Origin of the sequence: Roseofilum acuticapitatum BLCC-M154 (assembly GCF_030068475.1) — a bacterium.
GTDB classification, from domain to species: Bacteria; Cyanobacteriota; Cyanobacteriia; order Cyanobacteriales; family Desertifilaceae; genus Roseofilum; species Roseofilum acuticapitatum.
On sequence record NZ_JAQOSP010000091.1, the window covers coordinates 57,672 to 111,809 of the forward strand.

A 54,138-nucleotide genomic window follows, 5' to 3' on the forward strand; every position below is an offset into this window, starting at 1 on the left:
AGAGAGTGAAAAAAATCCGGCTGAGGTAGGCAATTTTTTGAAAAAACGGGCGTTAGGACATGCTTTTCAGGATAAGGATGCTTGGACGGTGGTGTTGATTGATGAAATTGATAAAGCTGACCGGGATTTTCCCAATGATTTATTATTGGCATTGGAGGAAGGACATTATTTTGTCAAACCTTTAGATGAGCGGTGGGAATCGAACAAAGAGAAACCGCCTATTATCATCATTACCAGTAATCAGGAGAAGAAGTTACCCCGCGCCTTTCTCAGGCGTTGTCTGTATCATTATATTGAATTGCCGAATCAAGAAGAGTTGAAGAGAATTCTTGAGGGCAGGTTTAAGGAAGCACCGGAAGCAGTGGTAACTCAAGCCATTGATAAATTCTTGGAGTTGCGAGAGGATATGGACGAGCGCAAGGTGAGTACCAGTGAATTGATTGATTGGTTTCAGGCGTTAATTAGTTATGAACCGGACAAGGTTTTAGAGAAGTTAGGACAAAAAGATTTACCCTATGCGAATACATTGTTGAAAGAGCGACAAGAACGGCAAGATTTTTTGTAGTAGACTGTAGATCGTAGGGTGTGTTAGCGACAGCGTAACGCACCCTAATGGCTGATTATTTTCTTTATTTTAAGCTTTGTAGGGTGGGCAATGCCCACCATAAAATATACTAGGTGGGCAATGCCCACCCTACTCCTAATTATGAGGTAAAGAGTATGGATAGATCTCGTCTGTTAACAATATTAGAACGTGACCCCAATAAAGTGAGTGGTGCGTGGGTTTTTCGAGGCACTCGTGTGCCAGTTGCTGCGTTTTTTGAGAATATCAAAGATGGAGCTTCTATCGATCAATTTCTGGAATGGTTTCCTGGAGTCGAGCGAGAACAAGTGGAGGGATTATTAGAGTATGAACTGATGAGTTGGAATGAAACAGTAGCGGTTGAGCGATGAAAATATTGTTTGATCAATTTTTTTTATCTTAAATCAATCCTAACGCTGTTAGAAACCCGGTTTCTTCAAGAAACCGGGTTTCTAGACCCTGGGCGAGTATAAGCGAGGATTGGGGATTTTGGAAGGAATCTCGGCTTGCATCTGATGATTTTCTTTATGTTCAACCTAGCTTTGTAGGGTGGGCAATGCCCACCTAGTATATTTTATGGTGGGCATTGCCCACCCTACTCAACTATAAAAAAAAGACTTGTCATTGCGATCGCAGGGAAGCAATCGCCAAGATTCGGAGATTTTGCGATTGCTTCATTCCACTGCGTTCCATTCGCAATGACATCCTGTAAGGTTTAAGAAACCGGGTTTCTAGACCCTGGTGTGGGTAAAATGGAACCATGAAACATCCACCCTTATTGAACCTATTTTTAGAATTGCGCGAGCCGCTCCATCTGACGACTGAGCAGTATCGGTTGGCGCTGGAGGGGTTGGTGGATTCTTTGGAGAGGGGGTTAGAGGTTAGTGATGCTGAGAAGATTGGGCGGTTGTTTCGCATTGTGTGGGCGAAGTCGCCCCAGGAGCAGCGAATTTTTGATGATGCTTTTGCCCAGTGGCGAAAACGGGAGTCGGAGCAGGTGACGGTGGCGCTGGCAGAGTGGGTGCAGCGAGAGCAACGGCAAGAGCAACAGGAAAGGAGAGGAGAGGAAGAGAGGGGAAATGTTGTTCCCCTTGTAGATAAGCGCCAGTTTCCCGATGGGGAGGAGACGGGGGAGACGGTTGAGAGCTGGTTAAGTCGCAGGTATAGCGCCCCTGAAGTGGGGGAAGCGGTGCGGAAGTCGCCCCAAGAGCGCAATTATTTTCCCGTGAGTCGGCGGGAGATGGAGGAGTTTTGGAGTCGGTTACAGTCGCCGATGCTCTCAGAAGAGTTATCGCGGGAAGTGGATGTGGTGGCGACAGTGACGGAGGTGGCGCGGCGGGGATTTTTTACTGCTCCCGTGTATCATCGGCGGTGGTGCGAGGGGTTTGAGGTGATTCTGTTGGTGGATAGCTCGGCTTCGATGGTTCCGTTTCAGCCTTTGTGTCGGTTGCTGCTGAAAGCGGCGCAGGGGGTGCGGGTGTTGTATTTTCGCAATGTGCCGGGGTTGCGGGTGTATGAGGATGCCGAATGTTGGCGACAGGTGCGGGTGAGGGAGGTGTTGCGGAAGGGGCATCCAGAGCAGGTGATGGTGATTTTGAGTGATGGGGGGGCGGCGCGGGGGCGCTATGTGGAAGAGCGCATTGAGGAGACGGAGCGGTTTTTAGAGTATGGGTTGTTGTCGGTGGCGCGGATAGGCTGGTTGAATCCCTTGCCCCCTGTGCGTTGGGGGGATACGTCGGCGGAGGAGATTGCCCGGTTTGCCGAGGTGGATGGGCGGATGGGCATGTTTGGGTTGGAGGAGTTGGAGCAGTTGGGGAATTGGTTGGTGGGGGATGCCCTCATCCCAACGAAACCTGTAGGGGCGAAACCTGTAGGGGCGAACGGCCGTTCGCCCCTACAATTAATGGATACATCCGTGACAATACGGGATTTTGATGCATTCTCGGTACAGGGGAGAATTGCCGGATTTTATCGGCGGTATGGGGAAGCCTGGGGGCGGTTGGCGCGGTATGGGGCGTTTCCGTTGGTGCTGACTGCGGATGTGTTGTATCGGTTGTGGGAGCGTTTTTTTAAGGATAGCCGTAAAGATGGGGGAGTTCCTTGGTATGGGGTGGCGGATGTGTTGTTGTCGAATCTCTGTCAAATGCAGTTGGGGGAGTCGGAGAAAGGGGAGCAGGAGTTAGAGGAAGTGTACCGGATGGAGTTGTCGATTCGGGAGGAGTTGTTGCGGGGATTGACTGATGAGGAGTTGAGGGAGTTATCAGAGTTTTTGGTTGAGTATGTGCAGCAGCAGGTGAAGAACCGGAAGTTGGCAGAGCGTCAGGGATGGGTGGCGCTGGCGTATGTGCAGCCGACGAAGGTAGCGCAGGAGTTGGCACAGGCGTTGCGACGGGCGTATTTAGCGGAGGATAAGGGGCAGTTGGTGCAGTTGGCGGCGCTGGTGGAGACGTTGGCGGAACCGTTGCGCGGGGGGTTTGAGCCGTTGTTGGTGGTGGGGCACGAGTATGGAGCCTATGGGCGCGGTGTGCCTTCGGAGCGGGAGGGAGCGGAAGAGGTGGCAGGGGTGCGGTTGGAGTATCCCCGGAAGCGGGAAAGAACACCGTTGCGCTGGTTCTCGTTTGAGGTGGTGACGGTGAATCGGAGAGGGGAGGAAATTAACCGGGAGCTAAAACAAGCCCAGTATTTTAGTGAGGATTGTAATGGGGTGAACCTGGAGATGGTGGCGATACCGGGGGGAGAGTTTATGATGGGAAGTCTAGAAACGGAGAAGGATAGTTATAGTGATGAGCGTCCCCAACATCGGGTGACGGTACAACCGTTTTTCATGGGGAAATATGCCATAACTCAGGGGCAATGGAAAGCGGTGGCGAGATTGCCGAAAGTGAAGCGAGATTTAAAGCCTGAGCCATCATATTTTAAAGGAGAAAATCGACCGGTAGAGAGCATAACGTGGTATGATGCGGTAGAGTTCTGCGCCCGGTTGTCTCGATATACGGGAAAAGAGTATCGACTGCCGAGCGAAGCCGAATGGGAATATGCCTGTCGCGCCGGAACGATAACGCCGTTTCATTTTGGGGAGACGATAACGACAAAACTAGCTAATTATAATGGCAACTATACCTATGCTGAAGAGCCAAAGGGAGAATATCGAAAAGAAACTACCCCGGTGGGATATTTCCAAGTGGCGAATCCGTTTGGTCTTTATGACATGCATGGAAATGTATGGGAATGGTGCGCGGATGAGTGGCATGACAACTATGAAGGAGCTACTAGAGATGGAACTATATGGCTAAATAGTGATGAAAGAAATAATGAAGAAAAACGCCGGCTGCTTCGTGGCGGTTCTTGGGGCAACCTTCCTGCTTATTGTCGTTCTGCGTATCGCAGTAGGGATGCGGCGGACGGTAGGCACGGGGGCAGCGGTTTTCGCGTCGTTCTCTCCCCCGTTGCGATGACGAATCAATTAAAAATTAAAAATTAAAAATTAAAAATGATTTTATAGGATGCAAAAGAAGGATATTTGCGATCCTTTAAGCACGCGCATGGGTTCCCAGAAACCCGGTTTCTTGGAGAAACCGGGTTTCTTTGTCGTTAGGGATGGGGTTTCTTTGTGGTTATAGTCATTTTGATGGATGTTAAAATATAGTGCGAGCATCGTGCTGGCTGTCACCCCCTCTAAATTGTTAATGGTTAATTGCCATGAATGTGATCTTTCGCGAATTTAATCCCTTTGATGTTTGGCTCTGGATGGAATTTAGCACCATTCCCAGTGATGCGGAAAAGCTGTATCTGCAAGAAGCCTTTGATGCTTGGTATTATTTGGGTAAATTGGGTGGATTTAATGCAGAAAATCTGCAAGTGCAAGAGGAAGGCTTGGATCTCAGTTATATGACCTATGATAGGGAGCAGGCCGATCGCTCCTTGATGGCCTTAATGCATAATATGGGAGAATTTGAATATGAAGGGAATTGGGGACGCTGTTGGTTTGACTTAGGAACCAGTGATGCTCTCGCTCTGGATATCCTGATTAATGCTCTGCGGCAACTGAGTCAGGAATTTGTAGCCATTGAGACCCTAGTCATTGGCGGAGTGAACGCAGATTGGCCAATTCCGGAGACTGAAGATACATTTGTGCAATATTAATCACCATGTCCAAGAAGAAGCCAAAAATCCGGGTAATTGCCCTGGGATTGATTCAAGAGGGCGATCGCATTTTCCTCTCGGAAGGCTACGATCGAGATAAAGATCAAACCTTCTATCGCGCATTAGGGGGAGGCGTTGACTTTGGGGAAACCTCCCGCGAAGCCCTCAAACGGGAATTTCAGGAAGAATTAAACGCCGAGTTAACCCAAATCGAGTATTTAGGCTGCATCGAAAGTATTTTTACTTGTCAGAATCAACCCGGACACGAAATCATTCAACTCTATCGCGCCCAATTTGTAGACCCCAAATTTTATCAGCAAACTCGCTTTACTTTCCAGGAAAACAAGCGCAGCAAAACCGCTCTCTGGGTGAATATTGAGGACTGCAAATCGGGAAAAATAACCGTCGTTCCCTCAGAATTTTTAGAGTATTTTTAGGGTAAAAAAACGTAGGGGCGAAAAAAAATCCGCCCCGACAATATTTATCGGAACATGCTGCTAACCGAACTATCTTCATGAATACGCCAAATGGTTTCTCCGACTAAATTCGCCACAGAAAGCACCCGCAGTTGTGGGAAATGTTTAGCTTCAGGGTATTGAATGGTATTCGTCACAATTACTTCTTCAAATAAACCACTAGAGAGCCGCTCAACGGCTGGATGGGAGAAAACGGCATGGGTAGCACAAGCATAAACTTGTCTTGCTCCTTTTTCGCGCAGCATTCTCGCCCCTTCCGAAATCGTTCCGGCGGTATCAATCATGTCATCCACCAATACGGCCGTTTTGCCTTCCACATCTCCAATCAGATTCAAGACTTCGGCCACATTGTGAGCTTGACGGCGTTTATCAATAATGGCTAAGGGAGCATCATTGAGTTTTTTCGCAAATGCTCTTGCTCTAGCGACTCCACCGACATCCGGAGACACCACGACCAGATCGGGTAATTGCTTATTTAAAAGATAATCAATTAAAACGGGAGAACCATAAACATGGTCACAGGGAATATCAAAATAGCCTTGAATCTGGGCAGAATGTAAATCCATGGCTAGGACGCGACTCGCTCCAGCTTCCGTAATCAAATTAGCTACTAATTTAGCGGTAATTGATTCACGACCGGCAGTTTTACGGTCAGCTCTGGCATAACCATAGTAGGGGATAACGGCTGTAATTTGGCGGGCAGATGCTCGACGACAAGCGTCTACCATGATCAACAGTTCCATTAAATGGTCGTTGACGGGGGAGCTAGACGGTTGAATCAAATAAACATCGCAACCGCGAATTGACTCTTGAATTTGAACATAAAGTTCGCCATCAGCGAACCGTTTACGAACCATTGGCCCTAAATCCACCCCTAGATAGCGGGCGACTTCTTGAGCCAAGAGCAAGTTAGCAGAGCCAGCAAATAACCGAAGGCGGTTATTTTCATTGACAGATGGTAGCGTTGGCTGAATCGCCAAAGTCGCAGAACGGATCACGACAAACCCTCGAAGCGCACTCATTGGCGATCTTATCACTAGAAATTGGGTTCTGATTATGTATTTTTTATGAAAAGTTTATGATTGGGGGATTTAATGGGGGAAGTTTTGCCCAAAAACGGGAGGATGGAGTTAAACTTTGGGCGGATTTTTGTATGGGGTTGGGTTAAGGAGTGATGCTGGCGATGAGTTGATCGAGTTCGGTTTGCATGGTGGTTAGGACTTGCTGATAGCAGGATTCGACATAATCGCGATCGCCGGCTGCTTTGCGTCCATAGGTTTCAAAGTGAATGGGTTGGCAAATGCGGGTATGAATTTGGATGGGTAGGGGAATATGGGGTAGGGGGCCAAAGGCAATGCCCCAGGGAAGTCCGAGATAGACGGGAAAGACTTCCGGATCGAGGTTATAGGGCCAAGGGAGTCCCCATTGATGGAGTTGTTTCATCAGGGGATAAATATCGCCGAGAACCATGAGGGTATCATGGGCCCCGTAGGAAATGGCGGGGACGATGGGGACGTTTTGCCGGAGGGCGAGTTTAATGAAGCCTTTACGGCCGGCGAATTCGATGCGATGGCGTTGGGAATGGGGACGGAATACATCTTGCGCTCCTCCGGGATAGACGAGGACGCTGGCTCCTTTTTGCAGAGCGGCGATCGCCATTTTCGGATTCGCTCGCACTGAACCAATGGCTACTGCTTCTTTGGCTAAAGCGGGACTGAGTTCCCAAATATGGGGGTGGGTTAGCCCGTAAACCAGGCGTTCTGTACCAAAATGACGAAACCAGTCATAAATCATCATAATCATGTCTGGAGAGACTAATCCGCCGTTATGGGAGCCAACGATCAGGACGGGTTCATCGCGGGAAAGATGATGCCAACCGTCGGTTTGGACGCGAAAATAAGAGTGATAAAACCAACTCCAAATCGGCATCCAGGATTGAATGATTTGCGGATTCCGTTCGTCTAGAGACCATCCATCTCCTGGGTGTTGATGCAGAGTGTTTGTCATGGGGGGGGTTCAGATCGGCGATCGCCTTCTTTAAGCGCGGGTCGTTTTGATCTTTAACTGTTCTTTTGATCGGTGTCAACCAACTGCTGCTTCAAGTGGCGAATGGCGGCACTGGTATTGCGCTGATAGGCAAGGGTTAAACATTCGGCAACTACATCGGCAAGGTTGACTTCTGGGAAATATTGGCTTTGGGTTTGAATACTATACTCATCCCCTTGCAATTGATAAATCAAGAGTTTTTCCTGCCGAAATAACCAAACTTCTGGCACTCGATAGGGCAGATAATCCTGGGCATCTGAATAACTGGTGACATCAATTTCCAATACCAAATCTGGCGGGGGATCGTTGAGCCAATCAATCCGTTCTTTACCGGAAACAGCTTGCCAATGATCGATGTAAAAACAATAGTCTGGCTCGATACCACTTGCTTCTGGCAGTTGCATGGTCACTGGAGTAAAGGCATCATACTCCTGTTCCTGATGATCCAGCAACGTTGTGATGATGGCGGCGAGTAAGTGGGCCTCTCGTCCATGTTTGGGTAAGGGAGACATGAGCAATATTTCTCCAGAATGGTATTTAATGCGAGGAATAGAACCATCTCCCCGGCGATCGCACAATATTTGATACTCCTGCCAGGTTCCCAGTAGCCGCACCACACTGCCAGCCGGAAGTTGAATTTCTTGGGGAGAAATGACCGCATACATGGTTGCATACCTCAAATAGATCGATCGCGTTTCTATTTTAATGACTTTTTCTGAAGGCGGATCGTGATAGGCTAAACCTTGAGACTGGTGTTGTATGGGTTGGAATTATGTTAGAACTATACCAATTTGAATTTTCCCAATTTTCTGAGAAAGTTAGATTAATTCTCGATTACAAGGAATTAGAGTACCGCACCATTGAAGTCACTCCAGGGGTGGGACAACTGGAGCTGTTGAAGATTTCCGGACAACGGCAAGTGCCGGTACTTAAGGATGGAGATACGGTGATTGCGGATTCTACGGCGATCGCCCTCTATTTAGATCGCCAATACCCAGAAAAGCCGATTATGCCCACCGAACCCCGGCAGCGCGGTTTATGCTTGATGATGGAAGAATGGGCAGATGAGTCCATTGGAGTCAAAAGTCGGAAGGCATTATACGGCGGATTAAGTCAAGACCCTAGTTTCCGCACCTCCGTTTTACCCAGTCCTGTTCCTGATTTTGTCAAAACTTTTGTGGGCACAGTTCCCAAGGAATTGTTTCAAGTTTTAGGCTATGGAGTGGGTCTGAGTCCTGAAGAAATTAATGCTGCTCAAGAGAGCTTAAAACAGGATTTAGAGGCCTTAAGTTTAATTTTGGTCGATCATCCCTATTTGGTGTGCGATCGCCCCACTCTGGCAGATTTAGCCGTGGCTGGACTGAGTATTTTAATTAAGTTCCCGGAAGGCAATTATCTGAATATCCCCGAATCTTTGCAAGGTAAAGGGATTCCCGGATTAGCGGATAATCCTTCCTATCAACCCTTCTTTGAATGGCGCGATCGCCTCTACTCCAGCATCCGTAAATCAGTCTCTCCTCCAGCATCGAATACTTCTCCCACTTCGATTGAGATTGAGTAAGGGTTGAGAATCTCACATTAGGCTATCATCTTCATAGCTATTCCCAACTGATTCCCCCACTAACCATGAACCGTTCTAAACTGGTGGCTATTCTTACTGGAGCCATTTCCTTACTTTTGGCGATCGCCTACCTCATTGTGGTACAACTGTTAGATTTTCGAGGGGAAATGGTTCCTGCTCCTCCCCTCTCCACCCAGAATACCCCCTCGATTGCTATCTTGGATACAGCGCTTTGCGCTGTAGTGGGGGAATGGGGGAATGGGGGGGAGCAAACAATAGACTTGGTAGAAGCTCTGAGCTGTTCTAGATATCGTTAAAAACCATCATTAATGTACCTCATAGCAGAGGAAACTGCTGTATCTCTTAACTCATGCGTACCATTGCTGAAATCAATGATAAAATTCGCCGCAAAAAAGCGGTAGTAGTGACCGTAGAAGAACTGAAAGCTAGGGTTGCTGAGAGTAGCATTTCTGAAGTTGCCAAACAGGTCGATGCGATCGCCACCGGAACCTTTGAACCCATGGAATCTTCCGGAGCCATGATCAACCTAGGACAAACCGATCCACCGATTAAAATCCGTCAGTGTTGGATTGATGGAGTTCCTGCCTACTCTGGATTTGGAGCGGTAGACCTGTATTTAGGAGCAACCCAGATCCCTGAAGCACGAGAAGGTGAAACCCTCAAAGAACGGGGTGGAGGACAGGTGATCGAAGACCTGATTGCAGGCAAATCCTTACCCTTACGGGCCTTGGGACAAGGTACAGATTGTTACCCAAGAGAATCATTTGAAACCACCATTAGCAAAGAAAGCATCAACCAATTTTATCTCTATAATCCTCGCAATCTCTACCAAAACTTTATCGTCGGAGTCAATGGAGGCGATCGCACCCTCTATACCTACCTAGGGCCCCTGTTGCCTCGTCTCGGTAATGCTGTATATGCCAATACCGGGGCCCTCTCTCCCCTGCTCAATGACCCAGATTTAAGCTGGATCGGCATTGGCACAAGAATCTTTATTGGAGGAGCGATCGGTTATATTACCTGGGAAGGAACCCAACACTTTCCCCTGCAAAAGCGCCTTCCTAATCGTACCCCCATCGGCCCGGCCGCTACCCTAGCCTTAGTAGGAGATGCAAAAGATATGAGCCGAGAATGGGTTAGGGGATGTTACTTTAAAAACTATGGCCCTTCCCTAATGCTAGGGGTCGGCATTCCCATACCCGTGCTGAATGAAGAAGTCGTAAAATGCTGCGCCGTGCAAGATCAAGATCTGGTGGCTCCCATTGTCGATTTTTCCATTCCCCGACGCAACCGCCCCACCTTCGGTTTAGTCAGTTATGCCCAACTCAAAAGTGGTAAAATTACCATCGAAGGAACCCCAGTGCGTAGCGCTTCCTTAGCGAGTTTGCACCTATCGCGCCAAGTGGCGATCGCCCTAAAAAATTGGATGAGTAGAGGCGAATTTACCCTCACTGAACCGGTTGCTTCAATTCCTAGCGATCGCTCCTTCCTTCCCCAAGACCGACTTTTGGAATCCATTAATAGCTGATGGGGAGATAGGGGGATGGGGAGATAGGGGGATGGGGAGATAGGGGGATGGGGAGATAGGGGATCGATTAGTGACTCATGTTAATTGTTAATTTGTTAATTGTTCATTTTTTCATATGAAAAAAAACAGCGCCGAAGTTTCGCAGATATCAGGTTCAGATGAGCCAGTCAAAACCGGTTTGGGAACCTTTGGTGGAGTCTATACCCCTTCCATTTTGACCATCCTAGGGGTAATTATGTATCTGCGGTTTGGATGGGTCGTCGGCAGTGTAGGACTCATTCCCACATTGGCAATTGTTACCCTCTCGACCTCCATTACCTTACTAACTGCCTTATCCATCTCTGCCATTGCCACCGATCGCGTCGTCCGTACCGGTGGTGCATACTATATGATTAGTCGCTCCCTGGGCATTGAAACCGGCGGAGCAGTCGGCATTCCCTTATATTTTGCCCAAAGTCTTTCCATCGCCCTCTATACCATCGGTTTTGCCGAAAGTGTGGCCAAAACCTTTCCCGCCCTCAATCAGCTCTATGTGGGCATTATTACTACGATTGCCGTAGGCATTGTCGCTCTGACTTCCGCCAGCGTCGCCATCAAAGCCCAATACTTCATCATGGGGGCAATTTTATTATCCCTAGCCTCTTTTGCCTGGGGTTCCGGCCTTCCCGATGTCACCCCCATGGGATGGTTTGGAGCAGCTCCAGAAAGTAGCGCCCCCTTTTGGACAGTCTTTGCCGTCTTCTTTCCCGCAGTAACCGGCATTATGTCTGGGGTGAGCATGTCAGGAGACTTGAAAAACCCCATACGCTCAATCCCCGATGGCACTTTGGCAGCCGTGGCTACCGGATATGTAATCTATATGATCTTGCCTGTCGCCTTAGCCATGCGCTCTGATGCAGGAAGTCTGATTGCCGATCCCCTGATTATGAAACAAATGTCCTGGTGGGGCCCCGCCATCTTATTAGGGGTTTGGGGAGCCACCCTATCGAGTGCCTTGGGCAGCATTTTAGGCGCTCCTAGAGTATTGCAAGCCTTGGCGAGAGATGGGGTACTACCCGACTGGTTGAGCTTTTTGGGAACGGGAAGCGGCCCAGAAGATGAGCCGCGCATGGGAACCATTGTCACCTTGGGGGTAGCAGTGGCCTTAGTCTGTTTAGGAGACTTGGATCTCATTGCTCCTATTCTGACCATGTTTTTCCTCACCACCTACATGGTTCTCAATATTGCCGCAGGTATTGAAGGCTTTTTGCAAAGTCCCTCCTATCGTCCTGCCTTTAAAGTGCCCTGGTATCTCTCAATTTTAGGGGCGATCGGCTGTTTAGCTGTCATGTTCTTGATTGATGCAGTCGCGACCGTAGTGGCAGCCATTATTGTGCTGGCCATTTTCCTCTGGTTACAACGACGAGAAATGGAAGCCACTTGGGGGGATGCCAGGCGAGGCATTTGGATGGCGATTCTGCGGGAGGGACTGCTGCAACTGGATCATGCAGAAGACCCCAAAAACTGGCGGCCCCATTTATTAGTTTTATCCGGTATTCCCCGCAAGCGCTGGCCCCTGATTGAGTTGGCCGATGCGCTCACCCACAATCGGGGATTAATTACGATTTCTAGCGTGCTTCCAGAGGGATCGCGGGATCTTTCTCAGCAGTCAGAATTGCAGATGATGATTCGCGAGTATGTGGAAAAACGAGGGGTGCAAGCCTTAGTACGGGTGATTACGGCTCCTGACCCATTTGAGGGGGCAGTACGATTGGTGGAAACTTATGGGTTAGGGCCGTTGGTTCCTAATACGGTGCTGTTAGGGGATAGTGAGTCGGCGGAACGACGGGATCAGTATTGTCAAATGATTGCCCAATTGCATCAAGCTAAACGCAGTGTCATTGTGTTTCGGGAAAATCCAGAGCGGGGATTTGGCGATCGCCGACGGATTGATATTTGGTGGCGAGGAATGCAGGCTAATGGGGGATTAATGCTCTTGTTGGCTTATTTGCTGCGGATAGATATAGCTTGGCATCAGGCACAAATTTTTGTGAAAATTATTGTCACGGATGAAACGGCAGCAGAGTCAGCGCGGTTGAATTTGGAGCAGTTTATCGGTCAATTGCGTTTGGGTGCGATCGCCCAAGTGATTGTGTCTGAAGGGCGTTTGTTTGAAGATATTCTCCATGAAAGTTCTCAAAATGCAGATTTAATTTTCTTGGGACTGGCTAAACCGGATTTAATTCCGGCTCATCAATATACCCAGTATTATGAAACTTTGCATGATAAGACGGCGAACTTGCCCACACTGGTTTATGTGTTGGCTGCTCCGGATTTCGATTTTGAAGAGGTCTTGACCGAAAATTAAAGGCAAAGGGTGCGAATGAAGTTGAATATCGGCATTCTATATGCCATTTTGGCCTATGGTGCTTGGGGCTTATTGCCTCTCTATTGGAAACTGTTTGAGAGAGTGCCAGCCGTGGAAATTCTCTGTCATCGGATGATTTGGTCGGCTCTGCTGCTGTTGGCTGTGTTGACGATACAGCAGCGACTCGTGGAGGTGAAGCGGTTGTGGCGATCGCCCAAAACCCTGGCGATCCTGCTGAGTACGGCTACCCTAGTCTCCCTCAATTGGGGCATTTATATCTATGGGGTGAATAGCGATCGCGTTTTAGAAGCGAGTTTAGGCTATTTTATTAATCCCCTATTTAGTGTTTTCCTCGGTTTTGTCTTTCTCCGAGAACCCCTCAACCTTTGGAAATGGATCGCCGTCAGTCTGGCTATGATTGGTGTAGGTAATCTGATTTGGGAACTCGGACAAGTCCCCTGGATTGCGATCGGTCTGGCCTTAACATTCGGATTATATGGTCTGATCCGTAAAGTTACGGATATCCAAGCCGTACCCACCTGATCTCGTTTAGCTTCATTTGGACAGCTCTAGCGATTTATTCCCTCAATTCTGTCTTTCAGATGGCGGGTAGGTCGAAAATACCGGATCAAAAGTGATATAATCAGCCTTAATTTTTGCGGCTTTTGCCGACCTGAAAATCTCTCCTTTTTAATTGAACTTCCCCTATGGTTGCCCTAAGCTGGACAGAACTGGAAACCCTGACTGATTTTACAATCGATCGCGTCAATGGCCCCACCAATGCCCAATCGAATTTACGCTTATTTGGTCATTCAGAAGCTGAGGTGCGGGTGACCCTCTATCGGGATCATCATGCTTGGTGTCCCTATTGTCAAAAGGTGTGGTTATGGCTGGAGGAAAAACAGATTCCTTACCGTATCCGTAAGGTGACGATGTTCTGTTATGGGACGAAGGAAGGGTGGTATCAGAAGAAAGTGCGATCGGGGATGCTACCGGCGATCGAGTTGGATGATCGGTTAATTACGGAAAGTGATGATATTTTAATCGCCCTAGAACAAGAGTTTGGCCCCCTGAATGGTGCAGGAATGCAGGATGCTGAGGTGATGCCTCTGCGGAGACTGGAGCGGCTGCTGTTTCGCGCTTGGTGTAGTTGGTTGTGCTATCCGATGCGATCGCCCCGTGACGATGAACGACAAAAAGAAAAGTTTACGGATGTGGTGGCTGAAGTAGAAAAGGCTCTGAGCAGTACCCCTGGCCCTTATTTTCTCCAGGATTTTGGCACAGTAGATATCATTTTCACGCCCTATGTGGAGCGTATGAATGCCAGTTTGTACTACTACAAAGGGTATGGCTTGCGGAAGGAAAACCCCCATTTTTCCGATTGGTTTGATGCCATGGAAACTCGGCCGACCTATCGAGGAACCCAAAGTGATTTTCATACCCATGCCCATGATTTACCACCGCAAATGGGGGGCTGTCATGCTAATAATGAACCTCAAACTCAAGAGAATCAGAAACGGGTGGATGAGGGGCCTTGGTTGGGTTTGCCTGATGTGACCTATCCGGAACCGGAAACATCCCGTAAAGAAGCTCTGCACCGGGTGCTGAAGCATCGTCAGAATATTATTCGAGTTAATCCAGCCGACGATCGCCTATTGGATGAGTCCCTACGTTGTGCGTTAACTTACTTGATGACTGGGGAAATTTGCCAACCTCCCTCTGGCTCAGATTCTGGGTTGCGGTATCTACGCGATCGCATTAGTGTCCCTAGGGATATGTCCATTTATGCGGCGAAACGGTTACGGGAAGCTCTGGAAACAACAGCCGCTCTAGTGGGCGATCGCCAGGGGACTCCCCTTTCGGTACGCGATCGCCGCGATCAAAACCCCGCCAATTTTCAGTGATCGTTGCCCATGACCTTTCACTATACTCGAACCGTTCGCTTTGCAGAAACCGATGCTGCTGGTGTCGTTTATTTTGCCCATCTCTTTAATTGTCCAATATCCTTTCCACCCTGGTTGGCGAGTTGCGGTTGCAGGTCTAAGGCGCGACGGTAACATTGGCTGGCTTCAGTAATTTTGCCCATTTCGGCTAGAGCGTCTCCTAAATGGTGGTGCGATCGCCCATCATGGGGATTTAAGGCGATCGCCCGGCGGAAGGAGAGGATGGCTTGAGAGAAGTCCTGTTGTCCCATTAAGGCAATACCCAATTGTTGATGGAGGGCGCTATTATTCGGGTCTAGGGCTAAGGCTTGGTGGTAGAGTTGCAGGTTATCGGGGTCAGAGGCAATGCGATGCTGATAGTAGCCAATGATGCCTGCTGTACCTTGGGTCTGTTGCAGATAAGCATTGAGTTGTTCGAGTTCCCCTTGGGTTTGGCCATAGTCCGCTTTTAAGGTTGCCAATTCGGTGGTTTTTTGGTGCAGTTGTTCGTTGGCTGCGGTTAACTCCTGTTGCAGTTGACTGCGGGACTGTTGCAGTGCGTCGAGTTCGGTTTGGTGTTGGCGGTGTTGTTCGGCCAGTTGGGTTTTGAGGTGGGGGATGGCGCGATCGGGGTGGAGGGGGTCGAGTTTTTCGGCGATGAGTTCCGGGGTGAGGGGGGCGTAGGTGTAGGGTTTAGTTTTGATGAGGGTTACACCGTCGCCACTGGGTTTTTCGCCGTAGATATAGTGGTTATAGAAGTCGTCAGGGACTTGAAAAACTTCAATGTTGTTTGCTTGCTCAGATTCTCGATAACAAAAGTAGAGGGGGGCATTTTCAGGGATAACAATAAAGCCAGTAGCAGCCACTCTTTCTAAATCACTAATGTTAAGCGACGAGCCATGAAATAACCTTTTGTCAAATAAAATAGCCTGCCCTGCTTTTAATGATATTGGCGTGAGATAATTCTTTTGAAGGTATGACAATTGCTCTGGCTCATAAGGCCAGCCAGTGAATATGTTATAGGAACGCTTATGAGAATTGATGGTATGACTACCTTTAACCACGCAAAGACAAGCTTTTTCAGGATCAACATCATTTAGAGGACACCACCAAGCAAGAGGAGTTCAACGGGGAAGACGAGGCGGTTAATCCACCGTTGGACGGTTTCGGGTTGGCGTTGAGTGACAAAGGTGGTGATTCCGGCGTTGAGGTCATTGGCGCGATCCCAGAGTTGGTGCAGCAAAATGCCGCGCAGCCCGACGAAAAAGGCATGGGTGGCGGCAATTCCGGTGAAGAGGAGGGCGTTGCGGGGTGGGTCGGGGGTTTGGCTGAGGAGGGGGGCGGCGACGAACAGGGTAGGGACGAGGTGCGCTCCGGCGGCATCGCTGAGGATGCCCCAGATGCCCCGTTCTTTCAGGCGTAGGGGCGGGACGGAGTAGAGGGTGGGGAGCAGGTAGTTGGCGGTAAGGAGGGCGAGGGGAATTGTGCCGAGGTGGGTGAGGAGGGGGGCAGCGAAGCCGATGCTCAGGAAGAGGAGGCAAAGGAGGAGGCGTTGCCAGGGTTGGAGTTGGGCGGCGGCGTTGGGTTTGTTGGCTTTTTGGTCGGTTTCGATGTCGCAGATGTCGTTGAGGAGGTAGCCGTAGGCGGCAACGGAGGTGATGGAGAGGAGGGCGGTGAGGGTGGTGAGGGTGGCGGTTGTGGGCGGGAGTTGGAGGAGGAGGGTTTCGGCGTAGGCGATGGTGAGGAGGGGCGCGATTTTGTAAAGCCACCATTCTTGGGAGCGAATTAATTTTTGTATGTTTAAGTTGGCTTTTGGGTTATCGATTCTACGTTTTTTAGAACGAGCTACTATTGCTTTTCTTTGCGCTCCATTAAAAATTGCATAATTGATTATTTTTACATCTTCAAAAAACTTGCCAAACAGTGAAAGCATATACTCTGGCTGCGGAACAATTAGATTTAGATGATGCTTTCCAAATTCTTCATCTATCCAACTCCAGATAATTCCTTCAAAGCGATATAAGCCGCCACCTGCTCCCATATTTCTAGAAGTATAGGGAAGCACAATCTCACCATGTCTTAACTCAGCCGGATCGCATACTGGCAAAAAACAAACACCTCGCTCTGATGTCCAATTCGCAAAATTTGCTACTACTAGCTCTAACTCAGAGAAAGACTCAACATAGCAGTAAGCCCAGAACATACAAGAAATCAAGTCCCACTTGCTTTCCCACTCTGGTCGCTTATCTCTGTAGTCACCTTGAATAAGCGGAATACTAGGATTAGCTTGTCGGGCAGTTTCCAGCATTGCCGGAGAAATATCTAAACCCGCCCGCTTAATCTCTGGAAAACAACTTAAAAAGTAGCCTGTCCCGCAGGCAACATCAAGCCATTGGGGATTATCACCAATTTCATCTAAGAGTTGAGCGATGGTTTCCTGCTCAAAGTCAGCATCGATTTTCGATAGGTCGTTGAGCAGGAAGCGTTGGTTGTAGTTTTGGGCGTAATTGCGATCGTAGATTTTATGAATGTGTTTTTTTTTCATAGACGAGCAATTAAGATCACATTGGTATATTCAAGAATAGCAATACTCCCGTAGGGTGCGTTAGGCGCTTTTTTAATATTGAATAAAATCCAATCAATTTGATGAGTAACGCACCAATTCCCACAATTTGAGGGTTTTGGTGCGTTACGCGGGAAACTCAATTAACTGGACTCCGGCCTCATTGATTGCCCCGCTAACGCACCCTACTGTCGTGACCGCACTACAATAGGGCATTAGTGTAGGGTGGGTTAGGCGGCTAAAACCTAGACTCTGACAGCAATCTATCAATCCGCCGTAACCCACCATTTTAGCGCGGTCACGGCACTACGCTAATGCTAAATAGATCGATGGAGGTATCGGTTGCATTTATGCTACCTTAAATTGAGTGCGTAGTCGATACATTACGCGATCGCCAACACACCCATTATAAATCCGGTTTCTTATCCCGTTTTTCAACAGGTTAAAATAACCGTGTCTCGCTAACCCGATTATGATTCAATCATGGCACTCACTCAAATGACTCCTTCTGGGGAAATTGTTCTACCTCCAGAAATTATCAACTGGTTGCAACTCAAACCCGGTGACTCCATTCATCTTGCCATTTCCCCCGATGGTAAAGTCTATTTAGAGCCAGCCAAAATTGATGTTCGTACCTTATCGGGTATCCTCTATCAAGAAGGACGGGAACCAGTTTCCTTAGAAGAGATGGATAGGGCAATCTTAGATTGTGCAGGAGAGTCAGTTTGAAGGGATTAGATACTAACGTCATTATACGTTTTTTAGTCCGAGATGATGAACAACAATGGCAGATAGCCAATCAGTATATCGAGCAAGCATTACAAGACAATGAACCCTGCTTGATTAATAACATTGTGCTGTGTGAAGTCGCTTGGGTTTTACGCAGTCGCTATAAACTCAACCGAGAAACCCTGATTACGACCCTAGAAAATCTTTTCAATGCCAATCTGTTTGTTTTTGAAAATCGAGAAGCCATCTCATGGTCAATTCAGCAAATGAAAACAGGAAATGCTGATTTTTCTGACTATTTGATTACCCGCATTAATCAATTATCCGGTTGCCATGAAACCGCTTCGTTTGATGTAAAACTAGGTCAGTCGGAAGGAATCAACCTACTACGCTGATGCCCACCCAGTCCCACACCCAAGCCGTCCTCAACCACTACCACAAAGCCCTAACCTTCTCCCCCCACCCCGCGAAAATCCAAGAACGCATCGCGGCTCTCCACTGGACGCTCTGGGATATGCCCCAAGCAATGGAACATTACCTCCAAGCCCACAGGCTCAATCCCCAGGCACAATGGCATCACTGGCGCTTATACTTCGGTCTGCAACACCTGGCTCGTCTCGAATCCCCTAGACTGCTCGAATTTTGCGATCGCACCATCGATATCATCGAGCCAAACACGCCTCACTATCCCAATCGGGGTTTCACTGGCTTACTCCTCGCCACCGCCTATCGTTACTCAGGAAAACCAGAACGCGCCCGAAATTTTCTCCATCAGTCCTATCGTGCCATCCTCGCGCCCCATTACCCCGAACTCATCGAGAAGGCTTGGACAGCACGACGACAGCACCCGCCCAACTTTCTCATCATTGGCCTGTGGAAATGCGGCACAACCTCGCTCTATCACTACCTAAGTCAACATCCCCAAATACTGCCAACCGTCGCCAAAGAACTGCGCTATTTCACAGTAACGCACCGATTCCAAGGGTTTTGGTGCGTTACGGCGCTGACTACCAGAACTACCAGAACTACACCCTTTACAAATATGAGTAACCAGATTTGCCCATCTCCCGTAGGTTTTGAATGTCCTGTTTTATCTAAAAACGCTAAACTAACTGAGAAAACATCAGTAAATTGCTTGCCATGAGTACCTACAAACTCACGATAGAGTTGTCTGAAACCATCTTTCACAAGCTTACAGCTTTAGCCCATCAAAACCAGTCTTCACCAGAATCTCTTACCCTTGAGTGCATTCTATCCTACTTATCTGGCACAGAAGAAAGCACACTGCAACAAATGCAGAGCTATTCCCAAGCTCAACTCCTCAAAATCGCCCAGCAAACGGTTAGCAATTCTCATCAATTGCGTCACGAAAGCTTATTGGAGAGCAACCAAAACGGGACGATCACACCCCAAGAACGTTTAGAGCTACAGGACTTGCGACTCAAAGCGGATCGGCTGATGTTACGCAAAGCCTACGCTTGGGATATTTTAGGCACAAGGGGCTATCCGATGCCTGAACTAGAGGAGATCGAACTTTCTGAGTGATGACAATGACAAACTTATCAAAGCAAGTCCGGCAACAAATCTGGGCGCGTGCAGGGTTTCGTTGTGAATATTGCCAGAGTTCAATGCGATTGACGGGTATGCCCCTTGTCATCGATCATGTCCAACCTAAAGCCCTAAAAGGCTCTGAGACGATGGAAAATCTAGCGGCTGCTTGCTACCGATGTAATGAATTCAAGGGCGCTCGAACGTCAGGTTTCGATCCTGAAACTCAAACAGAGGTTATGTTATTCAATCCAAGAGAACATAACTGGTCTGAGCATTTCGCTTGGGATGAAAGCGGGACTCTTGTTCAGGGGTTAACGCCGATGGGTCGTGTAACTGTAGCGGTACTTCGTCTCAATAATGATGATCTTGTTGCCGCTAGAGCAATTTGGGTGAAGTGGGGGTGGCATCCGCCTCAAGTAGATTGACTGACTTCATCCTTTTTTAAAAAGTAAGCTCAACTCGCAGCAAAGTCAGTAAATTTGCGTTTATATGGAGCCTTAAAAGCCAAAACGATATCCTGTTTAGGAACGCCCGCTTCGACCAATTCATTGGCCACCCCAATTTCCGTCCCATCCCGTTCGATCCAAATTTTCCCCTCTTTTATTTCCACATAAATAATACAACCAAAGACTCGCGTTAGCCCTTGCCAACCTATATTCATCAGTTGATAGCGATTCTCCTACGGAGACGCTACGCGATCGCGCTCCGGGTCAAATAACAATTGAACTTCGGTCTGGCGATTTGAGCTATTCTTGGCATGACCTTCTAGGATATTTTGGACAATTTCTGGATAATTTAATCTCTCCATGTCACAATCTCCTCTTGCTCTGGATTAAAAATCAATAACTTGAGTAACGCACCGATTCCAAGGGTTTTGGTGCGTTACGGCGCTGACTCAATTTATGGCTCTTGATTCAACTTTTAAAAAGCGCCTAACGCACCCTACCAGAACTCGTCAGTAATTGTCCATTGATCTTTTTCGAGGGCTGTTTTAACGGTAGGATGGAATATATCTTTAGCTGGCATACTCGAATCAAGTCTATTTTACCACTACTCATACCATAAAGCGATCGCGCTCTGATTAAAATGCCTGGGTTTCAATCGCCTCCAAACAAGCATTGAGCTTCCAGGCATACACCTCAACATGAGGCGGATTATGATATGTGCCATGTCGTCCAGGAACCTTGACCACCTCAAACTCACCTGTAACCCAATCCTTCCAACCCTCTGGCTGCATGGGGTCAAACCGAGTCAAGCCTAACTCCTGATTTTCTTCTGCTGAAAAATAGACCACGCGCCCCGAATACTGCTGAGGTTGGTAATCTTTCAGAATGGTGCGATGACGTTCCAGACGCTTCACTAGGCGATCGCTCATGGCGTGACTCAAACCCATTTTTTTGTGTTTTTTTCGTAAATCGACACTACCTTTAGTCTGCCAATGCTCTGTCAATGCTTGCTTCTGTTCTTCTGTCCAAACCGGATTATGACTATCTGCCATCGTCACCAGCAGTACCGTTTTCCCCCGTCGCTTTAACTCACCCGCCATTGCCAACGCTACATTCCCGCCAAAACAGCGACCGCCAAGCAAATAGGGGCGATCGGGGTAACCCGCCAAAAGTGCATCAAGGTAATACTGAACCACTGCCTCCATCGTCGTCAACGATTCGCTGGACTCGTGGAAGTCGATCGCCCGAAAACCGTAAACCGGACGTTCTGGGTCTAAATAGGAGAGCAATTGCTCAACGCCTACGCTACCACCACCGATGTAAAAGAACGGTAGTTTGCAACCTGTGGTGCGAATCGGAATTAACGGTGACTTAAATTCATCCTGCGATCGGATTAACTCAACCAATTTTTGAGGAGTGGAGGCTTGAGCCAGTGATGATAATGGCAAATATATCCGTAACCGACACTCAATCTCAGCAATCAACATTGCCGCCTTTAGGGAGTCCCCACCCAACTCAAAAAAGTTATCTGTCTCCCGAACCGTAGGAACTTCCAACACCTGCTGCCAAATCTCCATCACCGACACCAGCAACGGACTCCCCTCAACCCTATCCACTGTCAAACCCTCATCCTGTCCCATCTCCCACCGTGCCAACTCCGCCAACTGCCCCGCTAAAAATCCCTGACGACAAGCCCGACGCTGAATCTTACCGCTCGAAGTCTTGAAAATGCTGCCCCGTTTCAGCAACACCACCGCCTGCATCGGCAACTCGAACTGTTCCGCCACGGTCGATCGCACCGCCGCCAAAATCGCCTCCGGTTCGAGACTCCCAACCCTTTTCGCCTCACACTCCCACACCACCACCACGCGCTCCTCACCGTCCGCTTCCACCGCCAACGCCGCCCCCGCATCAGGACGCAGCGCCGGATGACAGCGCTCCACCGCCCACTCAATATCCTGGGGGTAATAATTCTCACCCCGAACAATAATCAAATCCTTCAATCGCCCAGTGACAAATAACTCACCCGCCCGTAGAAATCCCAAATCCCCCGTCCGTAAAAACCTGCCTGCCCCCGTATCCGCCAACACCGCTCCAAACGTCGCGTCCGTCTCCTCCTGACGCTGCCAATAGCCCCGCGCCACCCCCGCACTAGCCACCCAAATTTCCCCCACCTCATCCACCCCACAACGTCGCCCGGTCTCCGGGTTGACAATCTCCACCTGTGTCCCCGGTAACACCCGCCCGCAACTTACCCAACGCCCCGACAAGTCCGCTAACTCAACAGACTTCGGCTCTTCTCCCTTGCGGCTCATCGTCACCACCAATGTCGCCTCTGCCAACCCATAAGCGGGAGCAAACGTCCGTCGTTGAAACCCACAACCCGCAAACGCCGCACCAAACTCATCCATCACCTTCGGGTTAATCGGTTCTGCCCCAATGCTCGCCGCTTGCCAACTGCTGAGATCGAGGTCAGCACAGTCTTCTGGGGCAATGCGCCGCACACAGTAGGCATAGGCAAAATTCGGCGCTTGGCTGTGGGTAGCACGATAGCGAGAAATAGCGGCTAACCAGCGTAAGGGTCGTTTGATAAACGCCGTCGGTGACATCAAATAACAGGGTGTGCCGTTATACAGGGGCAACAGCATCCCCTCGACTAAACCGTAATCGTGGAAGTAGGGCATCCAAGTTACGGTGACACTCTCGGCGGTGTAACCTCCGGCCTGCTGCAAGGCGGCTAAATGCCCCATCAGATTGTCATGGTCAAGCATCACCCCTTTAGGTGTAGAAGTCGAGCCGGAGGTGTATTGCAGATAGGCTAGGTCGCTGCCTTGAGGAGAAATAGGCTGCCAGTGCATCGCTAAGGAGTCGCCGAACTTGTCCGTAGCCAGCCAAGGTAAAGCTGTCAGGTGGGGCGCAGCAGTGGCGAGATGACCCCCGGTGAGGAATTGGTGCAAGAATAGGGTGGGTCGATCGCCCAGCACTTCAGACCGAGGATCGCACCAAGATTTCACTACTGTCCGAGCCGAAAAATCTAACCCATTGTTCGCCCGTGTCACCCCGGTTGTCGTCAGCACCAGCGTTGCTCCCGCATCTACCGCGATCGCCTCTAACCTCGGCAACACTCGCTTTAGCCGGGTCATTTCTGGTGCTGGGGCTGGAATGGCGACTACACCCGCATAAAGACAGCCCAAGAAGGCGGCGATCGCCTCAATGCTTTGGGGATACACCAGCAGGACGCGATCGCCTGGGTTGCAATGGGCTTGGAGTAATGCCGCGATCGCTCTGGCTCGGCGATCGAGTTCACCCAATGTGACTTCTTCGGTGGGGGTTTGACCGTCTTTGAGAAAGGTATAGGCTGGGGTATCGTTCCGAGATGCTGCGCGAACGCGGAGCATATCTACCAAGGAATCACAGCGATTTTTCTCTGGAGACGCTACGCGATCGGCTCTGGTGCAATTATCCTCAAATTTAACTCTATTCATTACTCTTAGTGGTACGGCTGGCATTGCCCACCCTACCTCATTGATTCAAAGCATCTAACCGATCTAGAATGTCTAAACCCCGCGCTACCTCACCCTGCATTGCCAAGGTTTGAAAGCGTGTCTGAGCATCAAACTCAGCCAGTGCCAGGGTCGATAATTATTCCATCAGTTTATTTACACTAATGCCACGAGATTGAGTTAATGCTTTCAGGCGAGAATGTTTGTCATCGGGTAAACGAATCGTTAAAGTTGCCATGTTGTCCTTAACGTTGGTGTCAATTACAAGTTGGCCAGACATGAGCCAATGATAGCAGATACGCCATTATGAGGGAGGTGGCATGGCGATCGCTCCCCGTGAATACACCCGCTCATCATCCTTCGGATAGATGAGGGGCTTCACTCTCCCATAACCTCAAAAATGAGCTATAATCGCGGCGGTGATATGATTGAACCGTCAATTCAAAATTTTCAAGTGTTAATAAATGCCAGAACTGTCAGGTGCGGGGGGCTTTTGGCGGGCAATTGATGAAAAACCCGATCCCAATGTTGTTCGGCAGCAAGATAATTTTTCTTGTGGGCCAGCTTGTGGGGAAATGCTTTTGAAAGACCGGGGGATTGATCAAATTTATCAATCAGCGATCGCCCAAGAAACCGGAACTCCAGTAGATGTTCGGGTTTTGGCACAAGCTCTTAATTTGCTGGATGTCAGTAAAACTGGAGAATGGCGAGGCGGAAATTTCGTGTCAGATTTAGCGTCGATCTCTACGATTTTTGAGAGATTAATCGCTAAAGGGTCTTGGGCCGCAGAAATGAAAGAATTTAGAAATCCCATTGCTCATTTAGTGGTCGTTGATGGCATTGACTCATCGGGAAAAGTGTTGATTCGAGATCCTTGGGACGGAACAAGATACAAAATGAAAGCAGAAGACTTTTTTAATTATTGGAATACAAGAGGAGTTTATCAGGAAACTAATCTATGAATACTAAGGTACTTTCAATCCAGTCGATCCAAGGCACTCAAGATTTTCGAGTGTTGATGTCTGTGGGGAATGACCAGCAGGAGTTTAGTTTTACTGTGGAAACCTCGACTCAAGAACCATTTGTGGTGGTGGGAGGCGATCGCAGATTTGGTCAATTCTTTCGATTTAATCAACCGATCGCTGCCTTGGTAGGACAATTGGTTGCAGATGTCTATTACAAAAAAGCTGTAGATTTCCCTGTGGAGGTGGGATACTTTTTCACCCCAGAAGAAGCGATCGCCCAGCAACAACAATTTTACCAAGCCAAAACTGCAATTTACTGAGGCACTTGTGAACCTGTCCTAATTTTGCAGATTGTAGTTGAGAAAAACAACGATTGTGTTCAGAGTGTTGAGTGAGAGAAGCTGCAATATAATCAAGAACTAGAAGACTATTTAGGTAGAAGATTTCATTGGGATTAGGTAGGGTGGGCAATGTCTACCTTACCACTCTATATGTTTACTGTTCCAAAAACTCTCTAGGAGTAATAATCAGATTTTGATACTCAATTTGAGATTTTAAGGAGAGTAAATCGCGATCGCCCGTAATCAGAAATACAGCATTAGCATCAATTGCCAACTCTAAAAATTTATTATCATCAACATCTCGACAAATTTCAACTTGAGATTCCACTTTGACAAATTGACTATAATGTTTAATCACACTCAAGAAATCTTCTCGTTCTTCATCCGCAATATATTTATCGAACTTACGCTTGTAAATTCGAGTCACTAATTCCTGATACGTCTCATCACTTTGAGCAATTTTAAACTGGTGATAAATTCGATTCAAAGCTTTTCGTGCAGTTCCTTCAGGACTCAAAACCGCACTGATTAAAACATTGGTGTCAATCACAATCAGTTTAGGACTCATCCGCAAGTAATTCCTGTAGAATTTCTTCAGTTAATCCTCTTTGTTGAGCATTTTTGCCAATGCCGTCAAAAACAGTTAGCAAATCTTTCTCTTTGAAGTTTATTCGTTTCTCAATTTCTTGTTTGAGCTGGATTTGCTCGTCTTGAGGAAGTTGTTGAACCAGAATTAAGATTTGTTCAAATGTTAAAGGGAGTTGATAGGTGTTGGAGGTCATTGCTATCTCTTGGTCAAATAGATGAAAAATGCTGCTGCCAGGCATCCACACAGGGGGATATTGAAACCCGATCGCCGATTTGGGTTATGTTGGAGTTAAGTCTGGGTAGGCATGGCCAAGCCACTACCATGATAACTGATGTAGGATCGCTGGTATGGATAAACTCGAACAAAATGATGATTCTTCTACAACCCAACCCCAGGTACTCTCTCCCCAGTCTCAAGGTTGGATGCTGACGGCACAGCAATTGTATGATGAACTCAAGCAAACTCAAGCTCAATTGCAACAGTCTCAGGAACAATTACAGCAAACTCAAGCTGAAGGGGAGACGATGAAGTTACAAGGGTTGGAAGCTAAAGCTCAATGGGAACACTCGCGCACTCAACTCGAAGCTCAATTAGCTCAATCTGAGGCTCAGAGACAAGAGATGAACGAGCAGTTAGAAAGAGTCAAGGATGAACTGCACCAGTGCCAGGAAAACTCTCAGATCAAAACGGTGGCTTTACAACAGTATGAGGAGCAATTAAAAGCAACAAAAGCGCAGTTGCAAACACTGAAGTCTGACTACAGTCAAACTCAAATAAAATTGGAATTGCTTGAACAGAAATTAAAGGAAGTTCAAACCCAATGGGCTGCGTCAGAAAATCAGTTGCAAGAGAAAATTACAGAACTCAATGGCATGATATCTCAACAACAACAAGCACGGCTGACTGAGATCGTTAAAGAGCGTTATGGTGCTTTGCGGTAGGATGGGGAGATGGGGAGATGGGGGGATGGGGTGAAAAATGGCTTACCCATTACCCATTACCTATTACCTATTACCCATTACCCATTACCAATGACCGTGCAAAGCGCTATATGAATCAACTCTCTGTTAATTCTTTTGAGATCAAATTTCAGCCCTGGTGTCGAGAGCAATTCTCTCTTCATCAGGAACCGGTTGTGATTCTCGTTACTCCTGAATATGAAGGAATTTTTAAGAATGGGGGCATTGGAACCTATTACCGGACATTGAGTGAAAAGCTGGCTACGATGGGTGAAAAGGTTCATCTCATTCTGTTGCTGTGTCAAAGTAAAACCCGGTTTCAAGGAAAATCTACGGTTCCTTATGTTGATCGTATTTTTTCAGTTCATGAAGTAGAAGAGTGTTTAGAGCTTTTGCCGGTTCATGTTGGCATTTTAGCCCAGTTTCAACCTTGGCAGTGGGTGGAGTCAGAAAGCTACAAAATTCTGTTTTTTGTGCAAGCTTTGGCTGCTTCTTGTCCAGAGGTACTGCTATACATCGAGTTTCCCGACTTATGTGGCTTAGGATATCGCACCATTCAAGCCAAACGAGCGGGTCTCTTGGGGCAACAGTGTATCACTGCTGTGACCTTGCATAGCGGTCAAGAGTGGTTGAATGAAGCTCACGAAAACTATATTCTGGGCGATCGCTGGAATTGGTTTAGAACAGTTTATACCTACGAGCAATATAGCTTTGAGAATGCGGATCGGGCTTTTTTTCTCTCGTTTTTTATGGCTGAAAAGGTGAGTAGCTATGGCTGGAAAACGGCTCACGCGCTCCATTTACCCTATTGCTTTTCCTTGGTTCCCCCCCTCAACCCCCATCGCCCCCTATTGAAAAAACTGGGACTGAATCTTAAGCGAGAACACATTCCCCTGATCTTTTTTGGCCGGTTAGAGAAACGCAAGGGACTGCTGACGTTTGTGGAAGCTATTAAAATCTTAGAGCCATCCCTGCGATCGTCAATTCATATTCTCTTCTTAGGAAAAATTGTCCCCCTTGAGGCTCAATCTTCACACTCCCTAGATAGTCAACAGTATATTGAACAACACCTTGGAGACCACTGGGATTATACACTCCTCTCTGATTTATTTAGCCAGGAGGCGATCGCCCTCGTTCAAGAACTTGCCCCTGCTATTGTCTGTTTAACCAGTCCTCAAGAAAACTTTCCCAACAGTGCCTTAGAAATGGGACAACTTCCGGTAAGTCTAATCGTATCAGATACAGGAGGATTTCGAGAACCCTTGAATTTAATCGATCGCTCTGATGGTATCCGATGGTTTAATCCTGGCAATTCTTCATCCCTCGCTTCACAAATAACCCATGCTATTGCTGCCTATCCTGAAAGGCCTTCTCCCCCATCCCAGAAATTTTTAGCTGACATCAATCAGTCTTTATTCAACCACAAACTAGAGTATATCAAACAGGCCCGATTTCCACCTAATCAGCGTTCTCCTCGCTCCGACGCTTTCTTATTGGGAATGACATCTGCTCAAGAGCAAATTTTTCTGCGAGAGTATGGAGAACATCAATATTCAGGTCAAGGGGAAATGGTTGATGTAGGCTGTTGGCTCGGCTCGGCCACCATTTCTCTTGCTCAAGGATTAGAAAAAAATCGTCAGGTAGCCCTCAAATTCAACCGGATTCACGCTTACGATCTCTTTGTTTGGCATCCCTATATGGAAGCCTCAGTAAAAGAAACAGAGATCGAAGGCAAATATCAGCAGGAAGATAATTTTATGGATGAGTTTATGCACAGAATCGATCCCTGGAATTCCTTAATCGCTGTTTATCCGGGAGACGTGATGAAGATCGGTTGGCAGCCACAGAAACCCATTGAATATTTATTTGTGGATGCGATGAAAAGCTGGGGACTCACCAAAAGTATTGTTCGCGATTTTTATCCCCACTTGATTCCCCATAAATCCCTAGTTCACTATAATGATTTTGCTCACTACTATGAATCCTGGATTCATGTCTTGATTTACAAACTGAGACCCTATTTCAACCATTATAAGAATCTTTATCAAGCTGCCGTCTTTGAATATGTTAACCCTTTACCCCAGGCTTCAGCGATGTGGGATTTCGATCCTCCATTCCACATTTTTTCCGATGAAGAGATCCATCAAGCCTTTGAATATTCCATGGAAATCGTTCATAAACCCTTACGTGCTAATATTGCTGCGGCTAAAGTGATGGCGTTTATTCATTTAGGCAATTATGAAAAAGCACAACAAGAATTGGAGCAAGCGAGAAAAACCTTTGGCGAGGTGCTTGATATTCCCACAGTAGCTCAACTCTTGCAGCGCAAGCGCAGTAATGGGTAATGGGTAAACCGTTGTTTCACACTATATATAGCAAACCTAAATGAGTTATGTAATGGCTGCCCCTCATCCCCCAGCCCCTTCTCCCGCAGGCGTTGCCCTGAGCCTAGCCGAAGGGAGAAGGGGAAAGTCCCTCTCCCGTGGGAGAGGGATTAGGGAGAGGGCATTAATTCAAATAAGAAAAAGCTAATTCATCGATTCACGATCATGCCATCAGACACTTTTATCCAATCTTTGATCTCTCCTCAGAGATCTCAACTCTCTTTTCATCCTCAATTTCTAGAACAATTGAACCCTAAGAGTGAAAAAATTGCTATCTTAGCTACCAACGAATTTGAAGGCTTCTCTAAAAATGGGGGGATTGGCACATACTACACGGCTTTGAGTGAAAAACTCGCCGGGGAAAATTGGTTGATTATTTTATTATTATGCCAGAGCGAAGAACCATTTCAAGGAGTCTCTAAAACCCCCAATGTCGATCGCGTATTTTCTGCGGGTGAAGTGGCAACGGTACTGCAACTGCAACCCATTCACGAAGCCATTTTAGCCCACACCCAGGAAAATGGAGTCAGTCAAAGCTTTGATGCGGACAGTTTTTGTTGTTTATTCTTCACTCAAGCGATCGCCACTGCCTTTCCCCAAGCTGTGATTTATGTTGAATTTCCAGTCATTTGGGGATTTGGTTATCGTACCCTTCAAGCCAAACGAGCGGGTTTACTAGGCAATCATTGTTTACTGGGAGTAACCGATCATGGCGGTTTTGAATGGTTACGAGAAACCAACAGTCGCTATAAGATTGATTATCCCCAGTGGTTTTGGCAAGCCTATCACTATGAACAATATTCCTATGAACAGGCGGATCTGACTTGTTTTCCCTCTTACTTTCTCAAATCTAAGGTGGAAGGTTATGGTTGGAAAACGGCTCATGCAGTTCATTTACCCTATTTTATTCCCCTTCTTGATTTATCCCCTCAACCCCTGGCTCAACCAGACAATGACAAGATCTCCGTTATCTTTTTTGGTCGTTTAGAGGAGAGAAAAGGACTCTGTAGTTTTGTAGAAGCCTTGCAGTTACTAGAGTCAGATTGGGCTAAAAAGATAGAGATTTTATTCTTGGGTCGAATCATTTCTTTAGAATCAACGGCTCTGAAAGGATTGGATAGTCAAGCCTATATCGATCGCCAATTACAAGGAAAATTTTCTTATCAAATTTTACCAGATTTATTTAGTCAGGAAGCCTTGGAATTAGTCAATCATCTGCCCCACCCTATTGTTTGTCTGTGTAGTCTTCAAGAAAACTTTCCCAATGCTGCCTTGGAAATGGGACAATTGCCGGTGTCTCTGGTGGTGTCGAATACGGGAGGGTTTCAAGAAACCTTAGATCTGATTGCCAGAACAGAAGGTTTGCGCTGGTTTGAGCCAGGAGATGCCTATTCCTTAGCCGGTAGACTTCGGGAGTCCATGTTAGCCTATCCTGAAACTCCTGCTGCTCCCGATCGCTCCCTTCTAGAACAAACCAATAAAAAACTCCTGAATCAAAGACTCGAACTTATGAGTGAAGCATTCCTACAGTCGGCTCCTAACCCCCCTGAAAACACCTCGCATTACTATCGGTGTCATCGGCAATTCCGATCGCCAACTTCTTGCAGAGTGTCTAGAGAGTTTAGCCGCACAAACCTATGACAATCTAGAAATTCTGATTGCAGATTCTGGTGTAATGGATGAAAGGTTCCCTGAAGAACAGTTTCCTCATGCTCGCAGAGTTGAACTTGAGGTGAATCAAACATTGGGCTATGGTTATAATCATTTAGTTAAGCTGGCAACGGGAGAGTATTTCTTACCGTTTAGTAGCGATCGCCTGGCTTTTCCGGATATGGTTGAACGCTGGGTGAGCATTATCGCCCAATCTGATGCAGCCATTGTCATGTCTCCAGAGATGAAACTAGACCCGGATCTAGAAGTATCGAATGGTCATGATGGCTCCTTGCTCAAACTCTTAGACTTGAATCAAAATCAAGATTTGTGTGCCTTGTTTTCCCTAGAGTTCTTGCAAGAATTCCCTTACTGTGAAGTGCGAAATATACAAGCCTTAAACTGGCAGCTTTTAGCGGCGGAGATCGCCACCGATCGCACCATTGCCTACTATCCCTATCCCCTCTACCTGAGTGGTTCAGATGCAGAAGGGAGAATTGCACCAGAAAACCTACCCAAGGAACGGTATTATCTCCGCCAATATTTATCACAAATTGAACCCGAAAAATGGACTCGACGACAGCTTAATCTTCTGCTCACCGGAGTTGAATAACTCTCACAATTACAGTCCAGTCAATCCAGTCAACTTTGGCAACTTCATCAAGAGAAAACCCGCTATCAAGCTTTAGCCTCCCAGTCCCAAGCTTGGATGCAAACCGCCATCGAAACCCAAAAGGAATTGGAGGCACTCCAGGCGCAAATTCAGAATAATCAAGCCATGCGCTAGAATTGCAAGGTAGGTGGGCATTTCCCACCCTACTGGAATTGATGCAAAAGGTTAAGGTGCAATCCCTATGGAATTTATTAACCCCAAAACCGACTATGCTTTCAAGAAAATCTTTGGCTCAACTCAAAGCAAGAATATTTTAATCAGCTTTCTAAATGGTTTAGTCTATGAAGGGAATTCTACCATCAAAGATCTAGAAATCATTAATCCCAACTTACCGCCTCAACTGGAAGGGTTGAAAGATACCTATCTGGATGTCAGAGCGACTCTCAGTGATGGTACACTGGTGATTATTGAAATGCAGGTCTTAAATGTTGAGTCTTTTGGCAAGCGAGTCTTATTTAATGCGGCAAAATCTTATGCCTTTCAACTGCAAAAAGGGCAAGGCTATCGAATGCTCAAACCCGTGATTGCTTTGACAATTACGGATTTTGAGATGTTTCCTAAACGCACTCAACTCATTTCTCGCTTCGTTTATCGAGAGAAATCAGAAGGATGGAACTACCCTGACAATGACTTGGAGTTAGTCTTTGTGGAATTACCCAAGTTTAACAAAGACTTAAATCAGCTTGAAACTTTAACCGATAAATGGATTTACTTTATGAAATTTGCGCGATCGCTCACCTCTATTCCCGAATCCCTCAATGAGATTCCAGAATTGCATCAAGCCTTTGAGATTGCCAATGAAGCGGGTTTAACACCAGAGGAACTAGAAGCGCTAGAGCGTCGGGAAATGTTTATTTACGATCAACAGGGGGCGATCGCTTTGGGGATTCAACAAGGCATTGAACAAGGCATTGAACAAGGCATTGAACAGGAAAAACGTGACCTTGCTCGAAAATTATTGAGTCAAATGAATGATGAGGAAATTGCACAATTGACGGAATTAAGTTTGGAGGTTATTGCCGCTTTACGTGAGGAAATATAGCCAGTAAGAGTGTAGGTTGGGTTTCGTTCCTGAACCCAACCTACTTGCTAGTCCACTACTGTGCTGATATTCTATACAATATTTAATCGAAACTATGCCACAATATGACCTGTATCATCATGAAGTGAAAAATGCATTGACCAAAGATGGGTGGATAATTACTGATGATCCTTATACCCTAGAGTACAAAGGACTACGGCTATATGCAGACTTGGGGGCAGAAAAATTATTCGCCGCAGAGAAAGAAGAACAAAAAATTGTGATTGAAATTAAAGTCTTTAATAGTCTTTCACAAATCACAGAACTGCAAAAAGCCATAGGACAGTACAATATGTATCAAAGTATTTTAAACCGTATTAGCCCAGAGCGCAAACTGTTTTTAGCTATTTCAGAGGAAGTATACAACGATTTTTTTCAAAGACCAGCGATTCAAGACATTCTCAGCGATCAAAATATTCACTTAATGGTTTTTAATCCCGATCAGGAGGTTATTCGTCAATGGCTCAACTAGAGAATAATTTAGAAGATTATCGCAAAATCATTAACCAAGTTCTTCAAAATCATGGTCAATATCAACCCAGTCATGGAAAAATAGAAACTCTAATCATTAGAGATGAAAGTGCTGATAACTATTTATTAATTGATACCGGGTGGGATCGAACCGGAAGAGTTCATGCTGTGGTCTTTCATCTAAGAATTGTTAATAAAAAAATCTGGATTGAAGTAGATGGTACAGAAAAAGGAATTGCTTTAGAACTGATGGAATTAGGCATTCCTCAAGAAGATATTATTTTAGGATTTGTTCGCCCCCAACACCTTCAGGTTACCAAGGTTTAATATCAAATCCTTAAATGGTGGCTACTTTCTGCGTACTCTAGAGACAGGGTGAGGGAGGGCGGGTTTCCGCAAGCGGACATGAATACAAAAATGGTTGTCAGTCTACAAGATTTGGGTATAACCCGCCCCTACCGATCAAGACATGCCTTATTACTTACATTTAAGGTAAGGTGGGCATTGCCCACCCTACTCATCCCAATTAAATTTCATCCCTAAATACGCTTCTAGCCTCTGATTGTGGGGGCGAAAAAAGTCAGCTAGAATCTGGCGCAAGTCTTCATCCAGGGGAGCATACGATCCGGGATTATAATTGGGATATGCGGGTAAAGGATAATCGGGTACGCCCAAGAAATCGAACACTTGAGTTAAAGTCGCGGCAGGATGGGCATAAAAGTCTTCACTTTGGAGGATTAAAATTTGTTCTCTGGGAAAGACAGCCATCCATTTCTCTAAAAAGTAAACGTATAAGCCAAATAACAAATCCCCTTTTTCTTTGTGCCAATATTCAGTATCCGCTAGAGTGGGATGGGATAGACGATTAATGGCTGCCATCTCGGAGGTAATTACGTCTAAAAAAGTTCTGGTTTCTTTCTCAAATTCTACTCTCATTTGATACTGAGAAAAGGCTCTCAACACCGGGTTGCGTAAAAGCACAATCAGTTTAATTTTGGGAAACAGACGGGCGACTTCCTGTTCAGCATAAAAACTAACTAGATACCAGGGGGTGGCTTCGCCGGTCAACAGGTTAGCATCTTTGGGAATGGGGGAGAAATGGGCTAAGTACCAGTCTAATCCATAGGAGAGATTTTGATTAAAAAAGAAGACTTCTTTCTTAAGGGCGGGAAGGATTTGAGGATGGTTTACCAGGTAATGATAGAGTGAACTGGTTCCACCTTTGCCAATGCCAATAATCAGGAAATGGGGTTGGCGCAAGGTGGAATTGGATTGATTACAGAAATTTTCGCTGCTATACCCTGCATTTTGATCCCCCCAACCCCCCTTAAAAAGGGGGGCTGTATTGTTGTTAGCTCCATCCTGAGAAGACTTTAATCCTTTCTGATAACTGGCAGCCTGATATGCGGAAATGGCGGCAGTTAAGTCTCCTTGTTGGGCGTATAAATCTCCCAAATCTACATGAGCTATGACTGAATCAGGTTGCTGTTGAGTGATTTGCTGGTAAATCTCAATGGCTTCTGGAAGTGGGCGGCTCTTTTTGATTTCCACGATCCTTTTATAGGCTTGCTTCAAAAGAGGATCGATGGGCTGCAATTCTTGGTAGGAAAGAAAGACGTTTAAGTAACACTCGATCGCCCGTTGCCACTGCTGTTGCTGTTCCCAGATTTTCCCCAAGTGATAGTGAGCGGGATAAAAGTCGGGCTGGAGTTCGATCGCCCGTTGGTAAGCGGCGATCGCCTCCTCAATATGGCCCTGTTGCTGATAACATCGCCCTAAGTGAAGATGAACGTTAGGGGAATGAGGATGAATCCGTAAGGCTTTTTGATAATGGTTAATCAGTGGCTCAATGGACATAGGAGCATTTCAGAAAATGGGCGGTTGCAGTTTAATAGCTCGACGATAACAGAGGGTGGCTTCATCGGTTTGCCCCTGTGCTGCCAATAGATCTCCTAAGTTTTTGTGTAGCCAGGAATAGTTGGGATTAAGTTCAATGGCTTGGCGATAGGAGTCCATTGTCCCCTCATAGTCTCCTTGGCTCAGTTGCACTCTGGCTAGATTATGGTAGTGCCAGAATGAGGGAGAAGGATTAGTTTCAATAGCGCGGGTGTAGTGGGCTAGGGCTTGGCTCTGTTGACCTTGTGCGGCTAAAATATCCCCCATATGATGGTGTGACCAAGCATGATTAGGATCGATCGCCAGCGCTCTTTGGTATGCAGCGATCGCCTGTTGGGAGTCTGATTTTTGCTCCCAAGCTTTGCCTAACCGGAAGTAAATCTCTGCATGAGCGGGGAAGGTAGCGATCGCCATCTGATAGATAGAAATGGCTTCATCGGTTCGCTGCTGTTCGACTAACCAGTTCCCCCAATGCAAGTAGATGTCAGGTTTATGGGGTTTGAACTCTAGAAAGGCTTCTGGGTTTTGAGAGGATTCAGGGTTGGCTTGCATGGCTTTAAGATACCAATGGGCAGCTCGTTCTAAATCTAATCTGGCTCGTTCTCGAAAGGCATAAGCCAGCTTTTCCTCCATGCCAGATCGCTCTGGATCTAATTCTAAGGCACGGCTATAGGCGGCGATCGCCTCTTCCCACTGCTGACATTCTACCAAAGCATCCCCTAAATAATGGTAGGTCAACGCCGAGTTTTGGTTCAGTTGAGTTATGAGTTTAACATAGATCGTGAAGCGATCGCCGCGATCGGAACCCCGCCAATTTTCAGGGATCATTGCCCATGACCTTTCACTATACTCGAACCGTTCGCTTTGCAGAAACCGATGCTGCTGGTGTCGTTTATTTTGCCCATCTGTTTCAGTTTTGTCATGAAGCCTATGAAGCCTCTTTAGCTGCTGCTGGAATTGACTTAAAGAAGTTCTTTTGTCAACCGAAGATAGCCTTTCCCATTATTCATAGTGAAGCCGATTTTTATCGCCCTTTGACTTGTGGAGATTCCCTAGAAATTGAATTAGTACCGGTACTTTTAGATCCAGAACGATATGAAATTAATTATACGATCAAAGTGGGCGATCGCGTCGCCGCTAAAGCCATGACTCGCCATGTCTGCATTGATGCTCACCAGCGCACCAGGCAAGCTGTACCAAAATTCTTACTCAACTGGCTTGATCAATGGTCAAATGAATGACTGTTTCTACGAAAATTTATTGAGCCGCCCTCTCCCGTGGGAGAGGGGGTTGGGGGTGAGGGCTGTACCTTATCGCAACTTCAGAATCTGGGCAGTCACTGCCAAACTTTCCTCATATAAAACATCTCGTCCCCAGCGTTGCAACTGTTGACTCATCATCTCTTCTGCCTTCTGATCCGTCACCGCAGTCACCTGTTCAGTACGACTATTACTGGCACTGCCACCGGCTTCCATCCGCATACAGCCAGTCATTTCCGAACACAAAATTGTGCAACAATTGGCATTAGGATTACTAGAATTGAGTAAAACTCCGACTAAATCCCCTGGAATTTCACCCCAGTCAGCCGTCGGAATACCCGCTAACTCCACCTGAATTTTCTTATTTTCTGGCCCCGAAAATTCAATCCGTTTAATATCATAATCACCCCCTTCATTATGATAAGCGATCGGTTGCCAATCGAGACGACTGGCTAACCATCCCAAAAACATCAAAGCTTGGGCATCATTACCTTTTTCATAGTCAATGGTCACCTGATCGATATCCCCTAGAGAATTTCGGCGCTCTGGAGGATCAAAGGCAGCAGCCGTTAATTCTTGCCAGGGGTAAAAGCGATGCCAATTGAGGTCAGCAATATAGGTTTCCGATTCGATCAACTCATGAATTTTCAGTAATTCTGAAGCCGGATCGCTGAAATAGCAGGAATCGACCACAATACAATTGGCTTGTTCAGCTAAGTGCTGAAATAGAGGTTGTTCTGGGTTAGGGGTGGCTTTCCACCAAACAAACTTGGGTAAATCGGGAATTAAGAGGGAAGAAATCAGGTCTTTAACGCGCTCTAAAGCTTCCTTTGTCCCTCGCAGGGTAATGTATTCACAACACACCAAGGTGCTACTGCTACTACTTTTTTGAATGGGACAATAGGCAGAAACTTGGGCACTCACCCCTCGATCTTCTCCTAAAACGGGACAGAGGGTAATGATCCGACAGGGATTTTGGGAGGCGATCGCCTCACTGACACTCGATCCCCGCAAATCCACATTACTAAACTGGGTAGTTTGGGAGGGCGATCGCTTGCTATACTTCTCGCGCAAACGGTCTAGCGTCTCCCCATCAATGCGACTGTTAACCCTCAAACCATAGGCGATCTGAGCCTCACGCACCGCATCCTTCATCATCGGGCCATTAATACCATCAATACAGCCACTATAGAACCCCAAACCAGCCAACAACTGTTGGAATTCCTCCGGCTCATAGATCACCATACTAAACGTCGCCGCTCTTGTGGCCACTGGGCTGGCTTTGCCTGTATTTTGGCTCAACCAAATCTTATTCAGTTCCGCCTCAATCTCTCCTAGAGAGATATCCTTGGGTTTTTGTAACGTAACAATTGGAGTAGAAGTCATGATGAGTAATAGGTAATGGAACAGGAAAAGCCCTCTCCCTAAATCCCTCTCCCCAGGGAGAGGGACTTTCACTTCCTATTCCCCTTCTCCTGCGGGAGAAGGGGCTAGGGGATGAGGGGGCCAAGTGTTGGTAACTCACTATAATTTGTTGTATGAACTCTCTAAAGTCTGCGCCACCGGCGGCCATCTCGGTTCAGCAATAACTCTGCCTCCACCGGTTCCCACGTCCCCGCCTCATACAGGGGAATCGCTTCCGGAGGAGCGGGAGCATCCCAAACATCTAATACCGGAGTTAGCACTCGCCAAGAGGCTTCCACCTCATCCCCGCGAGTAAACAGAGTCTGGTCACCTAACATACAATCGATCAACAAGCGGCTATAGGCATCCGTATTCGCTTGACCAAAAGCGCGATCGTAGCCAAAATCCATATCAACCGATCTCGTCCGCAAAGAACTCCCCGGCGTTTTCACCTCAAAGCGCATCGAAATCCCCTCATTCGGCTGAATACGCATCGCCAGCACATTCGGATTCGCCTGTTTGGCCGCCGACTGGAACATCAAATAAGGCACTTCCTTAAACTGAATCGCAATCTCCGAAACCTTTTTCGGCATCCGTTTCCCCGTCCGCAAATAGAACGGAACCCCCTTCCAGCGCCAATTATCAATATTCAACTTCAGCGCCGCATAAGTAGGAGTCACTGAATCCGGACTTGCCCCTTCCTCATCCCGGTATCCCGGAACCGGCTTACCTCTACTCCAACCCGACGTATATTGACCTCGAACCGCACAAGCATCTAAATTACTCAAATCCGCCAAATGAGTGGCCTGTACCACCTTCACCTTCTCATTGCGAATACTATCAGCATCCAAAGAATTCGGCGGTTCCATCGCCGTCAAGGAAAACAACTGCATCAAATGATTTTGCACCATATCCCGCAGCGCCCCAGAGGTTTCATAATAGCCAGCCCGTCCTTCTAAGCCGACCATTTCCGCCACCGTAATTTGCACATGGTCAATAAACTGGCGATTCCACAGGGGTTCAAAAATCGCATTGGCAAACCGAAACACCAACAAATTTTGTACCGTTTCCTTACCCAAATAATGGTCAATGCGGTACACCTGCTTTTCATCACAGACTTGAGTCACCACCCGATTTAGAGTCCGAGCGCTCCCCAAATCTCGGCCAAAGGGCTTTTCAATCACCAACCGTTGCTTACTGGGATCGTCTAACATCCCCGCATTCCCCAACTGTTGGGTGGCTTCCCCAAAGAAGCGAGGGGCAACCGACAGATAAAAAACCCGGTTGCCGCGAGTTCCCCGTTGGCTATCGAGTTCTTCCAGAAAAGCTTTGAGCTGTTGATAACTTTCCGGGTTATCAATATCTCCAGGACAGTAAAACAGTCCTTGAGCAAACTCCTTCCACAACTCTTCTGACTGAAGGCCGCCGCCAAATTCTTCTACGCCTTCGCGCATATGCTCCCGAAAAAAGTCATGGCTCCATTCGCGACGAGCCACCCCCACAATCGTTAATTCAGGGGGCAGTCGTCTCTCTAATTTCATCTGGTAGAGAGCCGGGACTAATTTGCGTTGGGTGAGGTCTCCAGATGCACCAAAAATAATTAAAATCTGGGGTTCAGGAATGCGGTCTTGTTGCAGTCCAACGCGCAGAGGGTTTTCTGTGAGTGTAACCATAGAGAGTTAATCGGCAATAGTTGGGTCTAAGTCTAGTGGGCTTATTTTAGGTCTGAGGCACGGTTGAGGAAAGATTCGGCTAATGCCACATCTTCTGGGGAGCCAATAATCAGAGGAGTCCTAGCGTGCAGTTCTTTAGGGATGACCTCTAAGATGTCTTGAGTCCCTGTACTGGCTCGGCCTCCGGCTTGTTCAGCTAGAAAGGCTAGGGGAGCGGATTCATAGAGTAATCGTAGTTTACCTTCGGGTTTTTTCAGAGTTCCAGGATACAAAAAGACTCCTCCCTGGAAGAGAATGCGATGAAAATCACCGACTAAGGCTCCCCCATAGCGAGCGGTGTATCCTTCATGGCGATGAACATAGCGCACGTAGTCCCGGATGGGTTCATCCCATTGCCAAAAATTACCTTCATTCAGGCTGTAGACGGCTCCATGGCTGGGGATTTGGATGTTTTCTCGGCTGAGGATGAATTCTCCTAAACTGGGGTCTAGGTTGAAGGCATGAACTCCATTGCCGACGGAATAGACGAGTATGGTGCTGGGGCCATAGAGGATATAACCGGCGGCGATTTGTTTGTGCCCATTTTGGAGGAGGTCGGAGGCACTGGCATCTAAGTCCATGCCTTCTTGTTGGCGGATGGAGAAGATGGAGCCGACATTGAGGTTGGTATCGACGTTGGAGGAGCCGTCGATGGGGTCATAAATGAGGGTATGGCGACCGATGGGGCAGTTTTCGGGGATGTAATAGGGTTTTTCCATTTCCTCGGAGGCGAGGCGACAGACGAGGCCGCTTTGTTTGAAGACGCTGATGAATACGTCGTTGGCGTAGACATCCATTTTTTTGACGGATTCCCCTTGGATGTTGGTTTCTCCTGTGAAGCCGAGAACGTTATCCATCAGTCCAGCTCTGGATAGACGACGGGAAATGAGTTTTCCGGCTAGGGCAATGCGATTCATGATCGCACTGAGGTCTTGAGCGTCTGGGGAAAAGCTGTGTAGTTGTTGGAGGACATGACGGGATAGGGTGGTACAATCCCGGTCTAGGGCATGTTCTTGGGCAACTTCGACATGGGCATCGGCCATGGATTAGGTTCCTCTTGGAGCAATGGACAGGGGTGACCGCAAGGGTCGGAGGTCGTTGATATGAAGCTTTTTGATTATGTTAAGGAATGCTGTTGGGCAATGGCTGTAAGCTTAAGGTGAATTACAGAAATGGTCAGGGCGGATTGGGGTAAGGCAATTTTGGGGGAGATTGACGGGATTAATTCTGAAAAAAGAGAAGTAATTCTTGCTTGCAAATGGCGATCGCCTACTGAGCGGTTCTGAGGGGAGGATCGTTCTTAAGAGTTTCTGGGTATTGATTGGGTTTTAAACCCTCTGACCGATGGTTCAAGTTATCCTTTATAATTTTAATCAAGATCCCACACCAGATGAATGCACGTCCTCAAAGACTCTAATGTTAAATCTGACTTCTGTTGTCATTAATGAATTTTTAGTAAAAATTCGTGAAGGTTACCAGCGAACTTATGGTGGCTATAAACCTGATTATGCGGATATTATCGTTTGGGCCGGGAGTATGGCCCTAGAGAATATTGCCAATAGTGATGCCCTTTATCATAATGTGGAACATACGATTTTTGTAACGTTGGTGGGGCAAGAAATTCTACGGGGAAAACATATTCGGGAAGGTGGAGTTTCGGCAGAGGATTGGCTCCATTTTATGATTTCTTTGCTCTGTCATGATATTGGCTATATTAAGGGGGTTTGTCGTCAGGATAAGCATTCAGAACGGTTGTATGATTCGGGAATTGATAATAGTATGGTTAATTTGCTGCCAGGGGCAACGGATGCGGCACTTACGCCTTATCATGTTGACCGGGGGAAGCGGTTTATTGATGAGCGGTTTGGGGGTCATAAATTAATTGATGCAGAGGAAATTAAACGCAATATTGAGCTGACTCGTTTTCCGGTTCCGAAGGATGAAGATCATGTGGATACGGCGAATTATCCGGGTTTGGTTCGGGGGGCGGATTTGATTGGTCAGTTGAGCGATCCGCAGTATTTGCAGAAGATTCCGGCGCTGTTTTATGAGTTTGAGGAAAATGGGGCGAATAAACAGTTGGGGTATGAAAATCCTGGGGATTTGCGGAATAATTATCCGGCGTTTTTCTGGAATGTTGTTTCTCCTTATATTAGGCCTTCGTTGAATCATTTGAAGTTGACTCAGGAAGGAAAGCAGGTGATTGCTAATTTGTATGCGAATGTTTTTCGGGTGGAACATGAGGCGCAAACGGATCGGTTTGTTTGAGGGATGCTAGAGGGAGTATTAAGGTAGGATAGAGGGGATTTTGAGGTGTTAGGAGAATAAGTTATGGATGTGATTCCGGCAATTGATTTGCTCCAGGGAAACTGTGTGCGCTTGTACCAGGGGGATTATGAGCAAAGTCAGGTGTTTGATGAAAATCCGGTGGCGATCGCCCAACAATGGTTTTCTCAGGGCGCAAAACGCTTGCATGTGGTGGATCTCGATGGCGCGAAGTCGGGACAGTCGGTGAATTTGGAGGTCATTCGGGCGATCGCCCAATCGATCCCGATTCCGGTACAAGTGGGGGGCGGCTTGCGAAACTATGCAGGGGTAGCCAATTTGCTCTCTACTGGGGTCAAACAGGCGATTCTAGGCACGGTGGCGGTGGAAAATCCCGAACTTGTCCAACAGCTCTGTCAGGAGTTTCCAGGGCAAATTATGGTGGGTATTGATGCCCGCGAGGGTAAGGTGGCAACGAGGGGATGGTTGGAAACTTCGACGATTTCGGGGATTGAATTAGCCCAACAATGTGCCCAAATGGGGGTTTATGGCATTATTTATACGGATATTCACCGGGATGGAACCCTGAAGGGGCCGAATATTCCGGCTTTGCGAGAAGTGGCGGAAGCCGTGAATGTGCCGGTGATTGCTTCCGGTGGAGTCAGTAGTGTGACGGATTTGCTCAGTTTGTTGGCCCTAGAGCGTTTGGGGGTGACTGGGGTGATTGTGGGTAAGGCGTTGTATACGGGGGATGTGGTGCTGAAAGAAGCGCTCCAGGCGATCGGGCCCGGTCGTTGGCAGGATGTGCCTCCGGATTTGGATTCTTCAGCAATGGCGTAAAAGCAATTCAAAATCTAAGTCCGGTGAATGGGAAAAGAGAAGCGGGAAAGATGCCCGCTTCTTAACAAATTTTCATGTCCGCTTGCGGAAACCGGACTTGATATTATTCCTCCTCAACTGGGCGTAAGGGAATTTCTACAATAAACTTAGCCCCTTCTCCCGGCTGAGAAACACACCTGAGTTGTCCGCTATGTTTTTCCACCACGATTTGATAACTGATGGACAAGCCTAAACCGGTTCCGGAACCCACGGGTTTAGTCGTATAGAAGGGATTAAATATTTTTTGGATAGTTTCCTCGGTCATGCCTGGGCCATTATCGGCGATACTGATTTCAACGGATTGGCGATCGCTCACTTGCGTGGAAACGGTAATCGAAGGGTGTCGATCTGAGGCTTCTACACTGCGTTGATCTTGCATCGCATCACAAGCATTGGTGAGTAGATTCATAAACACTTGATTCAGTTGGGAAGCATAGCAATTGACTAAGGGTAAATTGCCATACTCTTTAATAATTTTAATTTCTTTCTCATTGCCCGATTCTTTGAAGCGATTTTGCAAAATGAGCAGGGTACTATCAAGTCCATCATGAAGATTAACCGGTTTTTTATCCGCTTCATCGAGTCGGGAGAAGTTTCGCAGAGAGAGGATGATATTCCGGATGCGTTCGGCTCCCACTTGCATCGAATTCAGGAGATTTTTTAAGTCTTCGCTAATAAATTCGAGATCGATATCTTCAATAAGTTCTTCGATTTCTTCGACGGGGTTCGGGTAATGGGTTTGATAGAGATCGATCAGGGCGAGTAAATCTTGTACATATTCGGTAGCGGGGGCGAGGTTCCCATAAATAAAGCTGACCGGATTATTGATTTCATGGGCAACCCCGGCAACCATTTGACCTAAACCAGACATTTTTTCGGTTTGAATCAGTTGAGCTTGCGTCCGTTGTAGCTCTTCTAGGGTTTGGGATAAATCTTGATTTTTCTCGTTTAATTCTTGGGTGCGCTCTTGTACTTTTTGCTCCACGGAGGCATAGAGGAGGGCGTTATCGAGGGCGATCGCCGCTTGGGAGGATAAAACTTGCAGCACTTCAATGCGATCGCCAGTAAAGGCATCCGTTGTCAGGTTATTCTCTAAATAGAGGATGCTGATCAGTTGCCCTTGGCTGACAATGGGAATACAGAGAATTGACTTAACTTTATGTTTAATAATATACGGATCATTGGTAAACTGACCCTCTTGACAGGCATGACTTAAGACCACATCTGAGAGCGATCGCTCCACATAGTTAATGACGCTAACCGGTAATTCTTCACTGGTTTCTAGGACTTTAGATTCCGAATTAATCATCGCTTCCTCATCGACAGATGCTGAAGCAGAAATCAGTAACTTACCCTCTTTGGGGAGCAATAGAAATCCCGATTGCGCTCCCGCATTTTCAATCAAGATTTTCATTAAATTGCCTAAAAGCTTATCTAAAACAATCTCACTAGAAATAGCTTGAGACGCTTTGAGAACCGTATTTAAATCCAGACTACTCGAAATTGAGTTGGTCGAGGTGTGAATAGTTTTATTCACATCTAAAGCTTCCGTAGGTTGGCTCAATTTCGCTGCTAATTGAGGATATTCTAATTGCAGAGATTCAACCTTGCGCTTAACTCCCCATTTCTGGTAATTATAGTAAGCTTCTCGTAAATGCACCAGAGCATAAGAAAACTTATTGTTTTGCAGCCAAAAATCAGCCGCCCGTTCATTTCCTAAAGCTTGAACTGCAATTAACTCATGCTCAGTTGCTACGGCGATCGCGCGATCGTAAAGATCGATCGCCAACTGAAAGTCATTTTTCACACGAGCCAATTCCGCCTCTACCAATAAATACTTAGGCAAAAAATTCGCCGCACAATTTTCAGACCAAATCTTTAACTGATTCTGATTCTTTCTCACCTTACTTAAAAGAACCTCTTTTTCATCCTCCTCTACCCCGTCACAAGCCGATAGATACACCAATGATGAATAAAAATTATACTCAGTTACCGGCACAGTCCCCAGAATCAACTGAAGTTGCTCCGAAATCTGCTTACTCAGAGCTAATGCTGCCTCTAGATTGCCATAAATATATAACGTTTGCATCTTGAAAATCTGATAAATACACAGAGCAAACAGATTCTGATTTTGCTGACAAAGAGCAACATATTCCGCTTCAGTTAAACTAGGGCCATCAAAATTTAACGGCTCATCCGTTTGAGCATCTAAATTATGCAATACCAACTGTAAACCGAGTAAAATCTCCGTAACCAATTGATTTTCCGTTTTCTGTGCAAAGGGTAAATACTTAGGAATTTCTTCTAGAATCTCATTAACCGGTTTACCCTGCACAAAGAAATTAATCGACTGATTATGCAGCACATACCCCGCATACATTAAATCACCAGAATCCAATGCAGACTGATATGCTTCATTTCCTAAAGCCGTTGACTCTTTCATGGGATTAAACCAATAATTTAAAGTGCTAACTAAACAAACTCCAGCTTTATAAGTCGGATGTCCCCACTTTTGATTAAGTTGATAGGCAACCCGGCCCAAATCATACGCATTTCTGTACTCTCCAAACAAATTCACCAACAAAATGCCATAAGTCGGCAAAAAGAAACCCACTTCTGGGGTATATCCCTCCTCTAAAACCAACCTTGCACCCGTCAGAATCATCAGCGTCCACAACTGGATATTGAGCATATAAGTTGGGGGTGCTAAATTATTCAATAACTTCACCTTCATTTGGCTAACTGAATCCTCCATTAAAGGTTGATCCAGTAACTCTAAAATCGGCCGATTTCCTAACGCTTGACCCGCTTTTTCCAACTCCTGGGGAATCACCCGATCTAAATGTTCAGTAGGTAACTCTATTCCTAACAACCCTAGAGCTATACGTCCTACTTCTACCGCTTTTTGATATTGACCTCTTAACGTATTTTGAATTAACAGAATATTGTAAATTTCCGCCTTCTCAAAATCAGAGTCAACCTGGGATAACACTTCAGAGGTTAAAGCTTCTGATTCCGCAAAATTACCATTCAGATACTCCACATCTGCCCGCTCTTTATATAAGGCAAAAGCAAAATTATGATCCAACTGCCAAATATTATCCGGTAAACGACTCATTGCCTCTTTTAGATATTGGGAAGCAGCCACAAACGCGGTAGCATCTTTCGCCCGTTTTCCAGCCTCCAAATTCAATTGAGCTAATTCCAAAATTTCTTCATGCTCAGTAATTAAAGATCGACCCACATTCATATGATCGACCAACTCAAAAATGCGTTCACTGCGATATTCAACCGGTGTTCTCTCTAAAAGCATCCGACCAATTTTCAGATGCACTGCTTTCTTATCCGTATCATCAATTAAAGCATAGGCTGCCTGTTGCACGCGATCGTGGGAAAACTTATAATTCAAGATTAATAATGGAGCCGTGACTAAATCTAAATCCACCAATTCCCTACCCGAATTTGGTTGGATCATTTTTTCCTCAATTGCCGGTAATAAATCTTGAAATGTTCCGTAGGATTCCTTTTCATAAATCAAGGATAAGGTATTTAAATCAAATTGATTTCCTAAGCAGGCTGATAATCTTAAAACGTCCTGGGTTTTTTCTGGGAGTTTTCGCAACTTCCCAATCATCAAGTCCACCACATTTTCTGTAATACTCATGGACTCAATTTCCGCCAAATTCCAAGACCAGCCACCCATGATATCTGGCTGAGGAGGCACAAAAGTCAGGAGCTTTTCTTGATACAAAGTCTTGAGGAATTCATTGACAAAAAATGGATTTCCAGCCGTTTTGTTTTTCACCAACTCTGCTAAAGGTCTAACTAACCCTTGAGCTTGATGTAACGTCTCCGAAATCAGTTGCCGAATTTGATTCAGATTAAGATTTTCTAAGTGAATTTGATTAATCGTCACCGACTGAATCCGCAAAGAATCTAGCATCATAATCAAGGGATGGCTCGGACTCACTTCATTATCGCGATAAGCTCCAATCAAGAAGAAGTTTTGAACTTCTCCTTCAGTCAGCATTAGCTCAATTAATTTTAGAGTTGCAGAATCAGCCCATTGTAAGTCATCTAAGAACATTACTAAGGGATGTTCGGGGGCGCAAAAAATACGCACGAAATTTTGAAAGACTAAATTAAATCGATTTTGAGATTCTGTTGGCCCTAATTCTAGAACGGGAGGTTGGGGGCCGATAATATATTCAATTTCTGGAATGACATCAATAATGATTTGACCATTTGGGCCAAATGCTTCTAAGAGCTTCTCTTTCCATACCTTCAGTTTTTGTTCGCTTTCAGTGAGCAACAAATTCACCAATTCTGAAAAGGCTTTAACAATAGCAAAATAAGGAATACTGCGCTGAAACTGATCGAACTTACCCAAAATAAAATAGCCATTTCTGCGGGTGATTGGTTTATAAATTTCTTGGACTAAAGCCGATTTTCCGATGCCAGAATACCCACTCACTAGCATAAACTCTTTTTGCCCATTGGCTACCCGCTCAAAAGCGGCTAATAGGGTATCAATTTCTTTATCCCGTCCGTAGAGCTTTTCGGGAATCTTAAACTTATCGGAAATATCTTGTTCCCCTAGGGGGAAGAAATCAATAGAATCATTTTCTTTCCGGTTGACTAAACACCGCTCTAAATCTGCAAGTAATCCCCAACTGCTTTGATAGCGATCTTCTGCATTTTTGGCTAATAATTTCATCACCAAATCTGATACAACTGGGGGTATTTCCGGATTCACTACATGGGGAGCGATGGGTTGTTTAGCAATGTGACAATGGATGAGTTCCATGGTTTCATTGGCTTCAAAGGGAAGCTTGTGGGTCAGCAGTTCATAAAATGTAGTGCCCAAAGAGTAAAAATCTGTGCGATAATCTAAACTGCGATTGAGTCTTCCGGTTTGCTCCGGAGACATATACGCTAAGGTTCCTTCAATGGTGGGAGCATGGCTGGATAACGGAGCTTCTCGGTTAAAAATTGTAGAGATACTTAAATCAACCAGTTTAACTTGTCCAGTGGCAGGATTAAAAGCAATATTGGCAGGATTGATATCTTTATGAATAATATTGGCTTGATGCAAATCTCCGAGACTTTTAACAATTCGGATAGCTAAGTTCAGAAAGCCTAAAAGCGTAAATTTTTGAGAAGCCAATAATTGTTTTAAGGATTCTCCACCAAAATCCTCTAAAACCATGACTAAAGAATTCTTATAGGTTTCTAGAGCATAAGCCTTCACCACGCTGTCGAGATTGAGGCGATTGAGGAGTTCAAATTCTTGTTGGTATCGATTTCTCTCCTCTACTGTGGGATAATCTTCCTTTAGCACCTTCAAGATCACGGGCAGATTACTTTTTTGTTGACAACCCCGATAGACTACTGTTTTGTCACTTTCATAGATCTTGGCAAGAATTTGGTAGCCGCTTAGATTGATCATAATCAAATACTCTAAATTGCTTTGGGGAAGTACGGATAAGATACTCTGGGTAGAAAAGAAGCAGGCGACCAGAGGCGATCGCACCTACCCTAGATCAAGATTACCTCACCAATTTAGCAAAATACAGTCATGGGCGCTGATCCTGCACCATTAGACACTCCTGTGGGGGCGAAAAATTCTTCGCCCCCACACCATGGCTCTATTCCATCCACTGACTGTGGAAAAACTCCCCTCTCGGTTTATCAATGCGCTCATAGGTATGAGCGCCAAAGAAATCCCGTTGCGCTTGAGTCAAATTCTGGGGTAAAGTCGCCCGACGATAACTATCAAAGTAGTCCAAAGACGCACTAAAAGCCGGAACCGGAATCCCCAACTGACAAGCCAGAGCCAAAACTTCCCGCCAAGCTTGCTGACGGTCTAGAATACTCTGCTTAAACTCAGGAGCAAGCAACAAATTGGGCAAACTGGGATTATCCTTAAAGGCTACCTTGATCTTATCCAAGAAGCCCGCTCGAATAATACATCCGCCTTTCCAAATGCGGGCAATTTCGCTCAGATTTAACTCATAACCAAACTCCTGAGAAGCCTTACTCAGCAGCGCCATCCCCTGAGCATAGGAACACATTTTCGAGCAATAGAGAGCATCCCGAATCTTAGGAATAAATGCCTTTAGGTCTCCCTCATACTGGCCACTGGGCCCCGTTAACTCCTGAGAAGCTGCTACCCGCTCCTCCTTATAGGAAGACATAATCCGCGCATTCACGGCTGCGGTAATGGTAGGAATACTCACGCCTAATTCCAGAGAAGTGACCACCGTCCATCGTCCCGTGCCTTTTTGACCGGCTGCATCTACAATTAAATCGATGACATGCTGGTTAGTATCGGGATCGATTTTGGTAAAGATATCCCTGGTAATCTCAATCAGAAAGGAATTGAGTTCCTCGGTTTCGTTCCATTCCTTAAACACTTCATGGAGTTCGGGATTGCTTAAACCTACGGCATTTTTAAGCAAATCATAGGCTTCGGCAATGAGCTGCATATCGCCATACTCAATGCCATTGTGAACCATTTTCACATAATGGCCCGCTCCCCCCTTACCAATAAACGTCACACAAGGGCCATCATCGACTTGGGCCGCAATTTTCGTCACAATGGGTTCTAATTCTTTGTAAGCGTCTGGGGTTCCCCCTGGCATTAAACTGGGGCCATTGAGCGCTCCTTCTTCACCGCCACTGACTCCCATGCCTACAAACCCTAGGTTACAGGCTTCGAGATCTTTGGTGCGCCGTTCGGTATCTTCATAGAGAGAGTTACCCCCATCGATGATCATATCCCCTTCTTCGAGTAAGGGCTTGAGACTATCGATCACTGCATCAACGGGTTTACCCGCTTTTACCATAATCAAAATTTTGCGCGGGCGAGCGAGTTTTTGCACAAACTCTTCCAGGGTTTGGGCGGCTAAAAAATTCTTGCCCTTGGCTCTGGTGGCCATAAACTCTTCCGTTTTGGCATAAGTGCGGTTATAAACCGTTACGGGAAAGCCATTGCGTTCTACATTTAGGGCTAGGTTTTCACCCATAACCGCAAGGCCGATTAGACCAAAACTTGGCTGTGTCATATGTTTGTATACTCGTGTAACCAACAATTGCTTGCTGTAACAGCAAATTATCTACAAGGTTAGCCCGATCTATAAAATAGTCCCGTAAAGAAGATATTAAGTCTGGGCCGTCACGGTAAAATGACCCTGTAGGCTGTAAACAGAGAATTAGTAACAGAGGGTTCAGCAGACATGGCACGAATTCTGGCATTGGCCGTTGGTTTGGGAAGTTTCGCTTTTTATATGGCTTTCTTCTTTTTTCCAGAGGTTTATCGGCGCAAAAGTGATTTTATCTGGAGTGGGTTAGGTTTTCTGTATGCTCTCACCCTCTGGTTTTGTGCCGGACGGTTTACGGGTGCGGTGATGCTGGGCCAAATGGCGGCTGTTCCTTTGCTGTTGTATTTGGGTTGGGAAACCTTAACGTTGCGTCGCCAATCTACTCCTTCAAGCGAGCAAACTCCTGTGGAGGTGGAACAGTTAAAGCAGAATGGGTTGGGCGCTCTGAATCGTTTCTTGAAGCGGTCTCCGGCTCCAGAAGGGGCTGTGCCTACGGCTGAGGCTCCAGAGACTAGGACTACTGTTGAGCCAGAGGAAGCACTATTAGAAACTTCTGCTCCTGTAGAAAATGAATCGACTCCTGGAGAAATGCCTATTTCCGAGTCGGAAAGCCCAGAACCTGAGCCGGAATCTGAAGAGGTGCAAGAGTCTGTGGAATCGGAGTCGGAAACAGAGCTGACAGAGGAAGTAGAGGATAAGGAGGCGATCGCCCCAGATGCTCCTCATGAGAGTACGATAGAATCTGCGCCAGAACCTGACGAATTTGAGGAATCTGCTGAACCGGTCGTTACTGAATCTCCCATTCCTTCACCTTCGGCCACTGCTCCACAGCCTAAATCTAAAACCCTATCGGGGTTATTGGGCCTGTTTAATGGTATTAAAAGTCGATTCCAAAAATCCAAACCGGAGGAAACTCCCTCTTCAGATGAAGAAATCTTTACGCCAGAAGAGCCAGAATTCTCGACTCCAACCCCAGAACCCTCAGAACCCGAAAGCACAGAGGAACCGGTAGCGGAAACTCCAGCCACTCCTGAGCCGGAAATAGTACAAGAGGCAGAAATTAACCCAGAAGATCCTTCTGAGCCAAAAAATGATGAAATTCCCGCTCCTTCAGGTTCAGACTTGCCGGAGACCGATTCAGAGTCTGCTGAGACGACCGAAGAAGAGGGGGTGGAATCCTCTATAGCAGGTGAAAAAGCGGAGCCAGAAACCGATGAGGACACTGAACCCGAATCGACAGATGCTCAGGAGAATAAACCCTCTCGTTCTTAGTCTTGCAGAGGCAAAAAACGCAGATAAATGCCCGTAAAATTTAGGTCAGGGATGCGATCGCCTCTTAAAGCCGATCGACTTCCCTGTTAAAATCTGACTACAGACTCATAACCCTTTTGTCCCTAACCCTTCCCAATAGCACCGTGACAGCAGCAAAAGACTATAAAACCACCGTCAATTTGCCCAAAACTGGCTTTGATATGCGGGCAAATTCCACCAAAAAAGAGCCGGAACTGCAAAAATTTTGGGCAGAGCATCAAATTTATGAAAAGCTCTCCCAAGACAATCCAGGGGATTTGTTCATTCTCCATGATGGGCCGCCCTACGCCAATGGTTCTCTGCATATGGGCCATGCGTTGAATAAAATCCTTAAGGATATTATCAATAAGTACAAGTTGCTGCAAGGCCATAAAGTCCGCTATGTGCCGGGGTGGGACTGTCATGGACTGCCGATTGAACTAAAGGTGCTTCAAGCGATGAAAGCTGACGAGCGCAAGCAGTTAACCCCCATTACCCTGCGCCAAAAAGCAGCCGAGTTTGCCCAAAAAACCGTTGATGAACAGCGAGCAAGTTTTAAGCGCTATGGGATTTGGGGAAATTGGCAGAACCCCTATTTAACCCTGACTCCGGAATATGAGGCGGCCCAAATTGAGGTGTTTGGGCAAATGGTGCTGAAGGGTTATATTTATCGAGGCCTGAAACCGGTTCATTGGAGTCCCAGTTCTCGCACTGCTCTGGCTGAGGCTGAGTTGGAGTACCCGGAAGGCCATACCTCCGATAGTATCTATGGGGTGTTCCGCATGGTGCATCTCAATGATGGGGTGTTTGCTGAACTTAATCCGTTTATGGCGGATCTGGGAGTAGCAATTTGGACGACAACTCCTTGGACAATTCCGGGGAATTTGGCGGTAGCAGTGAATCCAGAGTTGACTTATGCGGTGGTGGAAACCCCTTGGGGTAAAGCAACAGCGAAGAAGACCAAAGGGAAAGGATTTGCGAAAGGAAGTGATGATGAGCCGGGAAATACGGGTAAAGTGAGTCTTCCCAAGTATATTTTAGTTGCAGAAGGGGCGATCGCCCGCTTATCAGAAGAATTGGACGTGAAGCTAACCCCGAAGGCGAAAGTCAAGGGGCAAGATCTGGAGCATTGCACCTATCAACATCCTTTATTTAACCGGGAGTCTCCCATTGTGATTGGTGGCGATTATGTTACTACGGAGTCCGGTACGGGATTGGTTCATACTGCCCCTGGCCATGGTCAAGATGATTTTATTGTCGGTCAACGCTATGGACTGCCGGTGTTATCGCCGGTGAATGATGCCGGCGATCTGACGGAATTGGCGGGTAAATTTGCAGGATTAAATGTGCTAAAAGATGCGAATCCAGCAATCATTGAAGCCTTGACGGAAGCGGGTGCATTAATCAAGCAATCCCCCTATGTGCATAAGTATCCCTATGATTGGCGCACGAAAAAACCGACGATTTTCCGGGCAACGGAGCAATGGTTTGCTTCGGTGGATAAGTTCCGGGAAACGGCTTTAGAGGCGATCGCCTCGGTCAAATGGATTCCTGCTTCTGGCGAAAATCGGATTACTTCCATGGTTGCGGAGCGATCGGACTGGTGTATTTCCAGACAACGGAGTTGGGGCGTACCCATTCCAGTCTTCTACCATCAAGAAACCAGAGAAGTGCTGTTAACCCAAGAAACCATCGACCATGTGAAAGCCATTATCCGCGAGCAAGGTTCTGATGCTTGGTGGACTCTATCGGTAGAGGAGTTATTACCGCCCAAATACCAGAAAGAGGCGAAGAACTACCGCAAAGGCATGGATACCATGGATGTGTGGTTTGATTCCGGTTGTTCTTGGGCAGGGGTAGCGGCATCGCGGAAAGAGTTGAAGTATCCGGTAGATCTGTATTTAGAAGGCTCCGATCAGCACCGGGGTTGGTTCCAGTCTAGTTTGCTCACCAGTGTGGCAACTCAAGGGATGGCTCCCTATAAGAGTGTTTTAACCCATGGGTTTGCTCTGGATGAACAGGGACGGAAGATGAGTAAGTCTCTGGGTAATGTGGTCGATCCCTATGAGATTATTAACGGGGGTAAAAATCAGAAGGAAGCCCCCCCCTATGGGGCGGATGTGCTGCGTCTGTGGGTGTCTTCGGTGGATTATTCTTCCGATGTGCCCATTGGTAAGACGATTCTGAGACAGTTGGGGGATGTGTATCGCAAGATCCGCAATACGTCCCGGTTCCTGTTGGGGAATTTATATGATTTCGATCCGGAGCGCGATCGCATCCCCTATGAGGAAATGCCAGAGTTAGACCAGTATATGTTGCATCGCATGGGGGAAGTGTTCGCCCAAGTGACGGAAGCATTTGAAAGTTATCAGTTTTTCCGCTTCTTCCAAACCGTGCAGAATTTCTGCGTGGTAGATTTGTCTAACTTCTATTTGGATATTGCCAAGGATCGGCTCTATATCAGTGGCGAAAATGGTAAGCGTCGCCGCAGTTGTCAGACAGTGCTGGCGATCGCCGTGGAAAACCTAGCACGGGCGATCGCTCCCGTACTCTCCCACATGGCGGAAGATATCTGGCAAAATCTGCCCTACAAAACCCCCCATGAGTCGGTCTTTCAGGCGGGATGGTTAGTCACTGAACCCTATTGGCATAATCCCCCCCTAGCCCAAAAATGGACAAAATTGCGCCAAATTCGCACAGAAGTGAATAAGGTGTTAGAAGGGGCAAGAAATGCGAAGGCGATCGGCTCGGCTCTAGAAGCGAAAGTCTTGCTTTATGTCGCCGATGCCAAGTTCCGGGAACAGTTAGAAGCGTTTAATCCTGAACTCTCCGTTGCCCTCAAACCGCAACCGCAACCCGTGGTAGGGGCGGGTTCAGAAAAGGTTGGCTCTTCCAACCCAGATCTGGGTGAACCTGCCCCTACGGAACCAGGATCTTTAGGCGAATTAACCGCAGTTGCCACTCGATGGTGGAAACAATGGCGGCAGTGGGTAAAAGATTATCCCCGCGCCTTCTTAACTCTATTCGTCTTAGTCGGTGGAGCAGTAACGGTCAATGTAGGCTGGACAACGGCTCAATCGATGCTGAAATTGCCGATCATCTCCTTACTGTTGGAACTGGTGGGCATTATCTATACCATCTGGTTTGTGCGCCAACGACTCCTTTATGCCCAAGAGCGTTCTGCGCTGTTGAGTCAGGTGAATACCGCAGTACAAGAGTTTATGGGAACCGGAAAAGCATCCGAACCGGTTGCAGAAGAGGTCACTTCGACTCCACTCAGTGACCTCAGTGTAGAAGCGCCATCGGAGACTCCAGAAGATGTCACTATCGGCAATGGAGTGGATGAATTGCGCTATCTATTCATTACTTCCCAGGTAGAACTGGTAGACAATCTCAAGGCGGTAGAAGGACTTGAGCATAAAGCAGTCACTGAGACTCTAGGGATTGGTGTCGTGAAAGCAGAGGGTGAAAAATGCGATCGCTGCTGGAACTATTCCACCCATGTTGGCGAAAGCGCCGAACATCCAACCCTCTGCGAGCGGTGCGTTTCTGCCTTAGATGGGGAGTTTTAAGGGGTAGGGGTTTTCCTCTTCCCCCCTGCTTATTAAGCAGGGGGGTTTCATTTTCCTTTGGTTAAAACTAATCTGGGAATGGATAATATCAAGTCCGGATAAAGGGTGAAGAAGCGGGCAAGATGCCCGCACTCCTCTAATCCCTTGATATTGCTGGAGTGGGAGCGTCTCGCTCCCTAAGTTTTTAATCATGGTATTTCCGCTTCGCGGACATGAACAATCGGAC

The 54,138-nt window shown here is 46.8% G+C and carries 46 protein-coding genes and 3 pseudogenes (1 of these 49 cut by a window edge); 30 read left to right on the forward strand and 19 right to left on the reverse strand.

Annotated features, from left to right (window positions below):
- The 5 genes from PMG71_RS13885 to PMG71_RS13905 form a co-directional block, all read left to right on the forward strand.
- On the forward strand, positions 1–565 hold the 3' portion of the coding sequence (locus PMG71_RS13885) for an AAA family ATPase (protein ID WP_283754296.1). It extends 350 nt beyond the left edge of the window; only the last 565 of its 915 coding nucleotides appear in the window; its start codon lies beyond the left edge, outside the window; its stop codon occupies positions 563–565.
- Between the two features lie 155 nt (positions 566–720).
- Positions 721–954: a DUF433 domain-containing protein gene (locus PMG71_RS13890; protein WP_283754297.1), complete on the forward strand. Its 234-nt coding sequence runs from the start codon at positions 721–723 to the stop codon at positions 952–954.
- Positions 955–1,343: 389 nt separating this feature from the next.
- Complete coding sequence (locus tag PMG71_RS13895) at positions 1,344–4,064, forward strand: SUMF1/EgtB/PvdO family nonheme iron enzyme (protein WP_283754298.1); 2,721 nt, start codon at positions 1,344–1,346, stop codon at positions 4,062–4,064.
- A 218-nt stretch (positions 4,065–4,282) separates the two neighbouring features.
- Positions 4,283–4,726, forward strand: a complete 444-nt coding sequence (locus PMG71_RS13900; protein ID WP_283754299.1) for a DUF3531 family protein — start codon at positions 4,283–4,285, stop codon at positions 4,724–4,726.
- A gap of 5 nt (positions 4,727–4,731) precedes the next feature.
- Positions 4,732–5,163 (forward strand): NUDIX hydrolase, encoded by a 432-nt coding sequence (locus tag PMG71_RS13905; RefSeq protein ID WP_283754300.1) that lies wholly within the window; start codon positions 4,732–4,734, stop codon positions 5,161–5,163.
- Positions 5,164–5,207: 44 nt separating this feature from the next.
- On the opposite strand, the gene PMG71_RS13910 is transcribed toward PMG71_RS13905, so the two are convergent.
- The 3 genes from PMG71_RS13910 to PMG71_RS13920 form a co-directional block, all read right to left on the reverse strand.
- The gene (locus PMG71_RS13910; protein ID WP_283754301.1) at positions 5,208–6,224 is read right to left on the reverse strand and encodes a ribose-phosphate pyrophosphokinase; all 1,017 of its coding nucleotides are present in this window, start codon (positions 6,222–6,224) and stop codon (positions 5,208–5,210) included.
- 142 nt (positions 6,225–6,366) lie between these two features.
- Positions 6,367–7,209: a lysophospholipid acyltransferase family protein gene (locus PMG71_RS13915; RefSeq protein ID WP_283754302.1), complete on the reverse strand. Its 843-nt coding sequence runs from the start codon at positions 7,207–7,209 to the stop codon at positions 6,367–6,369.
- Between the two features lie 53 nt (positions 7,210–7,262).
- The gene (locus tag PMG71_RS13920) at positions 7,263–7,913 is read right to left on the reverse strand and encodes a Uma2 family endonuclease (RefSeq protein WP_283754303.1); all 651 of its coding nucleotides are present in this window, start codon (positions 7,911–7,913) and stop codon (positions 7,263–7,265) included.
- 107 nt (positions 7,914–8,020) lie between these two features.
- On the opposite strand from PMG71_RS13920, the gene PMG71_RS13925 reads away from it, so the two are divergent.
- From PMG71_RS13925 to PMG71_RS13950, 6 genes are all read left to right on the forward strand, one after another.
- The gene (locus tag PMG71_RS13925; RefSeq protein WP_283754304.1) at positions 8,021–8,809 is read left to right on the forward strand and encodes a glutathione S-transferase; all 789 of its coding nucleotides are present in this window, start codon (positions 8,021–8,023) and stop codon (positions 8,807–8,809) included.
- Positions 8,810–8,874: 65 nt separating this feature from the next.
- Positions 8,875–9,126 (forward strand): hypothetical protein, encoded by a 252-nt coding sequence (locus PMG71_RS13930; RefSeq protein ID WP_283754305.1) that lies wholly within the window; start codon positions 8,875–8,877, stop codon positions 9,124–9,126.
- 53 nt (positions 9,127–9,179) lie between these two features.
- The gene (locus tag PMG71_RS13935) at positions 9,180–10,358 is read left to right on the forward strand and encodes a homocysteine biosynthesis protein (RefSeq protein WP_283754306.1); all 1,179 of its coding nucleotides are present in this window, start codon (positions 9,180–9,182) and stop codon (positions 10,356–10,358) included.
- Between the two features lie 115 nt (positions 10,359–10,473).
- On the forward strand, positions 10,474–12,705 hold the full coding sequence (locus tag PMG71_RS13940) for an APC family permease (protein ID WP_283754307.1): 2,232 nt from the start codon (positions 10,474–10,476) through the stop codon (positions 12,703–12,705).
- A gap of 15 nt (positions 12,706–12,720) precedes the next feature.
- Complete coding sequence (gene rarD / locus PMG71_RS13945; protein ID WP_283754308.1) at positions 12,721–13,248, forward strand: EamA family transporter RarD; 528 nt, start codon at positions 12,721–12,723, stop codon at positions 13,246–13,248.
- 164 nt (positions 13,249–13,412) lie between these two features.
- The gene (locus PMG71_RS13950) at positions 13,413–14,609 is read left to right on the forward strand and encodes a glutathione S-transferase family protein (RefSeq protein WP_283754309.1); all 1,197 of its coding nucleotides are present in this window, start codon (positions 13,413–13,415) and stop codon (positions 14,607–14,609) included.
- 68 nt (positions 14,610–14,677) lie between these two features.
- Here the strand turns inward: PMG71_RS13950 and PMG71_RS13955 are convergent, their stop codons facing one another.
- The 3 genes and pseudogenes from PMG71_RS13955 to PMG71_RS13960 all read right to left on the reverse strand — a co-directional run bounded on the left by PMG71_RS13955 (position 14,678) and on the right by PMG71_RS13960 (position 17,172).
- Positions 14,678–15,493, reverse strand: a complete 816-nt coding sequence (locus PMG71_RS13955; protein ID WP_283754310.1) for a tetratricopeptide repeat protein — start codon at positions 15,491–15,493, stop codon at positions 14,678–14,680.
- A gap of 60 nt (positions 15,494–15,553) precedes the next feature.
- A pseudogene (locus PMG71_RS23930) lies at positions 15,554–15,691 on the reverse strand (hypothetical protein); the annotation flags it as partial.
- A 32-nt stretch (positions 15,692–15,723) separates the two neighbouring features.
- Complete coding sequence (locus PMG71_RS13960; protein WP_283754311.1) at positions 15,724–17,172, reverse strand: UbiA family prenyltransferase; 1,449 nt, start codon at positions 17,170–17,172, stop codon at positions 15,724–15,726.
- Positions 17,173–17,673: 501 nt separating this feature from the next.
- Here PMG71_RS13960 and PMG71_RS13965 point away from each other — a divergent pair.
- The 5 genes from PMG71_RS13965 to PMG71_RS13985 are packed head-to-tail and all read left to right on the forward strand — an operon-like array spanning position 17,674 to position 19,895.
- Positions 17,674–17,919, forward strand: a complete 246-nt coding sequence (locus PMG71_RS13965; RefSeq protein ID WP_283754312.1) for an AbrB/MazE/SpoVT family DNA-binding domain-containing protein — start codon at positions 17,674–17,676, stop codon at positions 17,917–17,919.
- A complete protein-coding gene (locus tag PMG71_RS13970) occupies positions 17,916–18,314 on the forward strand; it encodes a type II toxin-antitoxin system VapC family toxin (RefSeq protein ID WP_283754313.1) in 399 nt (132 codons plus the stop codon). The genes PMG71_RS13965 and PMG71_RS13970 overlap by 4 nt, the downstream gene beginning before the upstream one ends.
- On the forward strand, positions 18,314–19,063 hold the full coding sequence (locus tag PMG71_RS13975) for a hypothetical protein (RefSeq protein WP_283754314.1): 750 nt from the start codon (positions 18,314–18,316) through the stop codon (positions 19,061–19,063). The genes PMG71_RS13970 and PMG71_RS13975 overlap by 1 nt, the downstream gene beginning before the upstream one ends.
- Positions 19,060–19,464: a hypothetical protein gene (locus PMG71_RS13980; protein ID WP_283754315.1), complete on the forward strand. Its 405-nt coding sequence runs from the start codon at positions 19,060–19,062 to the stop codon at positions 19,462–19,464. Before PMG71_RS13975 ends, PMG71_RS13980 begins: the two co-directional genes overlap by 4 nt.
- Entirely contained in the window at positions 19,464–19,895 is a 432-nt protein-coding gene (locus PMG71_RS13985) for an HNH endonuclease (RefSeq protein WP_283754316.1), read from the forward strand. The genes PMG71_RS13980 and PMG71_RS13985 overlap by 1 nt, the downstream gene beginning before the upstream one ends.
- A gap of 29 nt (positions 19,896–19,924) precedes the next feature.
- Here the strand turns inward: PMG71_RS13985 and PMG71_RS23935 are convergent.
- The 4 genes and pseudogenes from PMG71_RS23935 to PMG71_RS23940 all read right to left on the reverse strand — a co-directional run bounded on the left by PMG71_RS23935 (position 19,925) and on the right by PMG71_RS23940 (position 23,657).
- Positions 19,925–20,278 (reverse strand): annotated as a pseudogene (locus PMG71_RS23935) (element excision factor XisI family protein).
- A 134-nt stretch (positions 20,279–20,412) separates the two neighbouring features.
- Positions 20,413–20,496 (reverse strand): element excision factor XisH family protein, encoded by an 84-nt coding sequence (locus PMG71_RS24150; protein WP_430541012.1) that lies wholly within the window; start codon positions 20,494–20,496, stop codon positions 20,413–20,415.
- A 55-nt stretch (positions 20,497–20,551) separates the two neighbouring features.
- Positions 20,552–23,314, reverse strand: coding sequence for an AMP-binding protein (locus tag PMG71_RS14000; protein ID WP_430541013.1), 2,763 nt, complete (start codon positions 23,312–23,314; stop codon positions 20,552–20,554).
- 124 nt (positions 23,315–23,438) lie between these two features.
- Positions 23,439–23,657, reverse strand: a pseudogene (locus PMG71_RS23940) (toxin-antitoxin system HicB family antitoxin).
- 226 nt (positions 23,658–23,883) lie between these two features.
- Here PMG71_RS23940 and PMG71_RS14010 point away from each other — a divergent pair.
- The gene (locus tag PMG71_RS14010) at positions 23,884–24,381 is read left to right on the forward strand and encodes a C39 family peptidase (protein WP_283754320.1); all 498 of its coding nucleotides are present in this window, start codon (positions 23,884–23,886) and stop codon (positions 24,379–24,381) included.
- Positions 24,378–24,704 (forward strand): hypothetical protein, encoded by a 327-nt coding sequence (locus PMG71_RS14015; protein WP_283754321.1) that lies wholly within the window; start codon positions 24,378–24,380, stop codon positions 24,702–24,704. The genes PMG71_RS14010 and PMG71_RS14015 overlap by 4 nt, the downstream gene beginning before the upstream one ends.
- A gap of 175 nt (positions 24,705–24,879) precedes the next feature.
- On the opposite strand, the gene PMG71_RS14020 is transcribed toward PMG71_RS14015, so the two are convergent.
- Complete coding sequence (locus tag PMG71_RS14020) at positions 24,880–25,293, reverse strand: putative toxin-antitoxin system toxin component, PIN family (protein WP_283754322.1); 414 nt, start codon at positions 25,291–25,293, stop codon at positions 24,880–24,882.
- Positions 25,283–25,507, reverse strand: a complete 225-nt coding sequence (locus PMG71_RS14025; protein ID WP_283754323.1) for a hypothetical protein — start codon at positions 25,505–25,507, stop codon at positions 25,283–25,285. Before PMG71_RS14025 ends, PMG71_RS14020 begins: the two co-directional genes overlap by 11 nt.
- A gap of 154 nt (positions 25,508–25,661) precedes the next feature.
- Here PMG71_RS14025 and PMG71_RS14030 point away from each other — a divergent pair, with 154 nt between their 5' ends.
- The 7 genes from PMG71_RS14030 to PMG71_RS14060 all read left to right on the forward strand — a co-directional run bounded on the left by PMG71_RS14030 (position 25,662) and on the right by PMG71_RS14060 (position 32,859).
- Positions 25,662–26,255 (forward strand): hypothetical protein, encoded by a 594-nt coding sequence (locus tag PMG71_RS14030; RefSeq protein ID WP_283754324.1) that lies wholly within the window; start codon positions 25,662–25,664, stop codon positions 26,253–26,255.
- A gap of 110 nt (positions 26,256–26,365) precedes the next feature.
- On the forward strand, positions 26,366–28,618 hold the full coding sequence (locus tag PMG71_RS14035; RefSeq protein WP_283754325.1) for a glycosyltransferase family 4 protein: 2,253 nt from the start codon (positions 26,366–26,368) through the stop codon (positions 28,616–28,618).
- Between the two features lie 204 nt (positions 28,619–28,822).
- The gene (locus PMG71_RS14040; RefSeq protein WP_283754326.1) at positions 28,823–30,298 is read left to right on the forward strand and encodes a glycosyltransferase family 4 protein; all 1,476 of its coding nucleotides are present in this window, start codon (positions 28,823–28,825) and stop codon (positions 30,296–30,298) included.
- A 10-nt stretch (positions 30,299–30,308) separates the two neighbouring features.
- Complete coding sequence (locus tag PMG71_RS14045; protein ID WP_283754343.1) at positions 30,309–30,920, forward strand: glycosyltransferase family A protein; 612 nt, start codon at positions 30,309–30,311, stop codon at positions 30,918–30,920.
- Between the two features lie 241 nt (positions 30,921–31,161).
- Positions 31,162–32,022: an Rpn family recombination-promoting nuclease/putative transposase gene (locus PMG71_RS14050; protein ID WP_283754327.1), complete on the forward strand. Its 861-nt coding sequence runs from the start codon at positions 31,162–31,164 to the stop codon at positions 32,020–32,022.
- Positions 32,023–32,116: 94 nt separating this feature from the next.
- A complete protein-coding gene (locus tag PMG71_RS14055; RefSeq protein WP_283754328.1) occupies positions 32,117–32,533 on the forward strand; it encodes an element excision factor XisH family protein in 417 nt (138 codons plus the stop codon).
- Positions 32,521–32,859, forward strand: coding sequence for a XisI protein (locus PMG71_RS14060; RefSeq protein ID WP_283754329.1), 339 nt, complete (start codon positions 32,521–32,523; stop codon positions 32,857–32,859). Before PMG71_RS14055 ends, PMG71_RS14060 begins: the two co-directional genes overlap by 13 nt.
- Before the next feature lie 186 nt (positions 32,860–33,045).
- On the opposite strand, the gene PMG71_RS14065 is transcribed toward PMG71_RS14060, so the two are convergent.
- Both PMG71_RS14065 and PMG71_RS14070 read right to left on the reverse strand, forming a co-directional pair.
- Positions 33,046–34,389, reverse strand: coding sequence for a tetratricopeptide repeat-containing sulfotransferase family protein (locus PMG71_RS14065; protein WP_283754330.1), 1,344 nt, complete (start codon positions 34,387–34,389; stop codon positions 33,046–33,048).
- 9 nt (positions 34,390–34,398) lie between these two features.
- Entirely contained in the window at positions 34,399–35,256 is an 858-nt protein-coding gene (locus tag PMG71_RS14070; protein ID WP_283754331.1) for a tetratricopeptide repeat protein, read from the reverse strand.
- Positions 35,257–35,261: 5 nt separating this feature from the next.
- On the opposite strand from PMG71_RS14070, the gene PMG71_RS14075 reads away from it, so the two are divergent.
- Positions 35,262–35,669 carry an acyl-CoA thioesterase gene (locus PMG71_RS14075; protein WP_283754332.1) on the forward strand — a complete coding sequence of 136 codons (408 nt, stop codon included), beginning with the start codon at positions 35,262–35,264 and terminating at the stop codon, positions 35,667–35,669.
- Positions 35,670–35,738: 69 nt separating this feature from the next.
- Here PMG71_RS14075 and opcA read toward each other — a convergent pair whose 3' ends face one another.
- The 3 genes from opcA to fbp form a co-directional block, all read right to left on the reverse strand.
- Complete coding sequence (opcA, locus tag PMG71_RS14080; protein ID WP_283754333.1) at positions 35,739–37,073, reverse strand: glucose-6-phosphate dehydrogenase assembly protein OpcA; 1,335 nt, start codon at positions 37,071–37,073, stop codon at positions 35,739–35,741.
- A gap of 161 nt (positions 37,074–37,234) precedes the next feature.
- Positions 37,235–38,764, reverse strand: a complete 1,530-nt coding sequence (gene zwf / locus PMG71_RS14085) for a glucose-6-phosphate dehydrogenase (RefSeq protein ID WP_283754334.1) — start codon at positions 38,762–38,764, stop codon at positions 37,235–37,237.
- A gap of 41 nt (positions 38,765–38,805) precedes the next feature.
- Positions 38,806–39,846: a class 1 fructose-bisphosphatase gene (gene fbp, locus PMG71_RS14090; RefSeq protein ID WP_283754335.1), complete on the reverse strand. Its 1,041-nt coding sequence runs from the start codon at positions 39,844–39,846 to the stop codon at positions 38,806–38,808.
- Between the two features lie 373 nt (positions 39,847–40,219).
- Here fbp and PMG71_RS14095 point away from each other — a divergent pair, with 373 nt between their 5' ends.
- Positions 40,220–41,071 carry an Npun_R2479 family HD domain-containing metalloprotein gene (locus PMG71_RS14095; RefSeq protein WP_347179288.1) on the forward strand — a complete coding sequence of 284 codons (852 nt, stop codon included), beginning with the start codon at positions 40,220–40,222 and terminating at the stop codon, positions 41,069–41,071.
- 63 nt (positions 41,072–41,134) lie between these two features.
- Positions 41,135–41,908: a 1-(5-phosphoribosyl)-5-[(5-phosphoribosylamino)methylideneamino]imidazole-4-carboxamide isomerase gene (gene hisA / locus PMG71_RS14100; RefSeq protein ID WP_283754337.1), complete on the forward strand. Its 774-nt coding sequence runs from the start codon at positions 41,135–41,137 to the stop codon at positions 41,906–41,908.
- A 103-nt stretch (positions 41,909–42,011) separates the two neighbouring features.
- Here the strand turns inward: hisA and PMG71_RS14105 are convergent, their stop codons facing one another.
- On the reverse strand, positions 42,012–47,396 hold the full coding sequence (locus PMG71_RS14105) for a trifunctional serine/threonine-protein kinase/ATP-binding protein/sensor histidine kinase (RefSeq protein ID WP_283754338.1): 5,385 nt from the start codon (positions 47,394–47,396) through the stop codon (positions 42,012–42,014).
- Between the two features lie 199 nt (positions 47,397–47,595).
- Positions 47,596–49,014 carry a decarboxylating NADP(+)-dependent phosphogluconate dehydrogenase gene (gene gnd, locus PMG71_RS14110; RefSeq protein ID WP_283754339.1) on the reverse strand — a complete coding sequence of 473 codons (1,419 nt, stop codon included), beginning with the start codon at positions 49,012–49,014 and terminating at the stop codon, positions 47,596–47,598.
- A 171-nt stretch (positions 49,015–49,185) separates the two neighbouring features.
- On the opposite strand from gnd, the gene PMG71_RS14115 reads away from it, so the two are divergent.
- Together PMG71_RS14115 and ileS are read left to right on the forward strand one after the other, a co-directional pair.
- On the forward strand, positions 49,186–50,322 hold the full coding sequence (locus PMG71_RS14115; RefSeq protein WP_283754340.1) for a Ycf66 family protein: 1,137 nt from the start codon (positions 49,186–49,188) through the stop codon (positions 50,320–50,322).
- A 143-nt stretch (positions 50,323–50,465) separates the two neighbouring features.
- Positions 50,466–53,912, forward strand: coding sequence for an isoleucine--tRNA ligase (ileS, locus tag PMG71_RS14120; protein WP_430541014.1), 3,447 nt, complete (start codon positions 50,466–50,468; stop codon positions 53,910–53,912).
- Positions 53,913–54,138: the final 226 nt, after the last annotated feature.

What these genes read in the sequence shown, in the direction of transcription:
- PMG71_RS13890 (WP_283754297.1), top strand. Translation starts at nt 721, where the DNA reads ATGGATAGATCTCGTCTGTTAACAATATTAGAACGTGACCCCAATAAA.
- PMG71_RS13895 (WP_283754298.1), top strand. Translation starts at nt 1,344, where the DNA reads ATGAAACATCCACCCTTATTGAACCTATTTTTAGAATTGCGCGAGCCG.
- PMG71_RS13900 (WP_283754299.1), top strand. Translation starts at nt 4,283, where the DNA reads ATGAATGTGATCTTTCGCGAATTTAATCCCTTTGATGTTTGGCTCTGG.
- PMG71_RS13905 (WP_283754300.1), top strand. Translation starts at nt 4,732, where the DNA reads ATGTCCAAGAAGAAGCCAAAAATCCGGGTAATTGCCCTGGGATTGATT.
- PMG71_RS13910 (WP_283754301.1), bottom strand. Translation starts at nt 6,224, where the DNA reads ATGAGTGCGCTTCGAGGGTTTGTCGTGATCCGTTCTGCGACTTTGGCG.
- PMG71_RS13915 (WP_283754302.1), bottom strand. Translation starts at nt 7,209, where the DNA reads ATGACAAACACTCTGCATCAACACCCAGGAGATGGATGGTCTCTAGAC.
- PMG71_RS13920 (WP_283754303.1), bottom strand. Translation starts at nt 7,913, where the DNA reads ATGTATGCGGTCATTTCTCCCCAAGAAATTCAACTTCCGGCTGGCAGT.
- PMG71_RS13925 (WP_283754304.1), top strand. Translation starts at nt 8,021, where the DNA reads ATGTTAGAACTATACCAATTTGAATTTTCCCAATTTTCTGAGAAAGTT.
- PMG71_RS13930 (WP_283754305.1), top strand. Translation starts at nt 8,875, where the DNA reads ATGAACCGTTCTAAACTGGTGGCTATTCTTACTGGAGCCATTTCCTTA.
- PMG71_RS13935 (WP_283754306.1), top strand. Translation starts at nt 9,180, where the DNA reads ATGCGTACCATTGCTGAAATCAATGATAAAATTCGCCGCAAAAAAGCG.
- PMG71_RS13940 (WP_283754307.1), top strand. Translation starts at nt 10,474, where the DNA reads ATGAAAAAAAACAGCGCCGAAGTTTCGCAGATATCAGGTTCAGATGAG.
- rarD (WP_283754308.1), top strand. Translation starts at nt 12,721, where the DNA reads ATGAAGTTGAATATCGGCATTCTATATGCCATTTTGGCCTATGGTGCT.
- PMG71_RS13950 (WP_283754309.1), top strand. Translation starts at nt 13,413, where the DNA reads ATGGTTGCCCTAAGCTGGACAGAACTGGAAACCCTGACTGATTTTACA.
- PMG71_RS13960 (WP_283754311.1), bottom strand. Translation starts at nt 17,172, where the DNA reads ATGAAAAAAAAACACATTCATAAAATCTACGATCGCAATTACGCCCAA.
- PMG71_RS13965 (WP_283754312.1), top strand. Translation starts at nt 17,674, where the DNA reads ATGGCACTCACTCAAATGACTCCTTCTGGGGAAATTGTTCTACCTCCA.
- PMG71_RS13975 (WP_283754314.1), top strand. Translation starts at nt 18,314, where the DNA reads ATGCCCACCCAGTCCCACACCCAAGCCGTCCTCAACCACTACCACAAA.
- PMG71_RS13980 (WP_283754315.1), top strand. Translation starts at nt 19,060, where the DNA reads ATGAGTACCTACAAACTCACGATAGAGTTGTCTGAAACCATCTTTCAC.
- PMG71_RS13985 (WP_283754316.1), top strand. Translation starts at nt 19,464, where the DNA reads ATGACAATGACAAACTTATCAAAGCAAGTCCGGCAACAAATCTGGGCG.
- PMG71_RS24150 (WP_430541012.1), bottom strand. Translation starts at nt 20,496, where the DNA reads ATGCCAGCTAAAGATATATTCCATCCTACCGTTAAAACAGCCCTCGAA.
- PMG71_RS14000 (WP_430541013.1), bottom strand. Translation starts at nt 23,314, where the DNA reads ATGCTCCGCGTTCGCGCAGCATCTCGGAACGATACCCCAGCCTATACC.
- PMG71_RS14010 (WP_283754320.1), top strand. Translation starts at nt 23,884, where the DNA reads ATGCCAGAACTGTCAGGTGCGGGGGGCTTTTGGCGGGCAATTGATGAA.
- PMG71_RS14015 (WP_283754321.1), top strand. Translation starts at nt 24,378, where the DNA reads ATGAATACTAAGGTACTTTCAATCCAGTCGATCCAAGGCACTCAAGAT.
- PMG71_RS14020 (WP_283754322.1), bottom strand. Translation starts at nt 25,293, where the DNA reads ATGAGTCCTAAACTGATTGTGATTGACACCAATGTTTTAATCAGTGCG.
- PMG71_RS14025 (WP_283754323.1), bottom strand. Translation starts at nt 25,507, where the DNA reads ATGACCTCCAACACCTATCAACTCCCTTTAACATTTGAACAAATCTTA.
- PMG71_RS14030 (WP_283754324.1), top strand. Translation starts at nt 25,662, where the DNA reads ATGGATAAACTCGAACAAAATGATGATTCTTCTACAACCCAACCCCAG.
- PMG71_RS14035 (WP_283754325.1), top strand. Translation starts at nt 26,366, where the DNA reads ATGAATCAACTCTCTGTTAATTCTTTTGAGATCAAATTTCAGCCCTGG.
- PMG71_RS14040 (WP_283754326.1), top strand. Translation starts at nt 28,823, where the DNA reads ATGCCATCAGACACTTTTATCCAATCTTTGATCTCTCCTCAGAGATCT.
- PMG71_RS14050 (WP_283754327.1), top strand. Translation starts at nt 31,162, where the DNA reads ATGGAATTTATTAACCCCAAAACCGACTATGCTTTCAAGAAAATCTTT.
- PMG71_RS14055 (WP_283754328.1), top strand. Translation starts at nt 32,117, where the DNA reads ATGCCACAATATGACCTGTATCATCATGAAGTGAAAAATGCATTGACC.
- PMG71_RS14060 (WP_283754329.1), top strand. Translation starts at nt 32,521, where the DNA reads ATGGCTCAACTAGAGAATAATTTAGAAGATTATCGCAAAATCATTAAC.
- PMG71_RS14065 (WP_283754330.1), bottom strand. Translation starts at nt 34,389, where the DNA reads ATGTCCATTGAGCCACTGATTAACCATTATCAAAAAGCCTTACGGATT.
- PMG71_RS14070 (WP_283754331.1), bottom strand. Translation starts at nt 35,256, where the DNA reads ATGATCCCTGAAAATTGGCGGGGTTCCGATCGCGGCGATCGCTTCACG.
- PMG71_RS14075 (WP_283754332.1), top strand. Translation starts at nt 35,262, where the DNA reads ATGACCTTTCACTATACTCGAACCGTTCGCTTTGCAGAAACCGATGCT.
- opcA (WP_283754333.1), bottom strand. Translation starts at nt 37,073, where the DNA reads ATGACTTCTACTCCAATTGTTACGTTACAAAAACCCAAGGATATCTCT.
- zwf (WP_283754334.1), bottom strand. Translation starts at nt 38,764, where the DNA reads ATGGTTACACTCACAGAAAACCCTCTGCGCGTTGGACTGCAACAAGAC.
- fbp (WP_283754335.1), bottom strand. Translation starts at nt 39,846, where the DNA reads ATGGCCGATGCCCATGTCGAAGTTGCCCAAGAACATGCCCTAGACCGG.
- PMG71_RS14095 (WP_347179288.1), top strand. Translation starts at nt 40,220, where the DNA reads ATGTTAAATCTGACTTCTGTTGTCATTAATGAATTTTTAGTAAAAATT.
- hisA (WP_283754337.1), top strand. Translation starts at nt 41,135, where the DNA reads ATGGATGTGATTCCGGCAATTGATTTGCTCCAGGGAAACTGTGTGCGC.
- PMG71_RS14105 (WP_283754338.1), bottom strand. Translation starts at nt 47,396, where the DNA reads ATGATCAATCTAAGCGGCTACCAAATTCTTGCCAAGATCTATGAAAGT.
- gnd (WP_283754339.1), bottom strand. Translation starts at nt 49,014, where the DNA reads ATGACACAGCCAAGTTTTGGTCTAATCGGCCTTGCGGTTATGGGTGAA.
- PMG71_RS14115 (WP_283754340.1), top strand. Translation starts at nt 49,186, where the DNA reads ATGGCACGAATTCTGGCATTGGCCGTTGGTTTGGGAAGTTTCGCTTTT.